47 protein-coding genes and 2 pseudogenes (1 of these 49 running past the window's edge) are annotated in these 57,671 nt (G+C 63.1%); 10 read left to right on the top strand and 39 right to left on the bottom strand.

The window, feature by feature from the left end; genetic code table 11:
• Positions 1-271 (top strand): annotated as a pseudogene (locus AO716_RS05995) (hypothetical protein); the annotation flags it as partial.
• Between the two features lie 71 nt (positions 272-342).
• Here the strand turns inward: AO716_RS05995 and AO716_RS06000 are convergent.
• The 3 genes from AO716_RS06000 to AO716_RS06010 form a co-directional block, all read right to left on the bottom strand.
• Complete coding sequence (locus tag AO716_RS06000; protein WP_055240042.1) at positions 343-2,241, bottom strand: FAD-binding monooxygenase; 1,899 nt, start codon at positions 2,239-2,241, stop codon at positions 343-345.
• A gap of 636 nt (positions 2,242-2,877) precedes the next feature.
• Positions 2,878-4,698: a bifunctional metallophosphatase/5'-nucleotidase gene (locus AO716_RS06005; RefSeq protein ID WP_055240043.1), complete on the bottom strand. Its 1,821-nt coding sequence runs from the start codon at positions 4,696-4,698 to the stop codon at positions 2,878-2,880.
• Positions 4,699-4,798: 100 nt separating this feature from the next.
• Positions 4,799-5,275 (bottom strand): MarR family winged helix-turn-helix transcriptional regulator, encoded by a 477-nt coding sequence (locus AO716_RS06010; RefSeq protein WP_055240116.1) that lies wholly within the window; start codon positions 5,273-5,275, stop codon positions 4,799-4,801.
• Positions 5,276-5,320: 45 nt separating this feature from the next.
• On the opposite strand from AO716_RS06010, the gene AO716_RS16955 reads away from it, so the two are divergent.
• Positions 5,321-6,352: an EamA family transporter gene (locus tag AO716_RS16955; protein ID WP_082413356.1), complete on the top strand. Its 1,032-nt coding sequence runs from the start codon at positions 5,321-5,323 to the stop codon at positions 6,350-6,352.
• Positions 6,353-7,222: 870 nt separating this feature from the next.
• On the opposite strand, the gene AO716_RS06020 is transcribed toward AO716_RS16955, so the two are convergent.
• A complete protein-coding gene (locus AO716_RS06020) occupies positions 7,223-7,819 on the bottom strand; it encodes a hypothetical protein (RefSeq protein ID WP_152969880.1) in 597 nt (198 codons plus the stop codon).
• A 71-nt stretch (positions 7,820-7,890) separates the two neighbouring features.
• Positions 7,891-8,358 (bottom strand): hypothetical protein, encoded by a 468-nt coding sequence (locus AO716_RS06025; protein WP_055240046.1) that lies wholly within the window; start codon positions 8,356-8,358, stop codon positions 7,891-7,893.
• A 126-nt stretch (positions 8,359-8,484) separates the two neighbouring features.
• Between AO716_RS06025 and AO716_RS06030 the strand changes: the two genes are divergently transcribed.
• The 5 genes from AO716_RS06030 (at position 8,485) to AO716_RS06050 (ending at position 14,873) form a co-directional block, all read left to right on the top strand.
• Complete coding sequence (locus tag AO716_RS06030) at positions 8,485-9,093, top strand: TetR/AcrR family transcriptional regulator (protein WP_055240047.1); 609 nt, start codon at positions 8,485-8,487, stop codon at positions 9,091-9,093.
• A gap of 103 nt (positions 9,094-9,196) precedes the next feature.
• Positions 9,197-10,438, top strand: coding sequence for an MFS transporter (locus tag AO716_RS06035; protein WP_055240048.1), 1,242 nt, complete (start codon positions 9,197-9,199; stop codon positions 10,436-10,438).
• Positions 10,438-12,078 (top strand): amidohydrolase, encoded by a 1,641-nt coding sequence (locus AO716_RS06040; RefSeq protein WP_055240049.1) that lies wholly within the window; start codon positions 10,438-10,440, stop codon positions 12,076-12,078. The genes AO716_RS06035 and AO716_RS06040 overlap by 1 nt, the downstream gene beginning before the upstream one ends.
• 24 nt (positions 12,079-12,102) lie before the next feature.
• Positions 12,103-13,161, top strand: a complete 1,059-nt coding sequence (locus AO716_RS06045) for an agmatine/peptidylarginine deiminase (RefSeq protein ID WP_055240050.1) — start codon at positions 12,103-12,105, stop codon at positions 13,159-13,161.
• Positions 13,161-14,873 (top strand): amidase, encoded by a 1,713-nt coding sequence (locus tag AO716_RS06050; RefSeq protein WP_055240051.1) that lies wholly within the window; start codon positions 13,161-13,163, stop codon positions 14,871-14,873. The genes AO716_RS06045 and AO716_RS06050 overlap by 1 nt, the downstream gene beginning before the upstream one ends.
• Positions 14,874-14,913: 40 nt before the next feature.
• Here AO716_RS06050 and AO716_RS06055 read toward each other — a convergent pair whose 3' ends face one another.
• The 19 genes from AO716_RS06055 to AO716_RS06145 form a co-directional block, all read right to left on the bottom strand.
• Positions 14,914-15,885, bottom strand: a complete 972-nt coding sequence (locus AO716_RS06055) for a D-2-hydroxyacid dehydrogenase (protein ID WP_055240052.1) — start codon at positions 15,883-15,885, stop codon at positions 14,914-14,916.
• Positions 15,886-16,317: 432 nt separating this feature from the next.
• Positions 16,318-16,749 (bottom strand): hypothetical protein, encoded by a 432-nt coding sequence (locus AO716_RS17690; protein WP_055240053.1) that lies wholly within the window; start codon positions 16,747-16,749, stop codon positions 16,318-16,320.
• Between the two features lie 4 nt (positions 16,750-16,753).
• Entirely contained in the window at positions 16,754-17,335 is a 582-nt protein-coding gene (locus AO716_RS06065; protein WP_055240054.1) for a hypothetical protein, read from the bottom strand.
• Positions 17,286-18,281, bottom strand: coding sequence for a hypothetical protein (locus tag AO716_RS06070; protein ID WP_055240055.1), 996 nt, complete (start codon positions 18,279-18,281; stop codon positions 17,286-17,288). The genes AO716_RS06065 and AO716_RS06070 overlap by 50 nt, the downstream gene beginning before the upstream one ends.
• A complete protein-coding gene (locus AO716_RS06075; RefSeq protein WP_055240056.1) occupies positions 18,278-18,775 on the bottom strand; it encodes a hypothetical protein in 498 nt (165 codons plus the stop codon). The genes AO716_RS06070 and AO716_RS06075 overlap by 4 nt, the downstream gene beginning before the upstream one ends.
• Positions 18,776-18,874: 99 nt before the next feature.
• Positions 18,875-19,474, bottom strand: a complete 600-nt coding sequence (locus tag AO716_RS06080) for a phosphatase PAP2 family protein (protein ID WP_055240057.1) — start codon at positions 19,472-19,474, stop codon at positions 18,875-18,877.
• Positions 19,475-19,580: 106 nt separating this feature from the next.
• Positions 19,581-20,384: an ABC transporter ATP-binding protein gene (locus AO716_RS06085; RefSeq protein WP_055240058.1), complete on the bottom strand. Its 804-nt coding sequence runs from the start codon at positions 20,382-20,384 to the stop codon at positions 19,581-19,583.
• Entirely contained in the window at positions 20,381-21,466 is a 1,086-nt protein-coding gene (locus AO716_RS06090) for a FecCD family ABC transporter permease (protein WP_235472015.1), read from the bottom strand. The genes AO716_RS06085 and AO716_RS06090 overlap by 4 nt, the downstream gene beginning before the upstream one ends.
• Entirely contained in the window at positions 21,463-22,554 is a 1,092-nt protein-coding gene (locus AO716_RS06095; RefSeq protein ID WP_082413358.1) for a FecCD family ABC transporter permease, read from the bottom strand. The genes AO716_RS06090 and AO716_RS06095 overlap by 4 nt, the downstream gene beginning before the upstream one ends.
• Positions 22,551-23,573, bottom strand: a complete 1,023-nt coding sequence (locus AO716_RS06100) for an iron-siderophore ABC transporter substrate-binding protein (protein WP_055240059.1) — start codon at positions 23,571-23,573, stop codon at positions 22,551-22,553. Before AO716_RS06100 ends, AO716_RS06095 begins: the two co-directional genes overlap by 4 nt.
• Positions 23,574-23,736: 163 nt before the next feature.
• Complete coding sequence (locus tag AO716_RS06105; RefSeq protein ID WP_055240060.1) at positions 23,737-25,437, bottom strand: thiamine pyrophosphate-binding protein; 1,701 nt, start codon at positions 25,435-25,437, stop codon at positions 23,737-23,739.
• Between the two features lie 8 nt (positions 25,438-25,445).
• Positions 25,446-26,582, bottom strand: a complete 1,137-nt coding sequence (locus AO716_RS16970) for a flavin reductase (RefSeq protein ID WP_082413359.1) — start codon at positions 26,580-26,582, stop codon at positions 25,446-25,448.
• A 67-nt stretch (positions 26,583-26,649) separates the two neighbouring features.
• Complete coding sequence (locus tag AO716_RS06115; protein WP_055240061.1) at positions 26,650-28,047, bottom strand: MmgE/PrpD family protein; 1,398 nt, start codon at positions 28,045-28,047, stop codon at positions 26,650-26,652.
• Positions 28,044-28,844, bottom strand: coding sequence for an ABC transporter ATP-binding protein (locus AO716_RS06120; RefSeq protein WP_082413361.1), 801 nt, complete (start codon positions 28,842-28,844; stop codon positions 28,044-28,046). The genes AO716_RS06115 and AO716_RS06120 overlap by 4 nt, the downstream gene beginning before the upstream one ends.
• A 41-nt stretch (positions 28,845-28,885) precedes the next feature.
• Positions 28,886-29,722: an ABC transporter permease gene (locus tag AO716_RS06125; protein ID WP_082413362.1), complete on the bottom strand. Its 837-nt coding sequence runs from the start codon at positions 29,720-29,722 to the stop codon at positions 28,886-28,888.
• Positions 29,723-29,741: 19 nt separating this feature from the next.
• Positions 29,742-30,569, bottom strand: coding sequence for an ABC transporter permease (locus tag AO716_RS06130; protein WP_055240062.1), 828 nt, complete (start codon positions 30,567-30,569; stop codon positions 29,742-29,744).
• A 43-nt stretch (positions 30,570-30,612) separates the two neighbouring features.
• Complete coding sequence (locus AO716_RS06135; RefSeq protein WP_160317913.1) at positions 30,613-31,611, bottom strand: ABC transporter substrate-binding protein; 999 nt, start codon at positions 31,609-31,611, stop codon at positions 30,613-30,615.
• Positions 31,612-31,645: 34 nt separating this feature from the next.
• Positions 31,646-32,764, bottom strand: a complete 1,119-nt coding sequence (locus AO716_RS06140) for a M24 family metallopeptidase (RefSeq protein ID WP_055240064.1) — start codon at positions 32,762-32,764, stop codon at positions 31,646-31,648.
• A gap of 71 nt (positions 32,765-32,835) precedes the next feature.
• Complete coding sequence (locus AO716_RS06145; protein WP_082413363.1) at positions 32,836-34,146, bottom strand: NtaA/DmoA family FMN-dependent monooxygenase; 1,311 nt, start codon at positions 34,144-34,146, stop codon at positions 32,836-32,838.
• A gap of 229 nt (positions 34,147-34,375) precedes the next feature.
• On the opposite strand from AO716_RS06145, the gene AO716_RS06150 reads away from it, so the two are divergent.
• Together AO716_RS06150 and AO716_RS06155 are read left to right on the top strand one after the other, a co-directional pair.
• Positions 34,376-34,918: a MarR family winged helix-turn-helix transcriptional regulator gene (locus AO716_RS06150; protein WP_055240065.1), complete on the top strand. Its 543-nt coding sequence runs from the start codon at positions 34,376-34,378 to the stop codon at positions 34,916-34,918.
• 140 nt (positions 34,919-35,058) lie between these two features.
• Positions 35,059-36,171 (top strand): epoxide hydrolase family protein, encoded by a 1,113-nt coding sequence (locus tag AO716_RS06155; RefSeq protein ID WP_055240066.1) that lies wholly within the window; start codon positions 35,059-35,061, stop codon positions 36,169-36,171.
• Between the two features lie 3 nt (positions 36,172-36,174).
• Here AO716_RS06155 and AO716_RS06160 read toward each other — a convergent pair whose 3' ends face one another.
• From AO716_RS06160 to AO716_RS17525, 5 genes and pseudogenes are all read right to left on the bottom strand, one after another.
• Positions 36,175-36,681 (bottom strand): DinB family protein, encoded by a 507-nt coding sequence (locus AO716_RS06160; RefSeq protein WP_055240067.1) that lies wholly within the window; start codon positions 36,679-36,681, stop codon positions 36,175-36,177.
• A gap of 151 nt (positions 36,682-36,832) precedes the next feature.
• Positions 36,833-38,095 carry an arginine deiminase gene (locus tag AO716_RS06165; protein WP_055240068.1) on the bottom strand — a complete coding sequence of 421 codons (1,263 nt, stop codon included), beginning with the start codon at positions 38,093-38,095 and terminating at the stop codon, positions 36,833-36,835.
• A 29-nt stretch (positions 38,096-38,124) separates the two neighbouring features.
• Entirely contained in the window at positions 38,125-38,472 is a 348-nt protein-coding gene (locus tag AO716_RS06170; protein ID WP_055240069.1) for a hypothetical protein, read from the bottom strand.
• A gap of 161 nt (positions 38,473-38,633) precedes the next feature.
• Positions 38,634-39,521, bottom strand: a complete 888-nt coding sequence (locus tag AO716_RS06175; RefSeq protein WP_200907597.1) for an FAD-dependent oxidoreductase — start codon at positions 39,519-39,521, stop codon at positions 38,634-38,636.
• Between the two features lie 23 nt (positions 39,522-39,544).
• Positions 39,545-39,679: pseudogene (locus AO716_RS17525) on the bottom strand (DUF664 domain-containing protein); the annotation flags it as partial.
• Between the two features lie 847 nt (positions 39,680-40,526).
• Here AO716_RS17525 and AO716_RS17220 point away from each other — a divergent pair.
• A complete protein-coding gene (locus tag AO716_RS17220) occupies positions 40,527-40,772 on the top strand; it encodes a hypothetical protein (RefSeq protein WP_152969882.1) in 246 nt (81 codons plus the stop codon).
• Positions 40,773-41,571: 799 nt separating this feature from the next.
• Here the strand turns inward: AO716_RS17220 and AO716_RS06195 are convergent.
• The 10 genes from AO716_RS06195 to AO716_RS06240 form a co-directional block, all read right to left on the bottom strand.
• Complete coding sequence (locus AO716_RS06195; protein WP_055240073.1) at positions 41,572-42,861, bottom strand: ISL3 family transposase; 1,290 nt, start codon at positions 42,859-42,861, stop codon at positions 41,572-41,574.
• A gap of 247 nt (positions 42,862-43,108) precedes the next feature.
• Entirely contained in the window at positions 43,109-44,764 is a 1,656-nt protein-coding gene (locus AO716_RS06200) for an NERD domain-containing protein (RefSeq protein WP_235472016.1), read from the bottom strand.
• 212 nt (positions 44,765-44,976) lie between these two features.
• Entirely contained in the window at positions 44,977-45,729 is a 753-nt protein-coding gene (locus AO716_RS06205) for a hypothetical protein (RefSeq protein WP_055240075.1), read from the bottom strand.
• Positions 45,726-46,406 carry a hypothetical protein gene (locus tag AO716_RS06210; protein ID WP_055240076.1) on the bottom strand — a complete coding sequence of 227 codons (681 nt, stop codon included), beginning with the start codon at positions 46,404-46,406 and terminating at the stop codon, positions 45,726-45,728. The genes AO716_RS06205 and AO716_RS06210 overlap by 4 nt, the downstream gene beginning before the upstream one ends.
• 209 nt (positions 46,407-46,615) lie before the next feature.
• Positions 46,616-48,469 (bottom strand): hypothetical protein, encoded by a 1,854-nt coding sequence (locus AO716_RS06215; RefSeq protein ID WP_152969883.1) that lies wholly within the window; start codon positions 48,467-48,469, stop codon positions 46,616-46,618.
• Positions 48,459-49,466, bottom strand: a complete 1,008-nt coding sequence (locus AO716_RS06220; RefSeq protein ID WP_055240078.1) for a PD-(D/E)XK motif protein — start codon at positions 49,464-49,466, stop codon at positions 48,459-48,461. The genes AO716_RS06215 and AO716_RS06220 overlap by 11 nt, the downstream gene beginning before the upstream one ends.
• Complete coding sequence (locus AO716_RS06225; protein ID WP_055240079.1) at positions 49,463-52,069, bottom strand: Z1 domain-containing protein; 2,607 nt, start codon at positions 52,067-52,069, stop codon at positions 49,463-49,465. Before AO716_RS06225 ends, AO716_RS06220 begins: the two co-directional genes overlap by 4 nt.
• A gap of 49 nt (positions 52,070-52,118) precedes the next feature.
• Entirely contained in the window at positions 52,119-54,194 is a 2,076-nt protein-coding gene (locus AO716_RS06230) for an AIPR family protein (RefSeq protein ID WP_055240080.1), read from the bottom strand.
• Between the two features lie 48 nt (positions 54,195-54,242).
• Positions 54,243-57,113, bottom strand: coding sequence for a Z1 domain-containing protein (locus AO716_RS06235; protein WP_055240081.1), 2,871 nt, complete (start codon positions 57,111-57,113; stop codon positions 54,243-54,245).
• 1 nt (position 57,114) lies between these two features.
• On the bottom strand, positions 57,115-57,671 hold the 3' end of the coding sequence (locus AO716_RS06240; RefSeq protein WP_160317914.1) for an ATP-binding protein. 868 nt of this gene lie beyond the right edge of the window; 557 of the gene's 1,425 nt are visible here — the last part of the coding sequence; its start codon lies off the right edge, out of view — the gene reads right to left on this strand; its stop codon occupies positions 57,115-57,117.

Raw genomic sequence — 57,671 nt, forward strand, 5'->3', positions numbered from 1 at the left:
CGAACCGACTGTGGAGCCAAGCGAACCGACGGAGCCGGCGGCAGTGGTTCCCTCGGCTGACCCGTCCGGCGCTCCAGCTGCGGGAGGCACTAATCCGGGTGCTCCCTCGGCGTCAGCGGCGGATGCTTCTTCCGCGCCCGCCTCCGCACCGGGTTCCGTTCTGGCAGCAACCGGATCGGCCGGCGCACTGGCAATTGGCGCCGTCGCTGTCCTGCTCCTGACAGCGGGCCTGGTTCTGTTCTTTGGCGGACGGAAGGGCCGGCACGCCTAACCCCTGGCCGAAGAAAAAGGACGACGGCGGCACCCGCGCGGGTGCCGCCGTCGTCCTTTGTTTATGTGTACTTAGTGCTGCGGCTGGCGTGCCGGCAGCAGCGGGGCGAAGAACTCGCCGAGCTCCGCTGTCGCGGTCAGCGGCAGCACGTTGGCAACGTACTGGTCCGGCCGGACCACCACCATCACGCCGTTACGGTCCAGGCCGCGCAGGTCGAAGATGTCGTCCTCGGGGTTGGTGCCGTAGACCTTGTTCAGGTCGGTCAGCCGGAACGGTCCAACCTGCGGCTTGAAGACCTGCGGGACGGCATTGATGTCGATTTCCGTGTGGTCCTGCTGGTAGATGACCTTGAGGTCGAACCATGCGTCGTCGTCTCCGCCGGCGGGCTGGGCAGCGAGCGGGGATTCCGGTGCGTTCTGCAGCCAGTCGGCAAGCTCGGTCAGCGGCGACGGCGTACCGGCAGGTGCGGCGTCTGCGAAGACGTAGATCCGCCAGCGTCCGTCGGCCTTGGCCTGGTGGCCCAGCTGCAGCGGGTTGGTGTCGCTGACCCGGAGCACCGGAGCAGACTTGAAGCGCTTGCCGATGGTGAAGCCGGCGGCAAGGTCCTGATGAACGGCTTCACCGATCAGCATGGACGGGGCGTACTCGGTCATGAACCCTGCGGGGAACTCCGCTGTGCGGACGTAGAAGTCCTCCAGATCGGAGGGGTTCTCGAACTCCTCCGGCTTCTTGGCCATGAGGGTGGACCATTCCTTATCGAAGTCGATGAGGTTCTTGGCAACCACCTGGCGCTCCGCAGAGTAGGTGGACAGCAGGCTCTCCGGGGCGCGTCCGTCCAGCACGTGGCCGAGCTTCCAGGCGATGTTGAACCCGTCCTGCATGGAAACGTTCATGCCCTGGCCGGCCTTGGCGCTGTGGGTGTGGCAGGCGTCGCCGGTGATGAAAACACGCGGAGTGCGCTTGCCGACATGCTCCGGCAGGACGTCATCGAACCGGTCGGTGAGGCGGTGGCCCACCTCGTAGACGCTGTGCCAGGCCACGTTGCGCACATCCAGCGTGTAGGGGTGCAGGATGGCGTTGGCCTTGGCTATGATCTCGTCGATGCTGGTCTGACGGACGGCGCCGTTGTCGCCTTCGGGGACTTCGCCCAGGTCCACGTACATGCGGAACAGGTGTCCGCCTTCCCGGGGGATGTGCAGGATCGAGCCGCCGTTGGAGGACTGGATGGCGCACTTGGTCCGGATGTCCGGGAAATCGGTGGAGGCCAGGACATCCATGACACCCCAGGCGTGGTTTGCTGCATCGCCTGCCAGGGTGCTGCCGATTGACTGCCGCACCTTGCTTCGTGCGCCGTCGCAGCCCACCACGTACTTGGCCTTGACCGTACGTTCTCTGCCTTCAGCCGGACCTGCCGTGTGGCGGAGGGTCACGGTGACCGGGTACTCGGCGTCGTCGTCGACCTCCAGGTCAACGAATTCATAGCCGTAGTCCGGCTTCATGCGCGCCGGGGAGTTCGCCATAAACCGGGCAAAGTAGTCCAGTACCCGCGCCTGGTTCACGATCAGGTGCGGGAACTCGCTGATGCCGGTAGGGTCATCCAGCGCGCGGCCGGAGCGGACGATGTTCTCCGGGTTCTCCGGGTCCGGGCGCCAGAAGCACATTTCGGTGATCCGGTAGGCCTCGGCGATGATTTCCTCGGCGAAACCGAACGCCTGGAAGGTCTCCACGCTGCGGGCCTGGATGCCGTCGGCCTGGCCGATGACCAGGCGGCTGTCACGGCGTTCGATAATGCGCGTGGTGATGTTCGGGAACTGGGACAGCTGTGCGGCGGCGAGCATTCCGGCAGGACCGGAACCTACGATCAGGACGTCAACTTCGTCGGGAAGCTCGTCCGGCCGGTCGAGTCCGACGCCGGCCGCCGGCTCAATGCGCGGATCTCCGGAAACGTAGCCGTGGTGGTGGAACTGCACGGTGTCCTCACTTCTCTGTGGAATGGTGCCAGGTATTCGAACTAGATGCTGTTCGATAATCGAACAGGTGGTTCCATAGTCGAATTACGGTCTGTCCAGACACTGTACTGGAGGCATGACGCACGTCACAACACGGCTGCAAATGTGACAGCGGTCGCTAACCCAACGACGTCGCAGTCACTCGCCTGGCGTTTTTGGGCGACCCCATACGGGGTTCCGCTCCACATTGGGACATCCCTGCCATTTTGGGCTGGCCCGGCAACACGTTCCGCTCCGGTTTGGGACATCCCTGCCGCTTTGGGACGGCCTGCACCCCCGCTTCCCTGCAGTTTGGGACACCCCTGCCGTTTTGGGACTTTCCTGCGCGGCGCCGCGGCAGGAATGTCCCGCCGCGGCAGGAATGTCCCGCCGCGGCAGGATTGTCCCGAAACGGAGGAGAATGGCGCCGGTCCCACACGCCACACCGAACCACCCGGCCGCACCCGCGCCACGGGCGCGCCACGGACACGGGCACCGCACCGGAACCCGCGGCCGGCGCAGGCACAGGCACGGGTACGGTCAGAGTCGCGGCCCCGGCACCGGCCCCGGATCCGGCCCCGGGACCGGGACGAAACGATCACCCCAACAAGCAGACCCCTACCCGAACACCGGCTCCCCGGTACGGACGAGCCGCCAGTTCTCTTCAGCAAACAGCGCCGGATCGATCACCTGGTTCGCCACCACGTAGTCGATCAGCAGCTCACGGATCTCGGTCTGCTGGTTCAGCAGCACGGGGGCGTCGGCAATGTGCGGGAAGTTTCCCCCGCCGGACTGGCGGTAGTTGTTCGTCGCCACGGCAAAGCGCTGGGCATCATCCAGCGCCGCACCGTCGAACGCCAGGTTGGTGATCCGCTCCCCCACCGGCTGCGAAATGTCGATGTCGTAGGAGATGCCGGAAAACATGTCGTAGTTGTAGTCAGGGGTCCCGTCCGCATTGGTCAGGGTTTCCGGATCAACGGGAGTACCCGGCGCAGTCTGCACGAAGTACTTGGCCGAGTATTCGAGGTAGTCGCGGATCTGCGCACCGGTCATTTCGACGGCATAGAGGGTGTTCGGGAAGACGTACAGCCCGGCGATGTCACGGATGGTTACGGGCCCCTCGGGGATCACGGCCGTCCGGCTGAACGGCGCCGCGACAGAGAGCACGGGCAGATCGGCATTCTCGGTTCCTGCCAGCGCGCGCTCCACGGCGTCGGTCTGGACCTCGTTGACGAAGTCGATCACCGCTGTGTCGCGGTATCGGGACTCGGCCGCAGGCATTGTTTCAGTCGCCGTGCCCACCGGGGTGTTCACGTAGTCGATCACCCGCTGGTGTGCATCCTTGACCAGCGCGGAGACCACCGGATCCGGCTCCACGGTGTTCGCGTTAAGCAGGGAGGCCGACGCCGATTCAACCTGCCACTTCCCGCGCACCTTGGCCAGTTCAAAGTCCATGACGGACAGCCGCATTCCCCAGTTCAGCGGTTCGGTCAGCAGCACCTGCTCCCCCGTCGCCTTGTTGGTGACGAAACGTTCGGGAATTTCCTGGTGCGCGTGCCCCACGAGGATCGCGTCGATGCCGGGCACTTCCTCGGCCACCTGGGTTGCCGCGTTCTCCAGCGGCAGCTCATCACCGTAGGAGGACGTACCGGAGGTGCCGGAGTGCGCACTGACCACCACGACGTCGGCACCGGCGGCCTTCATCTGCGGCACGTACTTGGCAGCGGTTTCCACCAGGTCCGGGAATCGCAGCTTTCCTTCCACGTTGCCCTTGTCCCAGATGGCGATGCCGGGGTTGGTCAGGCCCAGGATGCCCACCTTGATGGGTTTGTTGCCCTTCGGCTTGACCGTTTGGATGATGTACGGGCTGAAGGCCGCCTCGCCGGTGTTCCAGTCCACCGCGTTCGCGGCGAGCAGCGGGAAGTCCACCTGCTCTTCGAACCGGTCCAGCAGTTCGGTGCCGTAGTTGAACTCGTGGTTGCCCAGGGCTGCGGCGTCGTAGTCCATGGCATTCATGGCTGCGGCCATCGGGTGGGTTTCGCCGGTCTCGGTGATGGGTTGCACGTTGGCGAAGTAGTCGGTCAGCGACGTTCCCTGGATGGTGTCCCCGGCGTCGATCAGCAGGGTATTGGACCGTCCGCGGTCTGCACGCACCTGGTTGACGAGCGCCGAAATCTTGGCGAGGCCAACATCGTTGCCGGCAGCGTCGTCGTACTCCGCGTCCTTGTAGTAGTCCCAGTTTTCGATGTAGCCGTGCAGGTCCGAGGTACCCATAACGGTCACGTTCGCGGTCTGGTCCTTCCCGGCATGGCCGGGCTTGCCGCCATTCCCGTTTCCGGGGGCGGCTGTTGCGGAGGGCATAAGAATCAGGCTAGCGGCACAGGCTGCCGCCAGGACGGTGGCCGCGCGGGCGGGACGCCGGATGGAATCGGATGGCACGGAAAACCAGCTCCTTGGGGGTGGTGCGGTCAAAACTTACTTAGGCAGCCTTACCCCCTTGGGCACGCCGCCGGAACCCCCGGAAGCCGTTTGGGTGCCCTCAGCCTCCGAGTTTTCCCAGCAGTTCGGCCAGGGTTTGGCGTTCGACGGCGGTGAGCGGCTCAAGCAGCCGGTGTTCGGTGGCAACGTGGTCCGGCAGGGCCCCGTCGATCAGTTTCCTGCCCGCAGCAGTGAGGCTGACCAGCGTTCCGCGCCCGTCATCGTTGTTCCGCGAGCGGGAGACCAGCCCCCTGGCCTCGAGCCGGTTGAGCCGCTGGGCGACGGCGGCAGAGGTCACCATTGACTGCGCGGCGAGGTCCTTGGGACTGAGCGTGAACGGGGAACCGGCGCGGCGGAGGGTTGCCAGGACGTCGAAGCTCGCGGCGTCGAGGTTGTGTGCGGCAAAGGTGCCGGCAAGTTCGGCATCCACCCGGCGGGAGGTGCGGCTGAGCCGGCCAAGAACCGCCATCGGCGAGACATCCAGGTCCGGACGTTCAGCGGCCCACTGGGCCAGGACAGCTTCCACGTGGTCAGTCATGCCCACAGTCTAGACATTGCTAAGCGCTTAAGTAATTATTGCTAAGTGCTTAGCAAATTGAACCTGCTCATCGTGACCGGACTCGCACCGGCTATTTGGGGAACGACGTACCTCGCCACCTCCGAGCTCCTTCCCCCGGACCGCCCGCTGCTCGCAGCCGTGCTTCGGTCCCTGCCCGCAGGACTGCTGCTCCTGATCCTGCTACGACGGCTGCCGCAGGGTGCCTGGTGGTGGAAGTCCGCAGTGCTCGGCGTGCTGAACTTCGGCATCTTTTTCGCCTTGTTGTTCGTGGCTGCCTACCGGCTGCCCGGCGGTGTGGCCGCCATGGTCGGTGCCGTACAGCCGCTGATCGTCGCGTCCCTGGCCGCGGGACTGCTTGGCGAACGCCTGACGCCGGTAAAGCTGGCCGCTGGAGTGGGCGGCGTGGTCGGTGTGGGACTGCTGGTCCTGCAGGCCGGGGCACGGCTGGACGCCCTTGGAGTGCTTGCCGCGCTGGGCGGCGCATTCTCCATGGCCACGGGGATTGTGCTGACCAAGCGCTGGCGTCCGCCGGTTGGGCCGCTGGTCTCGACTGGATGGCAGCTCGTGGCTGGCGGGACCTTCCTGGTACCGGTGATGCTCGCCGTCGAAGGTTTCAGGCTGCCGGCGTTTACGGCGGTGAACCTGGGCGGGTACCTCTACCTGGCCGTGGCTGGAACGGTGGCGGCGTATTGGCTGTGGTTCCGCGGCATCGCCAGGCTGCAGGCTTCCGAGGTGAGTTTCCTGTCCCTGCTCAGCCCCGTGGTCGCGGCTGTTGCCGGAGCGGCGGTGCTGGGGGAATCCTTCACCGCAGGTCAGCTGGCAGGCCTGGGCCTGATCCTCGGCGCGCTCATAGCGGTGAACGTCGCCGGGCGCCGCCCCGGAGACGCCCGGTTGGCCGGTCCACGGCTGCCGCGTGCTATTCGGTCCGCCAGCTCGCCTCGAGCGGCCGCGTCAGGCCAAAGGTCTCCTCGACCAGCACCCGCTGTCCCGGCAGCGCTGCGGCAGGAACATCCATACACACCTCGTACTGTGCTGCGCCGCCGTTCTCGAGGGTAGGAACCGAGGTCCCTTCGAGATCCAGGACAGCGCTGCAGGTGGATTCGTCGTACTGCCGGCTGTCTGATCCGACGAAGTTTGCTGTCAGGTCCAGCCATGGGTCGCCTTCTTCGTTGCCGTTGTAGACGACGTCGAGGGTCACCAGGACGTACTGGCCGTCTGGCGGTTGATTCAGTTCGCTGAACCCAAGGATCGCGGCCGTGGCATCAAGCTGCACGCTAGAAACCGTCACCGTGTACTCGCCGACTTCAGCTGCTGTGCCAATCGGCAGCAGTTCCGCGGCCGTAGCGGTTGCGGACGCAGATCCCGTGCCTGTCGAAGGGGTCGACGTCGCCGGGTTGGTTCCGCTGGCCGACGGCGAGGCGCTCTCTATTGAATCGCTGATGGACGTGATGACGGCCGAGAGGAAGGCGGCCACGACGATTGCCGCAATGAGCGCGACGCCGGAAACCACGGTGCCTGCAATGGCCAGGCCCTTCGCTGATGTCCGGCGACGGACCGCAATCACCAGTGCCGCGATTGCCAGGCCCAGCCCCACCAGCGCCAGCACCAGCCCTACAACCGGGACCCAGCAGAGGAGCAGCGCAACAATGCCTACGATCAGGCCGCCAAGTGCCAGTCCCCTGCCCTGGTTGTCCTGCATGGGCGGCGGATATGGTCCCGGACCGTAGCCGTACATCGGATCGTTCGGTTGTGTGCCCATGACTCGCCTCGCTGAGGTTGGGACACCGCCGCGAAAAGGACCTGGACTCGTGCCCTTCCCAGCCTGCGGGGTCGATGATTCCGGGTCTAATCACCGTAAAAGGGGGCCAACACCACTGCAATGGCCCGTCCCGAAAAGTCTTTGCTGATGCCGGATCAGGGAGTTGACTATGGAGTCGGGCTCGAGGTGGCCGCCGAACCAGTTGCTGCACCGCTGGTTCCGGTCCCGCCGGTGCCGGTTCCGCCGGTGCCCGGGGCAGATGGGGACACCGACGGCGTCGTTCCGTCTGTTGTGGCCGGGCTGGTCACCGTAACGGCCGGCGCCGGGGTCCGCCGGGTGGAGTCATCATCGACTGCGCTGAAAAGTGCCGACCACAGGAAGGTGCTGGCGACGCAGAGCAGGAACGCGATCCCCGAGACGATGACCGCTGCAATCGACAGGCCCTTGGCGGAACTCTGGTTGCGCACCGCGATCACCAGGCCCGCGATGGACAGGCCCAGGCCAATGATCGCCAGCACCAGTGCCAGGAAGTTGATGACCGGAATCCAGAACAGCCCAAGTGCGATGATTCCCAGGATCAGGCCGGCGAGCGCCATGCCCCAGCCCTGGTTGGACCGCCGACCCCCTGGGTAGCCCTGGTTGTAGTTGTACATCGGGTCGTTCGGCTGGATTCCCATGGTTGCCTCGCGGGTCCGGACACCGCAGGCACTGCCCGCAGGGTCAATGAGTTCCGGGTTCTTCAACGGTAGGAGCGGCAGTCGCACCCCGGCAAGGACCTTTCCCGGATGACGGTGCCGGGAGGCCATACCCGCGCAGGTCAGGAACGGACCTTCTCCTAGCGCGCCACTTCAGGCGGAGCCGGAGTGGACCCGACCGGCTGCCCGGGGTGGTCGTCGAGGAGCAGCCGTTCCACCTGCTCCCGGATGAGCTCTTCCGCGCCCGCGGGCTGCGCCTGCTGGGAACTAGCCGGCGCCCGGAGGGATGAAGTTCCAGCCAGTTCATCCCGCGCCGTCAGCGCGATCAGCCGGAAGAGCTCCCGGTCCTCCTTCGTGGCCAGAGATGAAGTCTTCAGGTCATTCAGCACCGCGAGCCCGGCCAGTGAGCGCCGCGGGTTCGCACTCAGTGAGGCTTCTAGCGCCCACTGCGCCCGGACCCACCACTGCGCACGGCGGTCAGCCTCGAGTTTCTGCCGGTAGGCGAAATAGGCAATCACCGCCGTCGTCAGGATCCCCAGGGGCCCAAGCACAGGAATCCAGATAATCGCCCACCCGGCCGCTGCACCCCAAAACTCTGCCCATCCCATGCCCGGAGCCTAGCGGCAACCGCCGGCTCCGGGGAGAGGCGGAGCCCGTTGCGCCGGATGGTACCGAACCCCGGACCCGGCCGGACCGGTAGATTATGGGACACCACCAACCAAGGAGTTTGCTCGATGCCCCGCCCCCGTTCGCCGCTGCTCTCGGTAGAGGCAATTGTCAGCACCGCCTTGGACCTCATTGATGAAAGCGGCAACTTCAGCTTTCCCCGCATCGCCAAGCGGCTGGAGGTCAGCCAGTCCTCGCTCTACAACCACATCCAGAACCGCGAACACATCATCGAGCTGATCCGCGCCCAGGTTTTCGCCGAGCAGCTGCAGGTACCTGTGGAGGACCTGCCGTGGGATGAGGCCCTCCGCGCCGTCATCCGCGCCTACCGGGACTGCATCGCAGCCCATCCCCGGCTGGTTCCGCTGATCCTGACGCAGACCGTGGAGGACCCCGGTGCACTGTCCGCCTATGACACCATGGCGGCCGCGCTGGAGCAGGCCGGCCTGCCGCCGGAACGGATCATGGCCGCCCTGTCCCTGATCGACAACCTGGTGCTGGGATCCGCCATGGAGCTGACCGCTCCGGCAGTTGTCTGGGCACCGCCGGCCGGTTCTTTCCCCGCGCTGCACCGGGCGCTGGACATCCCCTACACAGTGGAAGGGCGGTCCGAGGCGGCCTTCGAACTGGGACTCGAAGTGTTCATCAGCGGTCTGCGGGCGCTTGAGTTTACATAAACTTAACTGAAAGCCTTTCGTTTTCTATTGCGCTACCCATGGTTCGTGCCTGAGAGTAAATGAAAACCATTCATTTACTTCACTGCACGCACCGAGGAGAGCCATGGACCAGATCCAATCCGCGCAGGGACGTGTTCCCCTGACCGCAAAGCGCGCCGTAGCTGTCTTTGGCATCGGCGTCGTCGGTTTTATGACCGCCAATCTGGTCCCGATCATGATCGTCGCCCTCACGGAGGACCTGGACTTTTCAGTCACGGCAGCGGGAACGCTAATGACGGCGTCGCTCCTGGCCTGTGCGCTCTCCTGCCTGCTCACCTCACGCTGGGCCGCAGCCTCCGGTCGCTACGTCATCGCCCGCACCGGTCTGGCACTCACGGCAGCAGGCTTCGGCGCCGCAGCGTTCATTCCCTCCGAACCCGTGGTGATCGCGGGCATCATCCTGGGCGGCCTCGGCGCCGGCGGCGCGGTGTCTGCCGGCGGCGCTGCGCTTGGCGCACTCCGCAACCCTGACCGTGCCTCCGGCATCAGCGGTTTCAGCAACCGGGCCATCGTCTCCCTAGTCCTGCTGGTCATTCCCGTCCTGGGCGCCGGCATGGGCAGCGCGTTCGGCCTGTTCGCCGGGCTCGCACTGGCAGCTCTCCTGGTCACCGGCTGGCTGCCGGAGCGCCCGACGGCGGAGCCCGCTGCCGCCGCGGCAGCCCTCGGCGTCGCTGCCGGCGCCGGAACCTCTGTTTCCGCGAAACCCTCCCGTTCCGCCACGTTCGCCGGCCTGGGCCTGCTGGTCTGCTTTGCCCTCTGGGGTCTGAGCGAGGATTCGCTCTGGGCCGTTGCCGCCACCATGGGCGCAGACCAGGCCGGACTGGATGAGACCGGCATGGGCCTGGTACTCAGCCTCTCCACCCTCGGCGGGCTCGTGGGATCGGCCCTGGTGGCGCTGGCCGGACGCCGGCTGGGCCGCACCGTTCCGCTCGCCGTTGTGCTGGCGGCAGGCGCTGCCATGAAGTACATCTCCGGCATGGTGGAGGACTCCGGAACCTACATGGCCGTGATCATTATCTGGAACACGCTGTACCTGATCGCGTTCGTCTACATCATTGCCATTGCCGCCGCCCTGGATGCCTCCGGCAAATGGTCCGCCCCGGCACTGGGCGTCTACCTCATCGGCTCCTCCTTCGCTCCGTTTATGGGCACCGCCATCTCGGCGTCGGCCGGTTACCCGACCCTCGGCGTCGTACTGGCAGTCATGACGCTGGTACTCATGGTTCCGCTGCTGGGCATCTCCCGGTACTCGGTCCGCGCTGAAAAAGCCGCGTCCGCCCCGGAAACCGAAGCGGCGGCCGTCTGATGCGCACGCTCTACACAAACTGCACGGTCTTCACCGCCGGCGGCCAGTCCGCGGCAGCCTTCGTGACCGACGGCGGGAAGTTCCGCTACGTTGGCGACGCAGCTGCTGCTGCCGCGGCGGCAGGGACCGGAGCGGGCACGGTCGACCTGGGCGGGGCGTTCGTCCTGCCAGGCATCATCGACGCGCACACGCACCTGCTGATGACCGGCCAGTCCCTGGGCAAGGTTCAGCTGCGCGACGCCGGAAACCTCGCTGAGCTGCAGGAACGGCTCCGGCAGGCGGTCCGGGACACACCCGATGCACCCCGGATCCTCGGAGCCGGGTGGCTGCACAGTGCCCTCGACGGCGCAGAGCCCACCCGCGAACTCCTCGACGCCGCGGTCCCCGACCGCCCCGTCTACCTGGATTCCAACGACGTGCATTCTGTCTGGGTGAACAGCGCTGCCCTGGCGGAACTGGGTATCGGCTCCGGCACCCCGGACCCGCTCGGCGGTCGGATCGGCCGGGATGCCAACGGCAATGCGGACGGCATGCTCTACGAAACCGCTGCGGTGCAGATCGTCTGGCCCGCCCTCGCGAACGCCGCCACCGACGAAGACCGGGATTCCTGGCTCGATTCCGCCTTCGCGCACTACGCTGCCGCCGGCGTCACCGGCGCCGTGGACATGGCGGTGCAGGACGACGACGTCGCCGCGTTCCAGCGTGCCCTCGCCCGCCGCCATGGCAGGCTCCCGCTGCGGGTGAAGGGACACTGGCTGATCCACCGCACCGACAGCCCTGAGGAGAACCTGGCCCAGGTGGAGCGGGCCCTGGAAATCTCCCGTCAGCTCACCGCGAGCCCGGCCGCGGAGTGGCTGCAGCTGTGCGGAATCAAGATCATTGTGGACGGCGTGATCGACAGCTGCACCGCCGCCATGAAGGAACCGTATGCGGACGGCAGCAGCGCCGGACCCATCTGGGACCGGCAATCACTGCTGCCCGTCGTGGCGGCCGCGGATGCCGCGGGCCTGCAGGTGGCCCTGCATGCCATCGGCGACGAAGCCTCGGACATCGCCCTCGATGCGCTGGAGAATGCCGTCCGCACGAACGGTCCGCGGGACCGCCGGCACCGGATCGAACACCTGGAAACCGTCACCGAAGCCAACGTGCAGCGGCTGGCGGACCTCGGCGTCGTTGCCTCCGTCCAGCCCGTGCACGCGGACCCGGCCATCCAGGCAAACTGGCAGGCGGTGCTCGGCGACTCCCGGGTGGACCGCGCCTATCCGTGGACGGAGTTCACCGCTGCCGGAGCCACCCTGGCGATCAGCACTGACGCGCCGACAGCCCCGTACCAGGCGCTGCCCAACCTCTATGTGGCGGCCACACGGAAATCGGCGCTGGAACCCGGCCTGCCGGCCAACCTCCCGCAGTATGCCCTGGACCTGGGCGAGGCGCTGTGCCACGCCACCCGGGACGCCGCGTTCTCCTGCCGGTCCGAGACGAGCCAGGGCAGGATCGCCCCCGGCTACTGCGCCGATTTCACCGTCCTGGCAACCAACCCGCTCACCGCACCGGCAGAGAACCTGCTGGTCAACGCCGTGTTACTGACCGTTACCGGCGGCGAGACAGTGTTCGACGCCGCTGCCGCTACCCTGAGCTAAACGACCCCGAAGGAACCTCCCGCAATGTCTTCGAGCAACACTTCCATGCCCGCCGAATGGGCACCGCACGAACGCACCTGGATGGCATTTCCCCGGCCGAATGACACCTTCGGCGAACCGGGCAGCGACACGCTGGAGAGGGCACGCACCGCCTGGTCCGCCGTCGCCCGCACCATTGCCCGCTACGAACCGGTCAGTGTCCTGGCCGATCCGTCGGACCTCGACGCGGCCCGCGAATCCCTCGGCGACGGGATCAAAGTGGTGGCCGCCGAACTGGATGACGCCTGGCTGCGGGATTCCGGCCCGACGTTTGTACACACGGCGGACGGCAGCATTGCCGCCGTGGACTGGATCTTCACCGGCTGGGGCGCACAGGACTGGGCGGCCTGGGGCAAGGACTCGCAGCTGGGCCGGTTCGTGGCCGGACAGGCCGGAACGCCGGTGCACGCCAGCACGCTGGTCAACGAGGGAGGCGGATTCCACACCGACGGCGAAGGCACCGTGCTGCTCACCGAGACGGTGCAGCTGGATCCGGGACGCAATCCCGGAGCCACCCGGGAATCCGTCGAAGCCGAAGTCCATGCCCGACTCGGCACGTCGAAGGCGATCTGGCTGCCGCGCGGCCTCACCCGGGATTACGACGAGTTCGGCACCCGCGGCCACGTGGACATCGTGGCGTGCTTCTCCTCCCCCGGCACCGTCCTGCTGCACCGGCAGGATGACCCGGCGCATCCGGACCACGAGGTCATGCAGGAAATCCGCGCGGTACTGGAAGAAGCAACGGACGCCCGCGGGCGGAAGCTGGAGCTCATCGACGTGCCCGCCCCCACCGTGATCGACGCGGGCGACGGCTTCGTGGACTACTCCTACATCAACCACTACGTCGCCAACAACGTGGTGGTGCTGTGTGCCTTCGACGACCCGAACGACGCCGCTGCCGCTGAGATCCTGGGCCGCGCCTACCCGGGGCGGACAATCGAACTGGTCGATGCCCGGGACATCTTCGAGTTCGGCGGCGGCATCCACTGCATCACCCAGCAGCAGCCCGCTGCGCTGGGTGCCGGCCGCGAGGCAGGCGCCTGATGTTCGACGTCGTTGAGGCCGGTATTGCCGAACTGCGGGAGGCGCTGGAGTCCGGGAAGACCACCAGCGAAGAGCTGGTGCTCGCGTATCTGGCCCGCATCGAGGCCTACGACCAGTCCGGTCCGCAGCTGAACGCGGTCGTTGTCCGGAATCCGGAGGCGCTGGCCGAGGCGCGAGCCTCCGACGCCCGGCGCGCCCGCGGGGAGTCCCTGGGCCCGCTGGACGGCATCCCCTACACGGCGAAGAACAGCTTCAAGGTCCGCGGGCTCACCGTGGCCGCCGGCTCCCCTGCCTTCGCTGACCTGGTGGCGCAGGAGGATGCGTTCACCATTTCCCGGCTGCGGAACGCCGGTGCGGTGCTGATCGGTCTGACGAATATGCCCCCGATGGCCAACGGCGGCATGCAGCGTGGCCTCTACGGCCGCGCGGAGAGCCCGTACAGCGCTGACTTTCTGACCTCTGCCTTCGCCTCCGGATCCTCCAATGGATCCGGAACGGCCACGGCAGCCAGCTTCGCGGCGTTCGGACTGGGTGAGGAGTCGTGGTCATCCGGGCGGGCACCGGCGTCGTGCAATGCTCTCTGCGCGTACACCCCCTCCCGCGGGGTGATCTCGATCCGCGGGAACTGGCCGCTGGTTCCCACCATGGATGTGGTGGTCCCTCACACCCGGACCATGGCGGACCTGCTGGAGGTCCTGGACGTGATCGTCGCGGACGACGCCGAAACCCGGGGAGATTTCTGGCGCGCCCAGCCCTGGGTGGAGATTCCGTCCGCGTCGTCGGTGCGTCCGCCGTCGTACGCTGGCCTGGCTGTCCCTGCGCCGGAAGCCGCGCGCGCAGTGCTGGCCGGGAAGCGCTTCGGTGTGCCGAAGATGTACATCAACGCCGATCCCGACGCCGGCACGGCGGACTCCCCGGGCATCGGCGGGCCGACCGGGCAGCGCATTGAAACCCGGGAATCGGTGGTTGAACTGTGGCGGGCCGCCCGCCGGGATCTGGAAGCTGCCGGCGCCGAGGTGGTGGAGGTCGACTTCCCCGTGGTTTCCAACTACGAAGGCGACCGGCCCGGCGCTCCGACCATTGCCACCCGCGGGCTGGTAAGTCCCGAGTTCCTGCACCGCGAGATCGTGGACCTTTCTGCCTGGGCGTGGGATGACTTCCTCGCGGCCAACGGCGACCCGAACCTGAATACGCTGGCGGACGTGGACGGCGACGCAATCTTCCCGCACCCGGAGGGCGCCCTGCCGGATCAGTACACCGGGTTCGACGACGACATCGCCAACTACCCGGACCATGTGCGGAACCATCCGGTGGAATCATTCACCGAGATTCCGCACCTCGCCGGGGGCCTGCGCGGACTGGAGGAAACCCGGCGCGTGGATCTGGAGGTGTGGATGGATTCGCTTGGACTGGATGCCGTGGTGTTTCCTGCAGTAGCTGACGTGGGTCCGGCGGATGCGGATGTAAACCCGGATTCGGCCGCGCTTGCCTGGCGGAACGGTGTGTGGGTAGCCAACGGCAACCTGGTTCCGAGGCATCTGGGGATTCCGACTGTCACGGTGCCCATGGGCACCACGGCTGATACCGGTATGCCCGTGGGGCTGACCTTTGCCGGCCGAGGCTGGGATGACAACGCGCTGCTCAGGTTTGGCGCTGCGTTTGAGGCGACCGGTTCCCGCCGGACCGAGCCGCCCCGGACTCCGCGGCTGTAGGACTCCGCGGCTGTAGGACTGCCCCCGGAATTCCCGCCCCCTAAGACCCCGCCGGAACGAACCCCAGCTGCTTGTCCACCACGTTTACCAGCGGCCGGCCCGCGATGTAGGCCCGCAGGTTGGCTTCAAACTGTTCTGCCATGGCAGGCAGGTGCGTGCGGGAATCACCGGACAGATGCGGAGTGATCAGCACGTTGTCCAGGCCCCAGAGCGGGTCCGACCCGGGCAGCGGCTCCGGATCCGTAACGTCCAGAACCGCTCCGCCAATTGTGCCGGCAGCCAGAGCTGACTGCAGGGCATACTGGTCCACTAGTGCGCCGCGGCCCATGTTCACCACCACTGCACTCGGGCGCATGGCTGAGAGTACATCCAGGTTCAGCATGCCCCGGGTGGTGTCGGTGAGCGGCGCGGCCAGCACCACGTAGTCGTAGTCACCGGCAACCGCTGCGAAGTCCCGGCTGGCGAACACGGCACCAAAGTCTGCATCGCCGTCGCGCTCTGTACGCCCCATCCCGTCAACCTCAATTCCGACGGCGCGCAGCAGCCGCGCGGTGCTCCGCCCTATGCTTCCGGTACCGGCCACCAGCGCCCGGCTCCCGCCCAGGTTGGAAGTAGGAAAATGCTTCCAGCGACGTTCGCGCTGGTTGCGGCCGGCCTGCGGGAAGTTCTTGGCGAAATAGAGGATTCCGGCCAGCGCGTATTCTGCCATGGCAGCGTCAAAGATCCCGCGGGCGTTGGTAACGGTGACCTCAGAAGCAGCCAGCTCCGGGAACAGCAGCTTGTCCACGCCGGCGGCGGGAAGATGGACCCATTTCAGGGAATCGGCCCGCTCCCAGCCCTGGCGGAGGCCGTCGGCGAAGTAGTTCCACAGGTACACAATCTCGGTGCCGGGCAGCGCTTCGGCGAGCGCCGTGGCATCTTCAGCCAGGCGCACCTCGGCCAGTTCTTCGAGGCGTTCCAACCCCGTGACAGAGCGGTTGCCGGTGAGGATTGTCAGCACAGGTTTAGCCATGCGCTCAGGCTAGGCGATGCAGGCGGTGGAACGCGCATAGGTTACGACGCCGGACGGGCCGCCGACGCCTGCAGTCCCTACCCGGCCCGGACACAGCAAAAGCCAGCGAATATGCTTCGCTGGCTTTTACCCGCAATCTCCACTGACACCCCCATGGGCAGTGGATCCTGCTTGATCGCCGGAACACCAGGTCCTGGCAGTGGCTGGGAAACGCGGACGGGGTGCGCAGCCCTCGGGACACGTAGCGTCCCTCAGGCCGAAGCCGCGGACGTGGTCCCCCAACCACATAATGTCCTCAGCTTCGCCGTTGGGGCGGGCACTTCCCCGTCCGCCATTCCACAGCATCACTCGTGTTTCACACATGTGTGAGACATGAGTGAAACCATAGCAGTGCTTAGTAGATGGGTCAAAGATTTCCGGGGAGGGAAAAGGCTAGTCGTCTTCGTCCAGGATTTTGGCGATCGCCCGCAGCGCTTCCGGGTCCACAGGCCCAAGGGCGCGCGCAGCAAAGTTGCGCACTTCCGCGCGGCGCATGCTGCGGATGAGTTCAAGCTCGGCTTCCACGCGTTCGGGCAGCTTGCCGCCGTCCTGAATCAGGTACTCCGGGTCGACGTCGAAAACAGCGGCAATCGCACGCAGGGCTTCGTCGGGAACAACCTGCTCCTTGCCGGATTTCAGCAGCGACCAACGGGTGCGGGAAAGGTAATAGCCCGCCTTTTGGGCGCCGTCGCGGATGGCCGGGTAATCGAAGGGCTTGCCCGAATCGGACATGATCACGTCGAGCAGGAGATTGATCTTCCGGGCCAGGATTTCAGCTCGCCGGACGGCCGCCTGGCGGTCCGGGGGAAGATCGAGTTCGTTCACGAAGTTAGCTCCAAGTTGTTGCCGCGAGGAAACAGCAGAAAGTTGCCACACCAAGTGCTGCGCCTGACAGCGCCTCCGGCCAGGTGTGTTCACGAAGCTGAACCCGGCTGACCATCATCAACGGTGATGATATCAACAGCCACGCCCAGACACCCCCAAACATAGCCGTAACCCACAGCGCTGTGAACGTCACAACCGACACATGTGCGGAGACATTCAGCCACCGCCGGAAGATTGCCAGCGACGCATTGCCCAGGAACATTGCCGCTACAGTCAGCGGCACGGGTGCCGGGAGCGGAAGGACGAAGCAGGCGATGGTGCTGGCCAAAGTCAGCACGGCGAGCAGAATGATCCGTGCCCGGTCCGGCAGCCCCCACCGGCGGAAGAGGCCCTTGGACCCCTTGTACAGCAGGGCCGGGACACCCACGATTCCCGCCAGGATCGCGGCAACGCCCAGGAGAGACATCCCGGCTTTCAACCCCGCAAGGATCACGAGCACCGCCAGCAGCAGGGCGGGCTGCAGGAGCCTGGAATAACTAGACGCCAGAGGCCGCCGTGTTCCGGGCTGGTGAATGGTGGTGCTCAATCCTTGTGCCTATCTCGTCAATGGTGCGGTTTTCCTGCTGGGAGAGCAGCTTCGGATCCAGGACCCGGATGTCGCCGATGAAGATAAACCAACGGTACAGCTGGGTCTTGGATGTCCGGGATTCCAGGGAGATGCTTGCAGCCCCCATGGACCGCTGGCCTTCGCTGGTCTCCATCAGGCGCCGGACGATCGGCCGCAGCGCGTCCAGGTCCGATCTCCGCACAGCCCGTGCCCGGAGTGCTGACCGGATACGTCCGATGGTGGGAAGGATGAACCCGACTGCGAACCCGGTAACCATGGCAGCCAGGAGGATGCGGTACCCGAGGATCAGCGCGTCGTCGTAATTCTCGCCGCCGCCGCGGATTTCGGTGCTTATCTCAAACATTTTCAGGGCAGCTGCCGCAACACCCACAAAGCACCCGGCGCTGAGCAGATCGAAGCCGATCCGGAAGGTCCGGGACTCCCCTGCACGGTCCCGGCGCAGCGTTTCCACACCGGTGTAGCCCGAGATCATGCCGAACCAGGCGAAAAAGGTTCCCTGGTAGAGCGCGATGGTCGGCTGGTCACCGAAGGTGTCGGTGAAGGAGGCGGCAGATCCCTGGGTATTGGAGATCAGAAGCAGCACCATCTGGGCTGCGGCCAGCACCGCGCCGACGCAGATCAGCACCTTTATTCGCCTGGCCCTGCCCGTGACCCGCAGCAGCAGCCTGCTGAGGTCGGTCATACCGATGCCCATCAGCAGATGGACGATCAGGTTCAGCAGGTTCCAGCCGCCCAGATAACGGTCGACGGCGAGGTACACCGGATCGATATTCAGCGTAGCGGCGAGGGCAACAAGAAAGACTGCTCCGAGGATCCCGGGTTTCCACCCGAACGCGAGGCCGAGCAGCCGGACCCCGACCACGGACCAGAGGACCAGGACAGGGATTACCTGCAGTGCCGTCACAGGAAGGTTCGCTCGAAGTCGCTCGGGCTGGCCGGCTCCTTCGGCAGCAGCGCCAGGGACAGCAAATAGGCAACGTGCTCTGCTGCGCGCTCGGTTTCATTCCAGTCGAGCGACCGCGCCAGCATCCGTTTGATGCCCTTGCGGCTGCCAATGTGCTGGAAGACTGACGGGTTTGCCGTTTCAACTCCCCCGCAACCCTGATGACGCAGCAGGATGTGGCCGAATTCGTGGCAGGCTGCGTGGGTTCGGTGCAGCCGGTTGTCCCCGGACGGCACAAGAATGATCGACTTCTTTTCTTTTTCGATCCACAGCCCCGTGACGGCGGGAATGGCCGAGTTGTCGATTTCCCGGATTTCGATCGGTTTGCCGTGCGCCTGTGAAACGACGTCAAGCAATTCTTCAAAGGTGACGTGCTGACCCAGGCCCAGGGACGCGACCGCGGTTTCTGATGCGGCCCGGTCCCCGCCGGCAGACTTTCGAAAACGCACTGCCATTCAATTCCCCGTCATGTCTTTTCCGGACTCTGTGCCTGTGGCCCAGAGACTAAACCCTGCGACCCTATCCCACATTGGCTCCAGCAAAAAAGAATGCAATCAGGGAAGCAGCAGCGCGGCGGCGAACGCAATGCAGCCGGCGGCGTGGCCGGCCAGGACCTGTGTTGGCGTGTGGGCGCCGAGTTGTATGCGGGACCAGCCCGTTGCTGAGGCGAGCAGAAGCGCCAGCGCCGGTCCCAGCGCCGGGATCGGCGCGAGCAGTGCCAGTCCCACATAGGCTGCAACGGCGGAGTGCACCGAAAGCTTCCAGAAAAGGTTGGCCACCAGGCAGAGGACCAATCCGATGAATACGCCGCCGATCTCGCCGAACAGGGCAGCGGGAGCAGCCAGAAGAGCCAGCAGCAGCGCACCAACAACCAGGGACACGACGGCGCCCAGCAGGACCGGTGCCCGCTGCGAGCGCACGCCGATGTGGTGGTCTGTGACGGAGCCGCGCCGCTTCAGCCACAGGATCCCGGCGAAGGGCAGCCCGACCGTGAACACTGCCGCCACTATCCCGTGCAGCCAGGTCACTCCGGGTGTCAGCACGGGCTGCAGCAGCAGGAGAACGCCGACCAGGACCGCGGGAGCGAAGATTTCCGTGACGACGCCGGCGACGGCGGGAGGGGGTGTTCGGGTGGACAGCGGCGTTTCGGGCATCAGATGAGTCTAGGTCCGGGCGCCTGCTGACAGGTTCCCTGACACGCGGTTCACAGTTAGGGCAGCCGCCCGGTAGGAAACGGCAGCCCCCAGCCCTGCCCCGGTGTCAGCCAACCACGTGGTGCCGGCCCAGCGGCAGCACCAGCGGCTTGCCGGAGGCAGGGTCGGTGATGACCCGGTTCTCCAGCCCGTAGACCGCCCGGACGTTGTCCTCAGTGAGTACTTCGGCAGGGGTACCGGCGGCGAGGATCTTTCCGTCGGCCATGGCCACCAGATGGTCCGCGTAGCGGCCGGCCAGGTTCAGGTCGTGAAGCACCATCACGATCGTGGTGCCGCGGCTGCGGTTCAGGTCGGTGAGCAGGTCCAGGACTTCCACCTGGTGGCTGACGTCCAGGAACGTGGTGGGCTCATCAAGCAGCAGCAGGTCCGTCTGCTGGGCCAGGGCCATGGCGATCCAGACGCGCTGGCGCTGCCCACCGGAGAGCTCGTCCACGGAGCGCTCGGCCAGCCCCGCCGTTTCCGTGGCGTCCAGCGCGGCGGCGACGGCGGCGTCGTCCTCCGCATTCCACCTCGCCAGCAGCCGCTGGTGCGGGTGCCGGCCGCGGCCCACCAGGTCCGCGACAGTGATGCCTTCCGGTGCCACCGGGGACTGTGGCAGGAGGCCCAACGTGCGGGCCAGCTGTTTGGGAGGCATCCGGTGGACCTCCTTGCCGTCCAGCAGCACGTGCCCCTTCTTCGGGGCGAGCAGCCGGGACATTGAGCGCAGCAGCGTGGACTTGCCGCAGGCGTTAGCGCCGATGACGGCGGTGACCTGGCCCGGCGGAACCAGCAGGTCCAGGGACTCGATGACCGTGCGGTCTCCGTAGCCCAGGGTGAGGCCTTCGACGGCGAGGGTGTGGGCAGCGGTCACAGTGAGGCTCCTGCGCGGTTGACGCGGACAATGAGGTAAACGAGGTAGGGGGCGCCGAGCACGCCGGTCACCACTCCCACCGGGAAGCGGGTGCCGAAGGTGTACTGTCCGCAGAAGTCGGCCACCAGGACCAGCAGCGCGCCTACCAGGGCGGCGGGGACCAGCAGCGACGGGCCGGGGCCTACCAGCCGGGCGGCGATCGGCCCGGCGAGGAAGGCGACGAACGCGATGGGTCCGGTGGCTGCCGTCGCGAAAGAGATGAGCAGCACGGCGGCGATGATGATGACCAGCCGGGTGCGGCCCACGCGCACGCCGAGGGCGGAGGCGGTGTCATCGCCCAGCCGGGTGGCGCCGAGGTTGCGGGCCTGGCTCAGCAGCACGTGGCCGCAGACCAGCAGTGCGGCGAGCACGGGCAGGGCCTGGTTCCACGAGGCGCCGTTGAGGCTGCCGGTGAGCCAGCGCATGGCTTCCTGCAGTTCCCAGTCCGGCGCCTGGTTCAGGATGTACGCGGTGACGGATTCGAGCATCGCGGCGATGCCGATGCCCACCAGGATCAGCCGGGTGTCCGCGACGCCGGCCTTGTAAGACAGGGCGTAGACGACCAGCGCGACGGCGAGCCCGGCGGTGATCGCGAACAGGGACACCGATGCTCCGCCCAGGCCCAGCCCCACGATTGCAAAGGCGGCACCGGCACCGGCGCCGGAGCTGATGCCGATGATGTCCGGGCTGGCCAGCGGGTTGCGCAGCATGGTCTGGAACGCGACGCCGGCCAGGCCGAAGCTGGCGCCGGCGAGCACGGCCAGTGCCGCGCGGGGCAGTCGCAGGCGTCCGACGGCGAAGGAGGCACCGGGCACATCCTCACCGAAAACCACCCGCAGCACGTCGCCGAGCGGGTAGAACGTGCGTCCGGCCATCACGCTGAGTGCAAAGACCGCCAAGATCAGAATGGTCAGGACGGTCACGACGGTGCGCAGGCGGAGGCCGCGGTTCCGGCGGCCGCGGACGACGGCGGCGATGGTGGCGCTGCTGCCGGCGGACAGATCCGGGGCCGCGTCCGGGGCCGTGGAGGAGGAGACGTTCACAGGGCTCGGACTTTCTGCCGGCGGACAATCCAGATGAAGAACGGGGCGCCGATCAGCGCGGTGATGATGCCGACGTCGATTTCCGCCGGACGGGCGATGATTCGGCCCAGTACATCCGCGGCGGTGACCAGGGCGGCCCCGGCGACGGCGGAGAAGGGCAGCAGCCAGCGGTGGTCAACGCCGGTGAGCAGCCGGCAGGCGTGCGGCACCATTAGGCCCACGAAGGCGATGGGGCCGGTCACTGCAGTGGAGGCGCCGCAGAGCAGCACGGCGCCTAGGGCTGCGGTGCCGCGGGCCAGGGCGACGCGTTCGCCGAGGCCGGCGGCGAGTTCATCGCCCAGGGCCAGGGAGTTCAGGGACCGGGCGGTGATCAGGCAGACCAGGAATCCGACGGCGAGGAACGGCAGCACCTGCCCAATCGCGTCGAAGGATCCGCCGCCCACGCCGCCGATCTGCCAGGACCGCACTCCCCCGGCAAGGTCGTTCCGCGGCAGCACAACGGCGGAGATAAAGGATGCCAGCGCCGCAGAGATCGCGGTGCCGGCCAGGGCGAGTTTCAGCGGGGTGGCGCCGCCGCGGCCCAGCGAGCCCACCGAGTAGACGAACAGAGCGGTGATTCCGGCACCCAGGATCGCGGCCCAGACAAAGCTGTTGGCGGCGGTCAGGCCGAAGAAAGCCATGCCCACCACGACGGCGAGGGAGGCACCCATGTTCACGCCCAGGATGCCCGGGTCGGCCAGCGGATTGCGGGTGACGCCCTGCATCACGGCTCCGGCGACGCCCAGCGCTGCACCGGCGAGCACGGCCAGCAGGGTGCGGGGAATGCGTTTGGCCACGGCGGCCTCGCTGAAGCCGTCTGCCGAGCCGCCCAGTGCGGCAACAATGTCCGCCCAGTCGACGTCGCGCGCCCCCACCGTGACCGAGGCCAGCATCAGCAGGCTCAGGAGTACGACGGCGGCGGCGAGCCAGAGGGCGCGCAGCCGCCCCGGGCGCCGTGCCGCAGTTCCGGAAGCCAGGGACTCCGGTGAGTCCTGGTTTTCGGGTGCGGGGGCGGCGTCCGGGGCAGCCGGGCGGGAAGGGTGTGTCACTTGGCGGCGTCGGCTGCTTCTGCGAGCACGGTCAGGTAATCGTTCAGCACCCAGCTGATCGCCAGCGGGGTGGGGTTGGCTGCGGTGCCCAGCGGGTTGTCACCGGGCAGGGTGACGATTGCGCCGTTGGCGACGGCGGGGATCTGGGAGAGCAGCGGATCGGATTCGAGTGCGGTGATCAGTTCCCCGCCGCCGTAGGTGACGATGATGTCCACGTCGCTGAAGGCATCGGCCTGCTCGGCGCTCTGGGTGAGGGAGAACTTCTCGGTTTCGGCGGAGGCCTTGGCGATGCTGTCTGCCACGCTCATGCCCAGGTCTTCGAAGAAGAGGGTGCGCGGGTCGTGCGTGGTGTAGAAGCTGACTTCGCTGAGGTCCGTGGTGTCCACGTGGGTCATGAACATGGCGGACTTGCCGGCCAGGGACGGGAACTTGGCGGCGGCGTCGGTCATTTCCTGCTCCAGGTCAGCGACCAGCTGCTCGCCTTCCTCGGCCAGGCCCAGGGCGGTGGAGTTGTACTCGACCATTTCGCGCCAGGAGGTGCCCCAGGCGGTTTCCGGGTAGGCAACCACGGGGGCGATTTCGCTCAGGGTGTCATAGTCCTCCTGGGTCAGGCCGGAGTAGGCGGCCAGGATGACGTCCGGCTGGGTGTCGGCTACGGCTTCGAAGTCGATGCCGTCGTTCTCGTCGAACAGCACCGGTGCTTCGCCGCCGAGTTCCTCGAGCTTTTCCTCGACCCACGGGAGGATGCCGTCGCCGTCGTCGTCGCCGAAGTTCGCGGCGGCCATGCCCACGGGCACAACGCCCAGGGCCAGCGGAACTTCGTGGTTGGCCCAGTTGACCGTGGCCACGCGTTCCGGCTTTTCGTCGATGACGGCGGTGCCCAGGGCGTGTTCAATGGTGATGGTTTCCCAGTCGCCTTCGGGTGCGGCCTGGCTTTCGGCCGGTGTGGAGGAGCAGGCGGCGAGGGATGCGGTGAGCAGAGCGGCGGCTGAGAGCGCAGCGAGTTTGGAGGAGCGCAAGAGTCGTTTCCTTTGGTGCAGGTTCGGGCCGGCCCCGATTGGGGCCGGCGGAAGCCTTCCTGCGACGCTCCGGATACGTACTTAGGGCAGGCTAACCAAGGTTAGCCTAAGCTGTTCTGCGACTGGAGGGCAATTTGGTGACACAAAGATGTCCTAATTAGCCTCAGTTCCTTTTCAGCGTCAGCTCGACGATTTCCTGGATATACGGCGCCACGATGCTCGGGGAGATACGCAGGTCGACGACGAGGGTTCCGCGTGCCCCTTCATCAACCCACTCGCTGACCCGCTCCAGGTCATCCATGCTGCGGACCGCCAGTCCGGCAGCACCAAATCCCTCTGCAACTTTCGCGAAGTCGATTTGGTCTATCTCCATGATTTCTTGATCCAGGCCCTGTGAGCCGTATTGGTGGATCTCCGCGCCGTAGCATGCGTCGTTGAAGACGAGGACGACGGCGCTGCTGGCGGTTCGGACCAGGGAGTCCAGGTCCGGCAACCCCATCAGCCCTCCTCCGTCACCCGTGACGACGATGGTGGTGGCATCAGGCCTGGCCCGGACGGCTCCAGGAGCCGAAGGGAAACCGAGCCCGATCGATTGGAATTGCGTCCCGACCATTGTGAGGCTGTCAGGTTCCGGCAGGTCGAAAAAGTAACTGGACCAGCCAATGAAGTGTCCCCCGTCGGAGACGACCTGGCGGTGGGCCGGGAGTATTTCATTAAGTCGGGACATGCAGGTCCTGGGGTCCAGAAGCCCGTCGGGTGCCTGCCCGGTCCCGGAATCCCGCTGGTAGTTCAGCTTCGAGCTCCGGGCAGGTTCCGCAGCACCGTCCCACGGCTGGGACGGTTTGGCGTGGCTCCCCACGCGATCGAGCAGCGCCTCGGTGGCCTGGGCTGCCTCGGCGTGGATGAACGTTGTGACTAGTGGGTTTGTCCGTTCGGGAAGGATGTCGACCTGAATGACCGCTGCGTCGGAGGAGAACTGGGTACCAAAGGCGGTGGTGAACTGGTTCAAACCAGCGCCAACTACCAGGACGGCATCGGCCTGGCGGATGAGTTCACCGGAGTCCTCTGACGCGAAACCGCCGCACACACCAAGGTCGTAGTCCCGTCCGGCGAAGGTGCCCCGGGCGGGCGCGGAGCTGGTGGTGAGAGCACCCAGCCTGTCAGCCAGGTCCGCCAGTAACAGCCTGGCGCTGCGGGCCCCCCGCCCGGCCAGGATAAGGGGCCGGCGCGCTTCGGTGAGCAGGCGGACGGCCTCGTCCAGGGCTTTCCGGGTCTCCGGATTGTCGATATTCCCGGGCTCCTCCCCCGGCTCCAGACGACCATTCACCGCGGCGGCCGCACTGTGGTTCTCGGCTGCGGGCTCTTCGGCGGCCGGCGCAGTGGCCACGTCGTAGGGAATGAACAGGACCACGGGCAGCCGGTCCGTCTCGGCCAGCCGGAATGCCGCCCGTGTTGCCGCCGTCGGGCTGCATGCGCTTACCGTCACGGTCCGCGCCCCCACAGCCTGAGCGAGGGTTGCCTGGTCTACGTCCCAGGGACGCGGCCCGGAAGCCGGTTCTCCACCGACAACGAAGACCAGCGGAGTCCTGGACTTCGCTGCTTCCGCAAGGCTGGTCAGTGCATTTGTGTAACCAGGACCGTAGGTGGTCGTGGCGGCCGCGATTCGCCTGCTGACGCGGTAGTACGCGTCGGCAGAGGCAACGGTCGCCACCTCATGACGGACGGCGGTCATACGGACACGTCCCTGCCGTGCCAGGGCATCAGTGAAGTAGGCATTGCCGTTGCCCATCAGGGCGAAGACCTCGGCTGTGTGCCCGGCAACGGCAGAGGCCACTGCCTCCGAAACGGACGTCCGTTCAGACATTGGTTTACTCACACTTCTCCGCCGTGGGAATCGATCATTTTGCTGGCCAGCTTCTTCGTCGTCTCGGCATGATTCTGAACAGCGGCGCATGCAGCTGTGACGTCCCGGTTTTCCAAGGCCTCGACAAACCGCCGCTGGTAGGTGTCATCGAATATGTCCGCCCACGCATCGGCCGGAACGGTCTCCGTCCATACAGCCCCCAGCCCCATGCGGTTGAAAGCCTGGACCAGTTCGTAAGATCCGGAAAGTCCAATCACAAGGTTCTGCAACTGGGAGTTGAGTTCAAAGAATGTTGCCATTTGCGTCGAATGACTGTTCTTGGCGGAGGCCATCTGATCAAAAATGCCACGGATCTCGCTTACCACCCCTTCGTTCATCGAGTCCATGCTGGTATGCAGCACACCGCACTGAATAGCCGCTCTCCCGTCCAGGCAGCCGAGCATAAGCTCGGAGGTAATGGGCAGGACTGTAAAGGATCCTGCCATCCCGACCATCACCAGACGGTCGGCAGCGAGCTTGACGACTGCCCGGGATAACTGGTCCCGGGGGATTCCCAGCTCATGGACCAGAGAGTCAATCTCCACGGATGTGTTCCGCAGGTCCCTGCGGGTAAGCACCCAGTCCCGTACCTTCTGATATGCGGATGTCTCGGCGTCCGGGTTGAAGCGTCCGAACTTTCCGCGGTAATAAGCCAGCGGCTCGGCGTCCGATGAATCCGCCTCAAGCACTTCGGCGAGGAAAACGGTGTGGGTTCCTCCTGATGTTTCTTCCACAGTCCGGCAGACCAGCGTTGCGAGGGCACCGCGGAGGGTGGGCATCCCTTCGACTTCGTCCGTATCTACGCCGAGGAACTTGTCGGTGCCTTTCTTGGCGAACTTATAGGCGAGCCCGTCCTGGTCAGCGGCAAGAATATTGATGGCGAATGCCCCGGCTGCCTTCACCGCACCGTGGGTCTGGCTGGACCGGTTGAGGCAGATCAGCATCATTGGCGGGTCCATCGACAAGGAACTGACAGCCGATGCCGTGGTTCCGAAAAGTTCGCCGTCGACTTTCGTCGTTATGACGGTGACGCCGCTGGCGAAGTGGCCAACCACGGAGCGGAACCTGTCGTTGTCCACGAGGGTCTTGGAGGGATAAGGATTCATTTCTGCTTCGCTCCATTCAATTCTGTGCTGGGGTTTGGCCGGTGGCCCGATTTCGTCGTTGGTTCACTCACTCGTTAAAAGGCCCGGACAACACATCCGCCAGAAGACGGACATCATCCACTGATTCCAGGGCTTCAACCATTTGCCGTGCTTCGTCGGCAATTCGGCGGTCGACTCCGCCATGCTCCATATTCCGGTAGTACTTATCCAGGAGCTGTTCACTGCTGAGCGGGTTTGCGTAGATGTCGCCCAGTGCAACCGGGGTGGACCGGGAAAGCACTCGGCTGTCCTTCATCTCGACGTCGACCCGGATGGGTGTGGGAACCGAACCCGCTGATATTCCGCCGGATTCTGAGTCCACGAGCCGCACCTTCCCATGGAGGGCGCGGATGCGGGGGGAACCGAGCACCTCCTCGGTGATGTACTCGGGCCGGACTTCACCGAACTCCAGCGCCAGCACCACGCAGAGGGAGAGATTGAAAATCGCTGACACTGGAGTGGATTCCCCGTGGATGAAGGGCACAGCAGTGAAGCCGTTGAGAACACTTGGAGGAGCGACGATCCGGATTTCCTGAATGCCGTCAAGGTCGATCTCCTTACGGATCACGGTCGCAGCTTCCACCGGCCCCTGCACGATCCTGCAGCATGACCACGGTTTGATGACTTTGTCCCCGTAAAAGACCTTTCCCAGATCTTCCAAGAGCGTGTCCTGGTTGGAGGATCCGCCGAAGATGGAGAAGAATCCGTACCTGCCGCCGAGCGGGTCCTTCGGGCCGGAGAATCCGCCCACGGCCAGGTCAACCGAGTTAATTGCGTTTCGCGCGGACATTGCCTGCGGCAGCTTGAACGCCATTGCTCCGTCGAAGATGTTCTCAATGGTCCCCGACAGCTGGTTGAGCACCAGGCCGAACGCGTCGACCAGCTGCTGAGCGTTCAGGCCCATCAGGGCTCCGGCGGTGGCGACGCAGCCGATGCCGTTGGATATCCCGGTGTTGTCTGTGCCGATGGCCAGGTTGAATCCGGAGGCGACGGTAATGCGGGTGGCGAGGTCATCACCGAGAGTGAGGGCACGCAGCAGATCCGCACCCGAGGCGTGGGTCCGTTCACCCACGGCCAGCGCCGTCGGGAAGGTTGAACCGCTGACGTGGGCAGGATGGAGCCGCCGCTGGGAATCCTCTGCCCCGCAGGCTTCAAAGTCCCAGGACCGCTGCATCAGGGCATTGACCGCCGCTGCGTTCGCCGCGCCCGTCCGGGAGCCGCGGCCCAGGACTGTAGCCTCGGGAGGTCCGCCCTCACCGCCGTAGACGCGTGCGGCGGCGTCGTTGCCATCCGCGTTGCGCCCGATCATGATCGTTCCCAGCGAATCAAGGACACGGTCCTTCACCCGGGAGATGGTGCCGGAATCGATATCGCTGAGGTTCGTTTCGAGGACATAGTCCGCGACCTGGCTTGAGATGTTATTCACGGGTTCCTCCCTGCCGATGCCACGGATTCGCCGCGCAGCCGGTGAAGGATCCTGGCACGTGCCTCCGAGAAGAACGGGAGGGCTTTCGTCTCGATCTGATCCCGTTCCCGTCCGAAGCCGGTTTCGATAATGTCGACGACGGTCGCAGGCTTTTCTGCGATCACCACAACCCGGTCTGCCAAAAAGAGCGCCTCGTCGATGTCATGGGTTACCAGAAGGATTGTGGTGCCGTGGGCGTTGCGGAGTTTGAGAACCAGGTCCTCCAAGTCGAAACGGGTCTGGGCGTCCACCGAGGCAAATGGTTCATCCATCAGGACAAGGCGGGAGTTGTAGCTCAGGCTCCGGGCGATGGCCACACGCTGCTGCATGCCGCCGGACATTTCCCAGGGATATTTGTGGCCCTGCCCGGCCAGGCCCACTTCCGCCAGGCTTGCCTCCGCTTGGGCGAAACGCTCAGCCTTCGGCATTCCCTTCCCCTGAAGCGGGAATGCGACATTGTCTGCGCTGGTCATCCAGGGCAGGAGGGAACGGCTGTAGTCCTGGAACACCACGCCGATGTCCGGATGCGGTCCCGTGATTTGCGTTCCGTCCACGACGACGGCTCCGGACTTTGGCTTCACAAGCCCGGAGAGGCAACGCAGGAGCGTTGTTTTTCCTACGCCCGAGGGGCCAACGATTGAGACGAATTCCCCGGCTTGAACCTCCAGCGAAAGATCTCTCAGGATGTGCTTTTCATCGGCGCCTTCGCCGTAGCTCATGGACAACTTGTCGACGCTGAGAATATTGGTGCTTGTCATAGTGTTCCCCTCTCGAGGATTGTCGTTTGTGGGGCGCTTGGCTATTTGGAACCGGAAGCGAAGTACCAGCGCAGGGTGACGGATTCAAAGGCGAGGAACGCCAGATTGAGCAAGTAGCCAATCAGGCCCACGAGCAGGGCACCGCCCCAGCTTTCGGCAATCTTGAAGGTCGCCGACGAGTTGAGGATGTAGTACCCGAGACCGCGGTCAGCGCCGAACAATTCGGCGACCACCATCACTGTCACGCCGATGGCAAGGGAGACACGTACTCCGGCCAGAATCTGGGGCAGGGCAGAGGATAGAACCACCCGGCGGAAGTAGAGGGTCTTGGGAATGCGGTAGACACGGCTCATGCTGCGGGCCGTAGCGTCCACCGCTCGAACGCCGTCAATCGTGTTCAGCAGGATCGGCCAAACGCACGCCAGCGCAATCGTCATGACCTTTGGCCCCATTCCAATGCCGAAGGCTCCGATCACAAGCGGAACCAGCGCCGCCTGCGGAATCGAACGGATGAAGTGGATAATCGGCTCGGACGTCTCACGGACTACGGCACGCTCGCCGATCAGGATGCCGCCCAGTATTCCTACAATCAAGGCAATACTGAGGCCCAGGGCGAGGTTGGTCAGCGTGTATCCGATGTGCCCGAGGATGACGCCGTTCATGAGGTCCCGCCAGAGCACCTCCAGGATCCGGCTCAGTGGCGGGACAAAGATGTTTGTGCTTCCCGCGGATAGGAACCACCAGGCGGCGAATGCCACGATGACCAACCAAAAGTGGGTGAAGGCCCACCGTATGAACTTGGTTATCTGCCGTGAATTCCCGGGGCGGGTGGCGGCGGGTTTGCGTGGAGGAGCCCCGGCCGTTGTTTGGGAGGTCATTGTGTTGGCTTGCCTTTCCTTATTCGTCGCCCAGTCGGTTCCAGCGAAGGAGCCGGCGTTCCGCCTTAGCCAGCAGCAGAGTCACCGCCCAGCCGAAGAGCCCGGCGAAAAAGAGATTCGCGAACGCGATGTCCCAGTTTTGTCCCTGCTGGGCCAGCGTGATTTGCCGGCCCAGCCCGGGTGCCTGGCTCAGGACCTCCACGCCGACGGCCACCAGGATGGCCATTGCGGCTGAGATGCGTACGCCCGTGGCAATGAATGGAAGCGCGCTGGGAAGGCGCACCCGGAAGAACATCAGACTTGGTGGCGTGCGGTATGTCCTGGCCACGTCGATCACCAGGGGATCTATGCGCTTTGAGCCCTGGACAGTTTGGATGACAACGGGCCAGAAACATGCCAGCACCACCATGATGATCTTCATCTGCTGGCTGGTTCCGAGTAGCAGGATGACCACCGGGATCAGCGCCAGGGTGGGAAACGACCGTCCGAAGTCCAACAGGACTGAGGTTGACTGACGGGCAAAGGAGTTGCTTCCCACGAGCATGCCGACGACGATGGCCAGCACACAGGCAATAATCCAGCCAGTGAAGGCCGCGCTGACGGATTGCCACAGCGACATCCAAAACGCAGGTGAGACGACGAGCGCGATGATTGCGCTGAAAACCTCCAGGACCCCGGGGGTCATCGTTGGCAGCAGGTGCAGCCACACCAGCGTCTGCCATCCCAGGAGCATCAGGAGGATTACGGCGATTACCAGTGCGGGTACGGGAAGCCTGCGGGGAGCTGCCTTCTTCCGTTGGCTGATTTGTTCACGAAGTTCTGGCGTCGACTGCATCGTTGCACTCATCGCAGGATTCCCTTCTTTGGTCTTGGTCGTTGGTCCACTCGGCTCAGTTCATCGGCGCGCGGTCCCAGACCATGTCCTCAAAGGTCACTTCCTTCGTGAGGTAGCCCAGGCGGGAAAGCGCGGAGAGGTTGTCCGAGGCTGCCTGTCGTTTGAAAGCAACGCTGATGGTGGGAAGAACCTTTGTCACTTTGTCGATGTCGGTCTGGCTGATTTCGGCCGTGATTGCCCGGACTTCTTCCAGGTTTGCCGGGTCCTCGTAGTAAGCGACCGCGTCCTCCATCGCTGCTGCGAACTTTTCGGCGCTTTCTTCATTTTCGGCAAGCCAGTTGTCTGTCGTTGCCCAGACGGTGGAGGGAACGTCGGGGGTGAACTGCGCCTGCATGTTCCCGAGGTTCTCCATTCCTGCTCCGGCGATCTGCGAGAAGAAGGGGTCAACGGCCATAACCGCATCCACCTGGCCCGATTCGAGCGCGGCCTGCATGGCCGGGAACGGGAGGGCAACCTGAACCAGGGAGTCGGGGTCTGTCCCGGCGTCTTCGGCAGCCAGGAGCACCGCGAGGTCGCTGCCGGAACGGACACCCTGCACGCCAATAGTCTTCCCGGCGAGGTCCGCAACCGACGTGATGCCGCTGTCCGGCCGGACCAGGACGCCCGAACCTTTGGACTCCGCAGAGATGTAGCCGTTGGACGCGATTGCCGTAACGGGAACGCCCTCGGCGTTTGATGTGGCCATCACTGTCCATGACGTGGTGACGATGTCTACGTCTCCACTGAGTGCCTGTGCAAAGTTCGCCTGCGCATCGGCACCCGGCTGAACGCTCACGTCCAGGCCGTGGTCCTCAAAGAAGCCCATTCGATCAGCGATGTATGCCGGCTCGAAGTGGACGGGGGCAACAATGATCTTGAGCGGCGTCAACCCGCTCTCTGCTGCCTCACTCGCTTGTCCCGAGGAGCATGCCGCAAGGGCAGAAAGCCCCAGGACCGAAGCCAGTGCGACGGCCGCAGCGCGGCGCGGCTTGGAAAGTTTTGAACTGGAAAGCATCATTGCACTCCGATTTTTCTTTTTTTGGGGGGGGTTAGTTGGTGAAGTCGAGGGAACTCAGCCGCTCGGCTCCGGAGTCGGTAATGAGATACGTGGCGCCGCAGGTGAAGGCGTCGCCTCCCAGCTCCTCGACCGCTGCCGGGTGGAGGGCCAAGGTCATCCCGGGTTGGAGGACTACATTCGTTTCGTCGCCGATGGCCCAGCCGTCGACAACATCGAGACCGATTGCGTGCCCCTGGGCAAACGGCGTCAGGTAGCCGCGCGCGTTGATCGGTTCTTTCATGGCCCGGCTGATGTCAGAGACCCGCGCTCCCGGACCGAGCATGGACTCCCCCACCTTGAATCCGTCCAGCCAGGCGGACCGAAGGTCGTGGACCTTTGGAGTCATTTCCCCGATTGGAAGGCAGAAGGGCAGCTGGGCGTATACCCCGCCGACGGCGGGCGTGACTTCCATGAACAGGTGTCCGCCTTCCTGAAGGACTTCACCCGTCGGGGCCCAGGTGAAGTTCATCTTTGCCCCTTCAGCATCGATGACTTCGAGGGAATACTCCGATCCATTCTTGAACAGGTGGTTCTTGACTGCCCCATACAGCTCGTAGTCCGTAACGCCTGGCTGGGCCATATCCTTGAGGATCGCGTATGCCTCGTCTGCCAGCCGGGCGGAGGTGCGGCTGTATTCCAGCATTTCGGGTGTCTTGATGAGCCGGGCTTCACGCAGAATGTGCGTAGCATCCCGGACGGGTTCGGTGGCGTACTCCGTTACGGCTTGGAATACCGGTGCCCCTATTTCCGCGATGCCCACAAACCCTATGCCGGACCGGGTCCCCCGGCGGCGCAGTTCGTTCATAACGTCGAGGACCGGATCCCCGTAGGCGCCGTTGGCGTAGACCTGGATGTCCACGAAGTCATTGATCGGCCTGCCCCGTCCCGGCTTCGGGGATGCAGCCTGAACCGGATGCATAAACAGGATGGGTTTCCCCTCAAGCGGGAAGACCAGATACCCGGCTCCGGCCAGGTCGGTGATGTAGCGCATGTTCCCGCGTGAATAGATGTCGTCGCGCCCGGCAACGATGAGGAGTTCAAGTCCTTCGTTGCGCATGGACTCGCGGATGCGGTCGTGTCGGGCCTGGTATTCGGCAGCAGTGATCGTCATATGGCGTCCGTTTCTTTCCGGTGCTGGTCAGTTGTCAGTGCGCGCGGTCATCATCGGCGCGTGTTGGTAGTTCAGGCCGGCGGGATGGGCAGGCCGAGGTTCTCCCGCAGCGTGGTCCCCTCGTACTTGTCGCGGAAATAGCCGCGTTCCTGAAGCAGCGGGACGAGCATGGTGCACATCTGGTCAAAGCCGCCGGGATTGTAGGGGGCGTTGAGGTTGAAACCGTCGCAGGCGCCGGCCTCGAACCAGTCGATCATTACGTCGGCAACCATCTCCGGGGTGCCTACAACAGACTGGTGTCCGGTGGAGCGTGCTGCGTCGATGATCATTTCGCGAAGGGTCAGCCCCTGGTCCACGGCCTTGTACTTGTACAGGAGGTAGCGGCTGCCCAGGTGCGGCTTGTCGACGAACATCGAGCTGGGAATCCGCTCGTCGAAATCGAGTTCCGTGAGATCAAGCTCCACGGAACGGCCAAGCTGGGCCCGGCCGTGTTCCAGGTGGACGTAGCTCTTGAGCTCCTCCGACAGCTCTTCGGCTTCCTTGACCGTGCTGCCGAGAATCGGCACGATGCCGGGAAGGATTTTGGTGTGGTCCGGGTTCCGGCCCTTGCTGCGGATGAGGTCCTTCATCTTGGCGTAGAACTCAACTGAGGGTTCCTTGCGAGGCTGGGCAGTGTAGATACCGTCGGCAATTGAGCTGCCGAGCTCAACGCCCTGTGCGGAGGATCCCGCCTGCACAATAACGGGGCGCCCCTGGGGTGACCGGGGGCCAGGCATTGGCCCCTCAATGTTGAAGTACTCGCCGCGATGGTTGATTTTCCGGATGCGTGAGTTGTCCGTGTACGCGCCGTTCTTCCGGTTCACGATGACGGCGTCGTCCGCCCAGCTGTCCCAGAGCTGCTGGACAACGCTGACGAATTCGGTGGCGCGGGCATAGCGTTCAGCCGGGCTCGGGGTGGTCTCGACGCCGTAGTTCTGGAAGCCGCTTCCGGAAGTGACGACGTTCCATCCCGCGCGGCCCTTCGACATATGGTCAACCCCCGCGATGAGGCGTGCGACGGTGTAGGGAGACTCGAAGGAAGTCGATATCGTGCCGATGAGGCCGATGTCCTTCGTCACCGCAGCCAGAGAGGACAGTGTGGTCACCGGCTCATAAAAGCCGTTCATTTTGATGTCGCCTTCGAGGACTGCATTGGCGTTCGCCATGTCCCCGAAGAAGACAGCGTGGAGTTTCGCTTCCTCGGCCTTGAGGGTTAGGTCCCTGACGAAGTCTGGACCCGGCAGCTCCTCCACCCGGCTTCCCTGCTTACGCCAGCTGTCCTTGTGGTACCCGGCAGGCAACATAAATGTTGTGAGGACCATCTTCTGTCCGGTCTCGTTCACTATCGACCCCTTCGTCGTAACGCGAGCCAGGGGCTGGACAGCACCCTCGCTCGTCTTGATTGCTAAATCAGAAAACTGTTTATGTGGTTAACTGTTTAGTGATCTAGATCATACTTACGGCGACTGGGACGCGCAATACCCAGTTTTCAGCCGGATTTCAGGGTTGAACCCTGGATGACGGTTCTCATAAGTGTGCTTAACTGTCCTGAGCAGGATGAGGGGAAGAACCGTGACCAGAGACCGCATCGACCAGTTTGAACAGGCTTGGGTCGAGGCGTACCCGGACCTTGATCCAGTCCCCCTGCGCATTCTGGGCAGGGTGACACGCCTCGCCGGCATCCTGGAGGAACAGGGCCAGGCATTGCGCTCCGAATTCGGCGTGCACCTGGGGGAGATACAAGTGCTGGCCGCGCTCCGCCGCAGCCTTCCGGACTTCACTACCAGCCCTAAGGAACTGGCTGAGCTGACCCTTGTGACCTCAGCTGCCGTGACCAACCGACTCAACTCGCTCGAGACTAAGGGCCTGGTCAGCAGGCGCATCGACGAACTGAGCCGGCGCAGGATCCTGGTTACGCTGACCCCTGCAGGGGTCGATCTCATCGAGGGGTACATCCGGGCATTCGTAGAACGCCAGTCGAGAATCACCGATGAGCTTTCAGCGAGCCAACGAGACGAGTACATATCGGCGATGCGGCACCTGCTCATCCTCGTGGGTGATACCGCCGACGAGGAGAGCCCGGCATTAAATGTTCCGGGCATGGATCCGCTCTGAGGAGAGCCCCGGGGGCATCCCGGGGATTGTCAGTCTCTCGGCTGCGGAGTTCCACGGCTCGCTTCCGGGTGGCACCGTACTCCCGCTTACCCGGCTGTTCATCTAGTGTTTTCGGCAACCCACCCTTCCTAGGAGCTGCCGTGAATCCGTATGAACCCGTTCCTCCCGAAGCGCTGGAAGACCTTGCCGAACGCCTGGCCCGGTTCCGGCCCGTGCCCGAACCCCGGCTCTTCAACCGCAGCCGTGACTCCCTCGGGTTCGGCGGGGAGCAGCTCGCCGAACTGGTCGAGCACTGGCGGACCGGGTTCGCCTGGCCCGCGCAGGAGACATGGATTTCGGCGCTGCCGTGGGAGCAGACGGAGCTGTCCACTGTGCCGGTGCGCGCCGTCGTGTCCCGGGCGGAAGCTGCCTACGGCTCGCCGTCGTCGCCTGTAGTGCTGCTGCTGCACGGGTGGCCGGATTCGATCCTGCGGTTCCAGCGGCTCTTTCCGCTGCTGACGGACCTGACCTATGTGGCGCCGGCACTGCCCGGGTATCCGTTTGCCGCACCGGTGCCGGCGGGCGGAATGTCCACGGTGGAGATGGCCGATGCGATTGCTTCGGCGATGTCTGAGTTCGGGTTCGCCCGGTACGTGGTGTCCGCCGGGGATGTTGGCTCGGATGTGGCTGAGGCGCTGGCGGTGCGGCATCCCGACGTCGTGACGGCGCTGCACCTGACCGATGTGTCCCAGTACCACGTCAACCTCGCACCGCCGCAGGACATGGACGACGCCGAGCGGGAGTACCAGCAGCGGGCCCGGCGCTGGCAGGGGGCTGAGGGCGGATATGCGCACGAGCAGTCCACGCGTCCGGTGACGCTGGCGGCGGGGCTTGGGGATTCACCGGCCGGGCTGGCGGCGTGGATCGGCGAGAAGCTGGTCCGCTGGACGGATTCGGACGGAACGCTAACGAATGCGTTCAGCCTGGATGAGGCGCTGACCTGGATCAGCGCCTACTGGTTCACCGGGTCCATCGGGACGTCGTTTGCTCCCTATGCCGCCGGCCGTCCGACGGGCTGGCCCCGGATCCAGACTCCGACCGTGTTCACACTGTTCCCGAAGGACCTGCTGAACGCTCCGCGCCAGTTCGCAGAGCGGTACTTCAACGTGGTCGGGTGGATGGAATTCGAAAGCGGCGGGCACTTCGCCGCGTGGGAGCGTCCGCAGCAGTACCTGGAGGGTGTGCGGGCGGCGGTGAAGCTGGGGTTTGGGTAGGCCCTAGTCCGGCCGGGTGGTTCGGGCAGCCATGATCAGCTCCCGCAGGATGTCTGCGTGCCCGCAGTGCTGAGCGAGCTCCCGGAGCATGTGCTGCTGGACCCACCGCAGCGGCAGCGGGCCTCTGCGGTTTCCGGGCAGCAGGTCGTCGCCGTTCAGCCCTTCAACCGCGCGCCGGGAAAGTTCCACCGCCCGCGTGTATACGTCAAGAACGGACTCGATGGTGTCTGTTTCCGTCAGGTTGAACGACTCGTCCGGGGTTTCCGGGATGCCGAGCTCGGCGCGTGATGCTCCGGTCGCAGCCTCACCGAACCAGACGCGTTCAACAAAGGTTGCGTGCTTGACCAGACCAAGGAGCGTGGTCTTGGAGGGGACCAGCCGCCGTCGGGCTTCGTCCTCGGTGAGGCCTTCGAGGCAGTGCGCGAGCATGCTGCGGTGCTGGTCGACGAACCTGCCGAGCTGCTCATCGACGGGAGCAAAGTAGGTGTCCTGGTGGTCAGGCTCGTGCAACTGGTCCTCTGCTCTCTCGACGGATCATGCTGCCTATTCATAGCACTGCCGGGTTGCCCGTGACGGGACGACCCGGCAGCGACGAGTGAACTGGAGCTCCGTGGTCACGGGGAGTGGATGGCGCCGGGTCAGACGCCTCAGGCGAAAGACGTCACTCGATCCCGTCCCGGATGATAGGGCAGGTCATGCAGTGCCCGCCGCCGCGGCCGCGCCCCAGCTCGGCTCCGACAATGGGAATCACCTCGACGCCGGCGTTCCGCAGCGCCGCGTTGGTCTGGGTGTTGCGGTCGTAGGTGAACACCACGCCGGGTTCCAGTGCAACGGCGTTGTTTGCGCTGTCCCACTGCTGGCGTTCGGTGGCGTGGTAGTCCCCTGCTGTCTCCACCAGGCGCAGCTGCTTGTAGCCCATGGCTTCGGCCACCACGTCCACGAAGCGGCGGTCCCGCTCGTCCCGGATTTCGAGGCCGGGGTCCTTGTCCGAAGGGTGGATGGTGAAGGGGTGGATGCCGTCCACGATGGCCGGATGGATAGTTGCCAGGTCCCGGTCAGCGAAGGTGAACACGGTATCCAGGTGCATCGCGGCGCGGAGTTTCGGCATCCCGGCGACCACGATCCGGTCCGCAGCCTCGTCCGCGAAGAGTGCCTGCGCCAGCTGGGTGATGGCCTGCCGGGAGGTCCGCTCCCCCATGCCGAGCAGCACGGTGCCGTTGCCTACGGGCATGACGTCGCCGCCTTCCAGTGTGGCCTGGCTCCAGTCCTGTTCGGCATCGCCCCACCAGATCTTTGATCCGGTGTAGTCCGGGTGGAACCGGTAGATGGCCTGCATCAGCAGGGTTTCGTCGTGCCGGGCCGGCCAGTACAGCGGGTTCAGGGTCAGTCCGGAGCCAATCCAGCAGGTGGTGTCCCGGGTGTAGAGGGTGTTGGGCAGCGGCGGCAGCAGGTACTCGGGCCGGCCCTGGGATTCCCGGATGAGACCGACGTAACCGCTGCGGTAATCCGAGGGAAGGTCCGACGTCGTCAGGCCACCAATGAGGTACCGCGCCAGTTCCGGTCCGGAGAGTGAGTCCAGGAACGCGCGGGTGCCGGTGACCAGGCCCAGGCCCACGCGGTTGGCGATGATTTTGCGGTCCAGCAGCCAGGTCCGCGCGTCGGGCAGGTCCATGGTCTGGCCGAGCAGGTCGTGGAGTTCGACGACGTCGACGCCGCGGCTGGTCAGCTTGGCCACGAAGTCCGCGTGGTCGCGCTGAGCGTTCTCCACCCACAGAACGTCGTCGAACAGCAGGTCTTCACGGTTGGTGGGGGTCAGGCGTTCGTGGGCCAGGCCCGGTGCGCAGACCAGGACCTTGCGCAGCTTGCCCACCTCGGAGTGGACGCCGTAGGACGCGGCCGTGCCTGCGGCGGTTGGGGAAAGCATGGGGTTCTCCTTGAGTTGTGAAGCCGGACCTACTGTCCCGGTTCCGCCTGCGCCCGGCGGCGGAGCGCTTCGTTGACGGCAGGGTCGTCCAGGTTGCGCAGCCAGGTGAGCAGTTCCGGCCCGGCGGCAGGATTCGCGGCGACGGCGGGACGTGCGAGTGGCTGCTCGGCGGCAAGTTCCTGCAGGCGCTGCGGAGCGGTTCCGGGATCCTCTGCTTCTGCCAAGACGGCAACCTCAGCGGGATCCACATCCCTTGGCCGGCTGGCCGAGGCTCCCCCATTGACGATGCCCGAGGCCGGGACGTTCATCAGCGGAGTTGTCCGGCGGGTGGACGGGGAGTTCTCGTCAGCGGGATGTTCCTGCATGTCATTGTGCACGGGATGCTCCTTTGTAAGTAGCCTTATGAACATCCTTGCAGAAGGAGCCGTGGTCTCCGAATCGGAGGGGGCGTTTCCAGCGACCGCGGGCCGGGGCTTGCCAGACAAGAAAATGCCGGGCCGCCCCTTCGAGGGGACGGCCCGGCAGCAGCACGGAAGTCCTAGAGCTCCGTGGTGACCTTCCACGAGGAGTGGATGGCGCCGTGGATGTAGTTGACCGCGCCGGCGTCACCAACGACGTCGCACGGGATGCCCGCATCCCGCAGCTCGTCCGCGAGCGGGGCCGCCGACGTCGTGCCGTCTGCATAGACAACCATGGCGGCAGGTGCGGAGAAGGACTCCTCCCCCACCGTCCATTCCACGGACTTCTCGGTGATGCGGGTGATGGTGGCGTTGCGGTGGATCTGCACGCCGTGCTTCTTGGCGTCGCTGACGGCGGTCCAGCGGCGCGGCATGGCCAGCGGCAGGCCGAGCTGCTGCTTTTCGTGCAGCAGGGTGACGCGGCGTCCGCGTTCGGCGAGGAACTCGGCCAGCTCCAAGCCCACCAGGGAGCCGCCGATCACCACAACGTCCTTACCCATGGGCAACCAGAACTTGGTGAACTGGCGGACGAACTCGGGGCTCTTGGTCACGCCGGAGAGCCGGCCCATCTTGCCCAGGGTGCTGAGCACGGCACCGGCTTCCTCGGCGGTTGCGGTTCCGAGCATCATGGCGCGCAGGGTGTCGCCGGTCTGCACGATCGGCAGGTCTCCGCCCGGGAAGTCGGGCTTGGGACGGACGGCGCCGGTGGCGACGATGACGTGGTCCGGGTTCAGCGCGCGGATGGTTTCCACGGTGGCCGGGGTATTCAGTTTGACGGCGATGCGCAGCCGCTTGATCTCGGCCTTGAACCAGCGCAGCAGGCGCTCGTTGTCCGGCGTCGTCATGGTGGAGAACCACATGGTGCCGCCGAGGCGGTCGGACTTATCGATCACGGTGACGCGGTGGCCGCGTTCAGTGAGCACGCGCGCACTCTCCAGCCCGGCCGGGCCGGCGCCGACGACGAGCACATGCTTGGCCTGCGAGGCGGGTTTCAGTGGTAGCAGGGCTTCGTTGCCGAGGGCCGGCCAGCCAGAATCAGTTCGCGCAGGATGTCCGCATGGCCGCAGTGCTGAGCAACTTCACGCAGCATGTGCTGCTGGAGCCAGCGCAGCGGCAGGGACCCCAGCGGATTTCGGGCGCGACGATTATCCCCGCCGGACATGATTTCGGAGTTCAGAATCAGCTGGCGATCTTGATCCGCAAGTTCAAGGCCGAGATGTCTCGCAGCACAAACCGATTGAACTCGACGGCATCGAAGGCTGCCCGGTTCCGGCATAGCGAGTGCTAGTGAAGGAGCTGTCGTTCACATACTCGAACACTGCCGCCAGGACTCGCCGCTTGGCAATGCCGCGCAGGTTCGGAATGGTGTTTACCGTGGCCAGGCGGGCGCGCCTCTGGTCGGGGTTGAAAACCTTAAACTAGACAATTTCGCGGAGCCCCTAGGACTGGGGAATTCGGCGCTTGTCACCTTTTGAGTTCAAAGACAGAATCCCTCATCCTGGAGCCCCTTTGCTCGCCCCGATACGTTGCTCGGGTCAGAATAAGTGACTCTTTGCAGATCGCGGATAAACATACGAGAGCGAGGGTTCCTCCGGCAATGAGTGGCGGGGACGGAGATTTTGAAGGCGTTGCGTTCCGCTCGATTAGGGCCATGTACCAATTGGAAGGATCCTCAGACGAATGGCCAGTTGACACCACTGCCGTCACGGCAGCCGTAGTGTACAGTAGGAAGCTTCCGAGGGAGCGAGATGCTGTGCCGCGGTGGAGCCCTTTGAGAGGAGATTGCGGTGGCGTGGTTCGTTTGTACGACCTCACCCTCCGAACCCCGTAACTGGCAACTCTGTAAAGAGTATGGACTTTGGGGATACACGCGAGGGATTCCAAAATGTCAACCCGGAGACAGACTCCTGTATTGGATGGGAAGGCGTGGCTACTTTGGTTATGGGCTCGTCACTGGTCAGCCTCGAGTTCCCGTGTCCAAGACAGATGCCCCTTGGGCTGGTGGCATTCATAGGTTTACCGCCTCGATTCCCATGAAGGTACTGCTCGAGGTGAAAAACCCGATTTTCCTTCCATTCAGGAATAACATTCAAACCGAAACAGGGCTGAACACGGCAAACTTTCAGCGGGGCATGTCGCTAATGTCTGATGATGTCGCGACGAGACTCAATGGTCGGCTCTTCGAGCAATATATCCTCGAAGAAGAAGACGAAGTATGACTGTTTAGTACGCAACCATAAGTGCTCCATCTCCCGTGGGGCAGTACTGCAGTGATGAATATACCAACCCAGAATGATCGTCAGCCGCATCATTTGGGATACCTCTGCCAGAGCGAGTGAGTCACGCATTAGTATCTCAATACGTAGCATCCAGGCACACGGATATGCCACCTTCATATGAGGAGAAGGATCCGGTTTTCCACGAAGACCCGGCACCAAGAAATGGACCCTCAGCCTCATGACCAAGCCGCAGCCATCACCCGGTGTGGCTTCGCCAGGACCTCTCCCACTGCTAGGTGACGTGCGATTACAATGTAATCTGCTGCAGTCCCAAACCTCAGCCCTTAGGCCAATGTCGGGGACTGACCGCCGAGGGCCGCCAGCTACCGGATCACCGCGCAGACCAATGCATAGCTGTGCCGGAACTGACGTCCGGCGTCGTAAGCTGTGCGCCCCCTCCGTTGGGCCAGCGCGCAAAGGGCATTCGGGTCAAGATCCGCCCCCTGTGCGCCTGACTGATGCCCATCAGCCCAGCTTCCTGCGGGTCCAAGAATCCCCCACGCCTACTGAGCTTGTGCTTGGACCGGCCCTGCCAGAGGGTCCGCGCCAATCCTGCGCTCAAGCGCTGATCCAGGCTTCCGCCAGCACCGTCGACTGCCCGGAGGAACACTGGACAAGTTCTGCCGCAGTACTCCTGCCACACGCTCAACGTGATCCCGTCGTGCCAACGCGCTATGCGCCTGGATCGGAAAAAGCGGCTCTTCACGGTTCGTGGTGAATGTTCTGCCGTGATGGGTGTTCATGCCACTGTTCTGGCGGCACTGCGCAACAGGATACGTGTTTTGTAGTTGCGTGCGTTGGTGAACCCCCGGCCTGTTCGTTTGATGTGCTTGATCGCGGTGTTGTTTGCCTCAACTTTTGCTGTTGTCGCTCCGGTGACGATAAGGACTTCGATCTCTTTCCACCATCGGCAGACGGTGCGCCAGAGCCGGTTCGTTTCTGGCTGCGCGGATTGTTCGACCAGGGCCTGCAGTCGGTCTTTCGCAGCGGCTGCATCAGCGAGGGATCCGGTGGCAAGCAGGGCCCGGAGCTGTTCCTTGACCCGCCAGGCCGCCTGCAGCTTCCCGGTGGCATCGTCCGTGGCGAACACGGTGCTGAGCCTGTCCCGGGCCCTGTCCGAGAGCGTGTCGCCAGCACGCAACAGCAGGCGCCGGTTGGCCCAGACCGGGTCGATGGATCGTCCCCGCCGCCCATGGACCTTCTGGGTGAGTCTTTGCCGGACTTCGGTGAGCATGTCGTTGCCAAGCTTGACCAGGTGGAATGCATCCACTGAGACCGCGGTGCGCGGCAGCCACATCCGCAGGGCCTTGCGGAACGCTGCTGACGGATCGATAGCGACCACCTGCACTCCCAGCCGCCACTGCAGGGGCCGGGCGAACAGCCAGTCACCGACTCCTTCGCTGTCACGGCCGTCCACGATGCCCAGGACCTGACCGGTGTCCAGATCGACAATGGTGGTCATCCATGGCTCGTACCGTTTCCAGGCCTTGGTGGCCGGGTCGCGGAAGAACCGCACGGACCGGTAGCGGTGTTCATCAATGCCGAGCATCCGCGGGGCCAGTGCATCAACGTCAGGCAGCGTGAGCGCCGCGGAGTCCAGAGCCCGCTGGACCAGCCACCAGGAGACACCGAACGAGGAGGCAGCTTCCGCCGCGGCTCGTCCGGATCCGATCACAGCCGATACCAGGGCCTCACGCAGCCGGCGGGTGGACCGGGCCCGGCGCGGGACTTGGGCGGTCTCCTCGGTGAAGGTTCGGCGGGGACACAAATACTCGCCACAAAAGAACCTCCGCTTGACCCACTGCACTTCAACCGGGCCCGCGACGGGGACGTCACGCAGGCGCTGGGATCGGCGGGAATGAACCCGGGTGCTGATCACCCCGCAGGACGGGCAACCGGCCTCGGTGGTGGTTTCGACACTGATCCGGCGCTGCCCGCAGGCGAGGATCTCGGTCCCGGTGACACGATAGTCGGGCAGGTTGAAGATGGTGGTGGCAGCATCGGGGCGCGGGGAAGTAGGCTCGATCAAGGCTCGTAGCTCCTGACTCTTGATGAATGCGTAGAGAACATCCATCACAGCAGGGCTACGAGCCCTTTAGCTTTCAAGACACGGAACCTGTTTCACCACCAACCGCGAAGAGCCGCTTACGCCCTTCGGCTGGAACGTAACGCTGTCCTTGGACAGGCGACCACTGGCCTCGGGGGATTGCGAGGATCATACTGACACGGCACTGCCTTCTTTTCAGCGTCGCGTCGCGGTTGTGGCGGCGGGGACGTTAGGAGGCGCTGGAAGCCGCTGCTGGCTCCAACTCCGGCTGCCACTTCTGCATCCGATCCATGGCATGCGCCATCTCCGGCCCACCGGCCTCGGCGATGAGATCGGGGTCGCCGACCACCACCAACAGGCACCGGGCACGGGAGAGTCCTACATAGAGCAGTTCAGCAGCCCGGCCCATGTCTTTGAAGCCGTTCACGCAGAGGATGACGACCGAACGTTCCAGCCCCTTGAACCCTAGGACATGTCCGTAGAACTCCGCGTCGTCGTCATGGAATGCCTTCCAGTATCCAACGGGGTCGTTCTCGAATTCCTTGTGGATGGAGTGCCGGTTCTTGGTGGTTAGGAACGCGATCTGGTTGTTGGCCCAGCCCTCGTCGATCAGGGCATCGACGCAGTCACCGGCGACGTCGATGGCGGCGTCGGTGGAACACGGCACCAGGCGCACGGGAAGCCCGTCGCCTCCGCGCGGCGCGAAGTGCTTGCCCGCGAAGCCCTTGAATGTCTGGGCAATGCGTTTGGTGTTCCGAAGGTTCTCGTCGATGTGCAGGGTGACGAGGCTACCGGTCGGATCAAGTGCCGTGCCGGCAGACTGGGAATCCCACCTGCCGTAGACGTTCTGGCGTTCGTCCATGAAGGCATAGGTCTCCCCGCCTTCAGGATCCCGAAGGCAGCCGAGCAGGCTCTTCCACCACAGCGGAGCGAAGTCCTGTGCCTCGTCGATAACGATGGCATCCAGCTTCTGATCCGAGGGAAGTCCCGCTGCGAGGTCCCTCATTAGAGCGGGCATGTCCTCGTCGAAGTAGGCCTGTCCGTGACCGTTGGGAACCCCGAGGGACACGGCGTAGTCGTGGAACTCGCCTACATAAACCGGTTTGGCCTGGCGCCAGCCGGCAACCTGCCGGCGGAGGTGCTCGGCAAGTCCCCGGTTGTAGCAAAACAGCCCCACCCGTTTGCCCTCTTTGGCCAGCCGTTTAGCCTTCTCCACAGCCAGCCACGTCTTGCCGCTGCCTGCGCCTCCTACGAACCGGGCTCTGGGGATAGAACGGCTGCAGTCGAGCAGGACCTTCTGCCGTTCGGTGAGGTGTTCCTGTAGGTCTTCGAGTTCGTCGGCGCTAAGCGACGGATCGCTAGTCGGCTCCAGATCTCCGGAGAGCAGGGGGATGATCCGCTGGGCGTATTTGGGCGCAAGCGAACTTCCGCCCTGCGCCTGGGTCTCGATGGCGGCACGAAGGCGTTCGCGGCAGTCTGTGAGGTCGTCATGGTCCAGGATCAGCGGGCGGGGAACCCCGGCCATTTCCCAGTCATGGGGAACATCGCTGTACGGGAACGCTGCCATGTAGGCGAACCGGCTGACCAACGGTGACCCGATCTGGTCCTTGACCCAGTCCTTGAAGGCATGCTGAGACCCCTGGGATTGCGCGATGGGGCTCTCGATTCGGTGCTTGCCTTGCCGATCGGACTGGTACCACTGGCCCTGATCGACGGAGATCTTGCCGCCCTTGACCTCAATCGCAGCCAGCCCAACGCCCGGCCACAGCACCAAGATATCGATCTCATGCTCTGCGCGCCCGTGGCGCACCTGGACGGAGTGTGCCAGTACGACGTCGTCGGGCAGCTGGGCGCGCAGTGTGTCCCACACGGCTTTTTCGGCCAAGTGGCCGTCTTTGAAGATCGGATCTTCCGGTATGCAGTGCACGGTTCCCCCCTCGTGTGCTGGCGGTGCCAGGTCCTATGAGGAGGTTATCGTGCTGTGAAGCTCACTGGACGGTACCGGACTCCCAGCGCGACACCTGTGTCACTGTTCCCTAGCGCAGCCCATATCGGCACAGTACGACGAGTGCACCTGTCCGTACTGGACCTTGTGGGTTAGGGTTGGGCCCTTTCGAGGATCTGCCTCACATACCCATCCAGAAGTGCGGCGAGTTCGTCGTCCGAGAGGATGTCCAAAACAACATGCGAGCGGGCAGCCAATACCCGGGGGATCAGCCCCCTCATCAGTTCAGTTCGAAGTATGGGCAAGAGCCCGTTCGCTTCAGCCCGCCATACTGCATCCCGGGCTGCCCTTGCTGCTTTTCGGCTTCCCGAAAGCCCAGACCGTTCCATAATCTGCACAAACTCGTCCTCGCCCAATGGAGAACAACCACCGGGGGCCGCGTTCAAGTCCGGCCCGAGAGCCCACGCCCTCCACCAGAGGCGACGGAGTGCGTTTCGGGGTACGCCTATAAGTCGACTCTCGGCTCTCTGAGGGAAACGCCACGGTGAGAGCTCGGGAACCAAGACCAGTGTCAGGAAACTCCAGACACCTTCGACGGCCGCGTCTCCGGGGACAATTCCGAGCTCCTTATATAGGTAGGTGCCCAAGGTGCGGTCGAGATTCTGTTGGGATCGTTGATCGAGCTTTGATGGAAAGCCGAACCCGGACGCGATCTCTCGGAGTCCGACTTGGATCCGTTGTAGCTCCTGTTGTGGAACAGGGATTCCACCGACAGCCGCAGGGGCCGCAGACGGATGGCTGAGGGCACCGTAGCCCACCAATTCAGTGAGACCTTTGTCGGCCAGCTCGGCGATGATTCTGTGCGCGACGTCGCGCGGCAATCGGGGATAGATGTAAATACTCATGAGAGTTTTCCTCTGGTGCTTTGCACGTGGGCCTCAAACTTGGACGGTTCACTGTCCCAGAGTTTCCGGAGTATGTGCGGATCCGAGATTTGTGGCCACAGCTGCAGCAGGAGACATCGGAGAACGGCGGCCACTGAGGGGTCCTCATGGTCGGGTTCCCGGTCCAGAACGGCATCTGACTGCACTGCCAGGACGGCCATCTGGCGGGTCACATCAATGTCCAGCAAATGCTGCAGCTCCTTGTTTTCCGGGGAGTGCAGTCCTTGCAGGAGACGTTTAATTGCCGGCTGTGACGTGTTCATGGACAGACGCACGGCACTCGCGAAGGAGGCTTCCGGGTCGGACAGGTCGGCATCCAGCTGCCAAAGGGCATCGGGAGTGTCCGGGCGTGTTCGCCGGAAATCTTCTGCATCCGTTGGGAACTGTGCCCCGATCCCCTGGAGATAGACATGTGCCGAGTGTTTCCAGAGGATGCTTCCCCGCTGGTGCGGGGCCAAAGGATCCAAAGGGACGGAGGCATCTACGAGGATGAAGGTGGTAAGGGTTAGGCGTCCGCCTAACTCGGTGCCGGGAACATCAAGGTGGAGTGGCACGGGAACATTCGCATCTGCAGGGGCTGCTGCATCCAAGAGCAGGATGTCGGCTTTGGTGGAATCAGATTTGGCTTTGACGACCACCCGGAACTGACTTCCTTCCCCCAACCGGCACTGAGCGAGGATAAGCGGACGGTCTATCGTGACCTGAGCTTGAAGGCTTAGCACAGTCTGGTAATCCCACGAGTCCATCTCTTCCGGAAGCGCTTCGCCGGAACCGTTTCTGGAGAAGAACCACCCTGAATGAACTACGGAATTCGGGTCCGGAGTGTAGAAAGGCGATACGGAGATTTTCATGCAGTACTGCTTTCCACATCCGTTGAAACATCCCAGAGAACACTGGATGCTGATGAACGTTTCGCGCAGATGACTGCGTGTACAGGCTCGTCACCGAAGACTTTGAACTCTGAACGGTGTCCCTCCAAGGTCTCACGGTTGCCCTCGAACTCGGCGGAGACCAGTTCCAGCTGCGGATCCAGCGTGGCGTCACTCGTAGCACCGTCCAGCGCAACCCCCACAGAAACAGTGACGACAGTAACGTCGGCACCTTTAGGCGGTGTCACGAGGCAGCGCAGATAAGAGGCGGTTTGGTTGCCGAGCATTCGGGGACCGGCGTCAAGTAGCTCGATGGACGCCCGCTTCGGGCCTCTCTTGCCTGCGCCGCCACCGCCGGGCGCCCCCGGCCGTCCCTTGCCCTGCCCGGAGGTTCCGATCAAGTGGGAGAGTGCGTTAGCCACCGAGGCTGTACTAGTCGATTCAGCAGCTGCTGCCGGCTTTGGCTTGCCCCACTGCGTCAGGACTGCCTGGTCGATTTCACGGAGGGCTTTGAGCACACGCAACCGCTGGTCGCGGAGAGTGACGAGGTTCGGTTGCCATGAATCATGCGTTGGCGGTTCGGCATGAGCAAATGCGTCGTCCAGGGCATCTTCAGCGCGAAAAACACCGGCCCATTCGATACCTTCTTTGGCCGGCGGACCTTCCCGATACTCAACCACGAGTTCCGGGGAACGTAGCAGCACGGTGTGGTTGCAGGCCCGGTTCGTGAACGGTGAGGCCGGAGGCGGACTGTCAGGATCAACCGGCTTGTGCCCGTCATCGATAGCCACGGGTGTGCTGAAAGGGGGAGTCGGAAACGGAACTGTTGCCAGCCTCCCAAGCCGCTCTTTGTTGCGCTTAATCTCATGGAGCCGAACAACTGCTGTTGGTTCACCACCGTCTCCCCTGAGAGCTGAGTAAGCCGCAACGAAGTGGTTTAGGGGCGGTCTTGAATTCGGTTTCGGAATGGAGATTTCTGAACCGTCGAGGGTTGTTCGGATATCCATGGCCCTATCGTCGCCAACTAGCTTGGGCCAGAGATGCCACAAGACCGACTCGGCAATAAAGGTCATGCCCTGTTGGACGGTTCTGTGTCCGAAGTCAGGATCGAGGATCAGGATGTTCGTTCCCAGCGAGCCTTCATCGATATCCGGCATACCAAGCCGGGCGGCCAGCGTGTCTGCCTCAATGCCCTCCAACGGGACGGGTTCCCTCGAATCATCTTTGCCCCACCAATGGCGCCCTGTATGGAGGATCCCGCCAAGCGCGAACTGACTACCTATACTGCAGGCGATCAACCGGCTCACGGGAGCACCGTTATGCATAGCCCGGCTATGAACAACTATGGTGTGGGGGCGCGAAGCGATGTAGGCAATGGTCTTGCCGAAGCCGTAGGTACCTCCGGTCATGCCGTCGGTGTTGGCCTTGCCCACATTGAGGATGAAGTCGACCCAGTCATAGTTTCCATCCGTCGACTCCAGATGCCCCTGGACTGGTCCTCCAAGTCCCTTCGTATTGCGGTCGGACACATATAGGCCCACTAGGTCCGTACGTTGAAGGGAGTGCGCGAGGGTTGGATCGGGAAGTTTGGAGGCGTTGTGGAAAACGGATTCACGAAGGCAAGTGACAACGCTCGCCGCCAAGGTCTCGGCAGCGATGTTGAAGACCACCGGTGCTCCACTTCCATCACGGGCGTCCCAACTGTTTTGTGCTGTTTCCCTCACCAAGACGGCCAGAGGGTCGAGATTGGGGCGGCCGAGTAGTTTTGCGAACCCGTCAGCCGCCAACCCTCCGCTGGGGGAAAACCGCTCGGGAATCCAATCAAGAATCACTGTCTGCAAATCCCTCAATTAGGGCGAGCGTTTCAACTTGTTCCAAGGGTGTGGGTGGCTCGTTGGTTACATCAATGACGTAGGTTATTGAAACCACTCCCGGCGGAAGCTCAGATTGCTCGAATGAAGGCGGAATCACCCTTGGAAAATGTTCTTGTTTAACGTCGTATAGTCGCTGCTCTTTCAAAGCGAACCTTGAGTTCAGATATGCCTCTCTATGCGAGTCGAAATAACCCGCCCTGCGAAGTTTTCGTTCGAAGAGAGACGATTCCACCCCGAGGTTGAGAATCGTATCGACCATACTGGGCAGCGAATCCCCCGTCGAGGAATGCTCATACCGGGTATAGGCCAGGAACAACCTGCCGGTGTCGTTGTTTGGCGCTTCGAGTTGCTGGAGGCTGCTGATGCCGATCCGGCGTCCTTCCCGGGCAAGGGACGCTTTCACCTCTATGGCAGTATCATCGGCACAAAAATCATGCTGTGACTTATCGGGTCCGTGCCAGTGGGACAGAGCTTGATGGTCTCCTGCGCGAACCAGTCTTTCCAGCAGTTGGAGTTCAGCAAGCAGACCTATCTGCTCAGAAACGTTTAGTTCCGGTCCCGTGGCTGCAGCGAAGAGGGCTTTCCACTCATGGAATGCGTGTGTCACGTCATGTGCAGGAGACTCCGATTCACGAAGCACCTCCAAGAGTTCGCGTGCGAATTGCGTAAAAACAGTATCCAGCCTTCGCACGGTGCAGAACGCACTTAGGTAATCCCGTGACTGAAATTTCACCCTGCTCAAGCGAACCGCCGCCCCGTCAGCCTGGTCGCTCACAGCCTCGCCGGGAAGCAAGGGGATGAGCAGATGACGATCCGACTTCGAGTCGAGCGCTGCCAAAACGTCGCCCGCCTCAACGCTGACGCCGATCGGGTTCGCCTGTGTAATCCCCTGCGTTCCCGTTCCCTCTGCGGAGTTGACCATCCACACTGACAGAAGGTCTGGATATTCGGTCATCCCAGAGCCACCTTGTCGTGAGAGCCTTCAGCATCCACGTAGGTGCTCAGGCTGTCGTCGGCTTCGTCAGTATTGAGCATGGACACATCCACCTGAATCGCGTTCTTCGGCTCCGATCCCGCGGCAGCGGCGGGGAAGGAGAACGCCACACCCACCACATGCTCCGCGGCGTTCAGCTCCTTGCGGCTCTTGAGATGGGGTTGGGGAGCAGAGTCCTTATCAATGGGGTAGATCACCAGGAGCGGACGTCCCTCAGCATTGCGGACTTCCTGTAGCTGAGCATCGCTTGCAACCTTCGCCTGGCTGGCTGTCCACCCCAGATCGAGTACACGATCAACCCGTGACATCAGCGTGCCAATGTTGGCTGTGTCCGGTTCGCTACTGTTGAGCTGTGAACGGGTGATCAGATTCACGTTTTGCTCGAGGCCAAGGTCGAGTGTTTTCGCAGACCCGTCGCTTTGACCGGATTTCGAAACCACTGCAATGTTCCATTCACGGAGCGCCCCGAACTCCAGTTGTGTTTTTACATAGTCGGAGAGCATACCTTCGGACATCTCAGACTTGTCATTAAAATGGTAGTGATCCAGGAAGCTCAATATCGATTCGGCGGGAACCCCCTTGAAAACATCCCCCTGACCGTATACCCCCTTATCAAGAGCCTCATTTTTGGCGGCAGATAGAAGCTCCTTCGTTGCTTCAATGTTTCCCACCAGAATCTCGGAATTGGTCCGGTCGAAATATGTTGTTTGTGGGTGGGTTTCACTGAAGGAGGCTGACGCCTTTATCGCAAACTGCATCTTCAGGGGAGATGTCACCTGCATTCGCGGATGAGTCTGAATGCGCACGGCCACATCACGTGGCGACGCAGCTCCACCCTCGTAGCGCTTGATCTCTGATCGAAGGTCGCTTTCAATCTCTGCCAAGAACTGGAAATCATCCTTAAGCTTGCGGGTAGTCCAGACCCGGGGAAGATCCTCGTAACCACGCCGATACCCGAACCAGCGTCCCATCTGCAGTGCGGAATCATAGGCACCCGCTGTCCTCAGGAAAAACGAGGACACAAGGCCTTCCAAGGTTAGGCCCCGGGAAAGTGTGTTGCCGCCCACGGCAATGACCGTCGCCGGGTCCGCGGCATAAATGAGGCGCTCGGGCGAGGCGCTGTTGTCTGCGACCACCTTCGTGTCAGTGAGTACGTCGGGTAGCAGTCCCAGTAACTCTTCGAATGACGGCGCTACCAGGTTGTGGCGGGCAGCCGGTTCCCGTTGTACTTCGGATTCCCACTGGTTCTGCCACTTCGACGTGTCGCCGCTTTGGAGTTCTTTCTGCAGGTCTTTCACATGTTTCCGGATAACGGGCACCAAAGTGTTCTGAGGGTCGACCCTCATGGTGGTGTGGATCAGCATGCTGGAGTGCTTGGCCTCTCCGTTTCTAAACCGGCGCGCAGCCGTAGCCAGCAGGAACCAGCGGATGGCGTCGGACAGGCTGGGGGTCACTTTGGGGGAGTAGGGGCTCTTAGAGCTGGATTTGTATGCTTCCGCTTCGGCGTCAGGCACGAACCGGATCATGTCGTGGCCCTGGTCCTCGGAGCTCTCTTCCGGCTCAGCCACGGCGGCTCCGAAGAGTTCTTCGGAGCCGAAGTATCCGGCCGGCTTGGGGAGGGAATAGATGAAGTCCCGCGGATAAATGTTCTGTGGATCTGCGGGATTGGCCAGAACGTTGGCAAACGGCGTGGCGGTATATCCCACGTACGCCACACGGGGCAATCCCAAGAGATCGACGAGCAAGCCGTTAATGGCTGTTTGATCGAGCTCTGCATCTCGTGCGGAGTTCGGACTGGCCTGGTCTGCCTCGTCGTCGATGATGAGCACGGGACACTTGTTGAGACCCCCCTTTTCATGGGCGTCCAAGAGCCAGTCGCGAAGATTTGTGAGCCGCGAAACGTTCTTTTTTACCACTGCCAACAGCCGCAACTGTGACCCGGCAACCAATGGAAGCGCTTTGACCGGATTGCCGAAATCGCCGAATTCATCTGTTAGCTGGACCCAGTCTGCCGGTCTCAAATCGCAAAGCTGACTGTCGAGGCGCAGCTGGGTCTGGCGGCGCAGGGAGTTATGCACGCCGGAAAGGACGATGAACAGTCTGTAGCCTGCATCAGCGGCCTTCGCGATGGTTGCAGTGAAATTGGCAGTTTTACCCGACTGGACATAACCGAGCACCATTCCGCGTGTCCGGATGGTTTCGCTGTGCGGGTCGGCCAGTAGGGACACGACATCTGTGGAGGTCTTGTCGAGGGACGGAACGGCATTGGCCCAACCCGGGTCGGCTTGCAGTTTTGCCTTGAGGCTCGGCCAGAAGACATCATGGGGTTGGGGGCCGGCATACCATGGCTCTGTTTCCGATTCCTCATCGAAAACGGTGACGCCGTGAGCGTCCGCGAGTCTTTGCTTGATGATCAGGTCGCGTTCGGTAAGGACGTCCTCGACCAACCCGTCATTGTTGAGCATAATACGCAAAGTATTTATGGCAGCGTCTTTGGAAACACTGGTTTTCATCAGAACTTCGAGAGTTTCAAGCGCCGCGAGTCCTTGGGCGTTTAGGGCCATTTTTTATCCTTGAACTTGATACGGGAGTAAGTAACCGGGAGGTGACGCGTCACCAAGGACTAAAGAGGGTAAATCCCCGTTCGTTGGCATTGGCAACCAGCTGGATGAGCCTGGCAGCCTGCCGTTCTGAAGGGACTCCGGACTTTCGTCCTGTCATAAGTCCCAGGATGCTCATATCGGTAGGGGAAGCGACCCTGTTCATGCCGGCAAACCCTTCCAGCGCCTTCCAATGCTCTGTGGGGATCTCATAGAGCCGGGTTTGCAGGCCGATTCCATTGTCTACCTTTTGGTTCGCCTTGGCAGCTTTGCCGCGGGCAGCGACGGTGGCGGCGTCAACCAAAGCCGAGAGGAAATCAGCGGGCAATGTGTAGTGCATGGCCTTGACGGTGTCCCAGCACTGCGCCTTTTTGGCCCACTCCGTGACGTTCGTTGTGCTCCGATGTTCACTGGTGAGGACCTCCTGGACAAGGCGTCCCACCTGGTTGGCGACGACCAGCACGGACTCCGGGACGGCTTGTGCGGACCACACGGCATCAAAATCGAAGACCTTGCCTTGTCCCTGCTGCTCTACCAGGCTAGCAATCTTGGCAACCGTGTAGGCGGCAATGTTCGCCAAGTACGCCTTGCGATACCAGTCAGCATTCTTGATGACGTTCCTGACCTCAGCGAAGAGGATGCCTTTGGCCACCGTCTGCTTAAAGTACTGTTCGTTGAACTGGTCTGGATCCTTATCCCAGCTCTTAGCCACGATATCGGCAAAGGCAACGAAGTTTTTCTGTGCTCCCGCGCTCACGGTGTGGGGGCGCTGGTCCCACGACATAAGGTATTTGGCCAATGCCGGTTTATCGAACTTTTGTGACTTCGGATTCAGATTTTCGAAACGGACGGCCTCAGAGCGTGAAAGCTTGCTGCGTTCATTTTCATATTGCCCGCGAGTACGTTCGTAGTACCAATGGGTGCTGTGGACGGCACCGGAACGGGACGGGACAAGGACCTTGCGCGAGAGCTCAGCTAGGCGGACGTGGTAAGGACTGTTGGAGAAGAAATCGGCAGAGCTGACTGCGTTCTGGCTGTTAGCAAACCGGGAGATATTCGGTATAAGTTCGGCGGCGAGCTCAGGTGCGACGACTACTAGCTTCATTTGTACAAAAACGCCGTCCAAAACTACATCGGATTTCGTTTCCCTCTGCACGAAGAATAGTGACGCCGTGGTTTGGCCACCGTTTACTATTTGTAGATCCTCGATCGAAGTAAGCGCGCTTCCATCCTCAGAGGTTGTAACACTCGTTGCTGTCGCAGTTACTCCGTTGTTAAACGCCATGAAGTTCTGCGGAGCGGAATGGATCGTCGCGCGGATGCCCTTGTTGATCTTTCCTCTATTGCTGAGGTAGGACCTTACGTTGCTTTCAAGCAGTCGGCTTCCATGCTTCCCATACAGTGAGGACAGGACTCGGCCGGGGACAGAGGCCAGATAAGTCGCAAACTCGGGCGTGGATTCCACGCGAAGCGCAGGAATTCCTTGGCTGGCCCACTCGGTGAGGTCGATCTGAAGAGGCTCATGGCCGCTTTGGGATTGGTGGAGCTGGTGGAAACGCTCCACATCCCAAAGATGGAAGTCCACCGGAATCCCGTGGACGTCTTCAGAGGGCAGGGACCGCAGACGATCACTCAACCTGGCGTCCGTCATGAGATAGAGACGGTAACGTGAAACGTTCCTGCCTCTGCTCCGCAGATCCCATGCGAGCTGGTATGCCGGTGAACTTTGCTCCCGCCCCTGCGTGAAGCTCCCGTCGAGTGCATCCAGCAGGAAGTAGTGAAGGGCCCTGAGGGCCGCTTTTGCATCGGGCGCGGAGAGCGTTTGAATGGTCTCCGTCCCGTAATGGACGCTTGCGACGATGGCAATACTGTTATCTGCGTTCTCGAGGTCGTAGCCGTTGACCTTGAGTTTCCGCTGATTGGTACCCGAGCCCTCGAAGTCCAAAACTTCGATGTCATCGAACTCGCCTGCTTCGGTAAGTATTTCTCCGCAGTGCCTAGTAAAGGCGGTAGCGACGAATTCGCCCTCGGCGTTAGCCAAGGCGCCGACAGCAGCGGCCTGCTGCTGGTAGTAGCTCTCAATATCCATTTGTCCCCATTTGTCTGATGATGATCCTGAAGGATCGTTGTGCTGCTGCTAAGCGAGTTGTTCGTAATCCGAGACCCAATAACGCTGGGCTACGCGGTTTAGTAAGTACTTGGCGCGGCCGTTGCGCCCGCGCGGGTCATAGTCGGTTTTCGGCAAGGCAACCTTGAGAGCCATAAACGGAAGATGTTGTTTCTGCGCCTCTTCAAGGAAGCGCATCGATTCAACAGCGTCCTTTGGTAGCTCGGCCAAATCTTCTACCTCAATGGTTCGATTCTGCTCTTGACCGCCTGCGCTGATATACACCGGGTAAATCAAGAGCTGAGGTTTACTGAGGTGGCCGTAAAACGCGGTTTCAGGAATCGATTTTTTTGCGTCTTGGCCGAGCTCCTTGAGAGCATCCATGTATCTCCCGGAAGCTTGCTGCTCGATCTCTTGGTCGAGGAGTTTCTGCAAATCGTCAGGTCCCGCCAGGCGGCCCCGCTTACCACTGACCCAGAGCGAGGATCCTCTCGACGTTCCATCCTTAGAAAACAATGGACGAAGGAGCATCTGTCGTTCGACGGGGTAACACCCGCTGAGCGGGCCGAGGGTTAACGGAGCGTTTCGTTTCACCGAGCCATTGACAACTATGATGTCCCACTCTTGGAAAAGTTCACCTTCGCTGCTTCGCACCATGCGTTCCAAGCTTGCACCGTTGAATAGGATGTCGTCCGGTGCTGCCGAAAAGCGGAGGAGTGCGTCGGCGATCATATCCTTGGGAACGGAGCGAACCCGCGCATACCCCCGCCTGGTCGTGTCGACGGTGCAGTCGTTTCCCACCGCGTCGCTCAGCAGCTTGACTATGGAAGTGTGGTTTTCCCTCTGGAGTTCAACACTTGTGGAGAGTTTCGTGGTTTCCAAGTTGCGTCCCAGCAGGTTGATTTCCTTTGGGGCGGACATGGCGTGCCTTGACTTGTTCCTTGCGGTGATCAGGAGTGATTGGGGGTGCTGTTGCACGGCGAGGCCGAAGTCACGGGGGATCATTTTACTTCGGCGCATATAGGCGAGATCCACGCGGAGCTCTTCCACCGCTGTAGCGATGAACCTGTAGTCTCCAGCTGTACTTTCGCTGATCCAAAGCTTGCAAATGTCCTGGTACCCATCCCGGTACCCGAACCATCGCGCCATCTGCATCATAGTGTCGGCAGCGGCAACATTCCGGTGGAAATAACTGACCACGAGTCCGTCCAAGGTCAGGCCCCGGCTGAGCAGGTCACCACCGATGGCAATCTGCCTCTCCGGCACTTCATCATCGAACTCGGTGTGATCGATCCCTGGTGCGGAGTTGTACACCTTGACGCGGACTTCTGCGACTGAAACCGGCAGTGCGGACAAAACACTTTCCCAAGAGGTGCCGTTCGCGCTGTATTGGCGCGTGAATGTTCCCTTCAGCTGATCCAGCAGCGGATGCGTCCGCCCTGCAGCATAAGCTGCAGCATGCAGTTGAATGGCTGTTTTGTACTGAAAGAGCGCTTCGCGCAGTGCGTCTGCCACGTGGTTTTGGACATCGGTGAAGCGCGATACGTTCACCAGCATGGAACGTTTTGCGGGTGCTTTCAGCCGATGGTCCAAGATGGCGTTGGCCAGTAGGAAAGTGCGGAGCGCTTCCTCAAGGCTCGAAGGCAGGCCCTCGGGGCGTTGAAGTTTCTTGTGTTTCAAGGGAAGCCAGCGAACAGCGTCTTGGAGTTTCTGGACCTGGGTTCCGGGTTCATCCGGCGCCCGCCCGAATACCGCCCGGACGCCGACGTAGTTACTGGGAGCATCGAGGGGGTAAATGAAATCTTCGGGAAACAGGTCGGGCAGTTCCTGGCCATCCTCGGTGAGGCAAGCCGTTGCCTCATCATCGATGAAGATGTTGGCAAAGGGCGTCGCGGTAATAGCCAGGTAAGAGGACCGGGTAAACAGGTTCAGAAGCCGCCTGATTGCTGCGTTTATTGCAGTGGGATCGTCGCTTTCGTCGTTGGTGTTGACCGATGCGTAGTCGGATTCGTCATCAATCAGCAACAAGGGTAAATCGATCCTCTGGTGGCTGCCGGCTTTTGCCTGGGCCCATCCTTGCACTGCCTTGAGGACGTGCGTGTTCTTCTTGACCACAAACACCAACGGCGGGGAGGTAGGCGTAGGCAGGGCTACGTCGCCGGCCGTTCGGCTGACCTGAAGGTAATCCATCAGGGTCGTGGTGAGGGATGTGGCATCTGCGATCTCCCGATCCACGTTGCCAATACCAATATGCACGTCTCGGGGAACGCGTGCTCCGTTATGCATCCCGGTGAGTGTCGTGTCCCTGCCGATGAACCCCTCGTCGATCCGGGAATGGGTTTGCTGACGGAGGTATTCGGTGTTCCCGGAGAGGATGACGATAACGCGATATCCTGCGTCGGCTGCCTTGTTCATCAGGGCAAGATAGTTCTGGGTTTTCCCCGACTGTACGTCGCCAATAACTAGGCCTCGGCGATTCCAGAAGCCGGTCATTCTCGGGTCCCCGGCAAGGTCGAGGATTTCGTCGCTGAAGTGATCTAGTCTGTCGAGAACTGCGCCCGAACGCCCGGCGTCGGAAAGCATATGCCGGTAGGCGAACCACCTTCGCCATACGATGTCAGCCTTGCTCTTCTGCAACCACGGTATGTGATCATCCTTGACGAGCGGACCACCCTCGCTCGAGGAACCGGTGGCGGTCAGCTTTTGTACCCAGTGCTCCACCAACTCGTCCATTTGCGATTCGGTTGAACCCGTCGGAAGCCGCGTACGTGCACGATCGAAAGACAATCGAATCTCATCTGCGGTGAGGTCCGGACGGTATTCATCGGTGTCGGAGTCTTTGAGGAGGGACAGTGCGGTAGCCTCGACCGAAGAGACTGGAAATAGGAATGCGTCCGTCATTCTAGAACTCCGTCCCGTAAGCAGTTTCACGCAAGGCCGCCTCGGCGCGGGGGTGCTTGTCGAACGGTTCCGAGGTGAGCATGGCTTTGACAAAGGCTTCCGGGGCGAGCGTGGTCTGAAGCTGTCCCCAGAGCGCCCTTGCCAAATCCCTAAGGTCTTGGTCCTGCACCTCCGCGCCGGAGTGGGACAGGTCCTGCCCCATCTTGTTGTAAACATCCTCGATGGGAAACGTTCGCTCCATGAGACTCAGAACGGTTTCCAGGGCCGCGGACTCATGACGATCGAACGTGCTGCTGAGCGCGATCAGTGCAGGGTGATTTCTGTTGACCTCGTAACGGAACGACTCAGCGTCGGAGACGGCATTCCAGATATGTGTGATGGGACTGCGCTCTGTTCGCCCGCGATAGGTGTGCGCACGCTGGCTTGGACCCACAATTGTGGCTGCAACGGCACGAAGCCGGTCCCTGATAACGGGTGGAGGTACGGCTTGGGCCTTCTTGATGTCCAGAGACCATAGATGGTCCAGGGAATTCGGAACATCCACTTGCACCCGTGCCA

The organism is Arthrobacter sp. Edens01 (genome assembly GCF_001307035.1).
GTDB lineage: Bacteria > Actinomycetota > Actinomycetes > Actinomycetales > Micrococcaceae > Arthrobacter_B.

Bases quoted from the DNA above. Each gene is read 5' to 3' on its own strand.
- AO716_RS06010 (WP_055240116.1), bottom strand. From the start codon at position 5,275: ATGACTGACCACGTGGAAGCTGTCCTGGCCCAGTGGGCCGCTGAACGT.
- AO716_RS06025 (WP_055240046.1), bottom strand. From the start codon at position 8,358: ATGGGATGGGCAGAGTTTTGGGGTGCAGCGGCCGGGTGGGCGATTATC.
- AO716_RS06030 (WP_055240047.1), top strand. From the start codon at position 8,485: ATGCCCCGCCCCCGTTCGCCGCTGCTCTCGGTAGAGGCAATTGTCAGC.
- AO716_RS06035 (WP_055240048.1), top strand. From the start codon at position 9,197: ATGGACCAGATCCAATCCGCGCAGGGACGTGTTCCCCTGACCGCAAAG.
- AO716_RS06040 (WP_055240049.1), top strand. From the start codon at position 10,438: ATGCGCACGCTCTACACAAACTGCACGGTCTTCACCGCCGGCGGCCAG.
- AO716_RS06045 (WP_055240050.1), top strand. From the start codon at position 12,103: ATGTCTTCGAGCAACACTTCCATGCCCGCCGAATGGGCACCGCACGAA.
- AO716_RS06050 (WP_055240051.1), top strand. From the start codon at position 13,161: ATGTTCGACGTCGTTGAGGCCGGTATTGCCGAACTGCGGGAGGCGCTG.
- AO716_RS06055 (WP_055240052.1), bottom strand. From the start codon at position 15,885: ATGGCTAAACCTGTGCTGACAATCCTCACCGGCAACCGCTCTGTCACG.
- AO716_RS06075 (WP_055240056.1), bottom strand. From the start codon at position 18,775: ATGGCAGTGCGTTTTCGAAAGTCTGCCGGCGGGGACCGGGCCGCATCA.
- AO716_RS06080 (WP_055240057.1), bottom strand. From the start codon at position 19,474: ATGCCCGAAACGCCGCTGTCCACCCGAACACCCCCTCCCGCCGTCGCC.
- AO716_RS06105 (WP_055240060.1), bottom strand. From the start codon at position 25,437: ATGTCTGAACGGACGTCCGTTTCGGAGGCAGTGGCCTCTGCCGTTGCC.
- AO716_RS16970 (WP_082413359.1), bottom strand. From the start codon at position 26,582: ATGAATCCTTATCCCTCCAAGACCCTCGTGGACAACGACAGGTTCCGC.
- AO716_RS06120 (WP_082413361.1), bottom strand. From the start codon at position 28,844: ATGACAAGCACCAATATTCTCAGCGTCGACAAGTTGTCCATGAGCTAC.
- AO716_RS06125 (WP_082413362.1), bottom strand. From the start codon at position 29,722: ATGACCTCCCAAACAACGGCCGGGGCTCCTCCACGCAAACCCGCCGCC.
- AO716_RS06130 (WP_055240062.1), bottom strand. From the start codon at position 30,569: ATGAGTGCAACGATGCAGTCGACGCCAGAACTTCGTGAACAAATCAGC.
- AO716_RS06135 (WP_160317913.1), bottom strand. From the start codon at position 31,611: ATGCTTTCCAGTTCAAAACTTTCCAAGCCGCGCCGCGCTGCGGCCGTC.
- AO716_RS06140 (WP_055240064.1), bottom strand. From the start codon at position 32,764: ATGACGATCACTGCTGCCGAATACCAGGCCCGACACGACCGCATCCGC.
- AO716_RS06165 (WP_055240068.1), bottom strand. From the start codon at position 38,095: ATGCTTTCCCCAACCGCCGCAGGCACGGCCGCGTCCTACGGCGTCCAC.
- AO716_RS06205 (WP_055240075.1), bottom strand. From the start codon at position 45,729: ATGAGTATTTACATCTATCCCCGATTGCCGCGCGACGTCGCGCACAGA.
- AO716_RS06220 (WP_055240078.1), bottom strand. From the start codon at position 49,466: ATGACCGAATATCCAGACCTTCTGTCAGTGTGGATGGTCAACTCCGCA.
- AO716_RS06225 (WP_055240079.1), bottom strand. From the start codon at position 52,069: ATGGCCCTAAACGCCCAAGGACTCGCGGCGCTTGAAACTCTCGAAGTT.
- AO716_RS06230 (WP_055240080.1), bottom strand. From the start codon at position 54,194: ATGGATATTGAGAGCTACTACCAGCAGCAGGCCGCTGCTGTCGGCGCC.
- AO716_RS06235 (WP_055240081.1), bottom strand. From the start codon at position 57,113: ATGACGGACGCATTCCTATTTCCAGTCTCTTCGGTCGAGGCTACCGCA.